The sequence below is a fragment of the Clostridium sp. Marseille-P2415 genome (assembly GCF_900155545.1).
Lineage (GTDB): Bacteria > Bacillota > Clostridia > Lachnospirales > Lachnospiraceae > Lacrimispora.
Genome location: NZ_LT732525.1, coordinates 455198 through 512868 on the forward strand (window position 1 = coordinate 455198; position 57671 = coordinate 512868).

49 protein-coding genes and 1 riboswitch (2 of these 50 running past the window's edge) are annotated in these 57671 nt (G+C 43.4%); of the genes, 13 read left to right on the forward strand and 36 right to left on the reverse strand.

What is annotated here, in order from left to right; genetic code table 11:
- From BQ9856_RS02220 to BQ9856_RS02230, 3 genes are all read right to left on the reverse strand, one after another.
- Positions 1-1697: the 5' portion of a penicillin-binding transpeptidase domain-containing protein gene (locus BQ9856_RS02220; RefSeq protein WP_077609518.1), read on the reverse strand. 1168 nt of this gene lie to the left of the window's left edge; only the first 1697 of its 2865 coding nucleotides appear in the window; the start codon lies at positions 1695-1697; its stop codon lies beyond the left edge, outside the window.
- A 297-nt stretch (positions 1698-1994) separates the two neighbouring features.
- The gene (locus BQ9856_RS02225; RefSeq protein WP_077609519.1) at positions 1995-2345 is read right to left on the reverse strand and encodes a DUF2085 domain-containing protein; all 351 of its coding nucleotides are present in this window, start codon (positions 2343-2345) and stop codon (positions 1995-1997) included.
- Between the two features lie 21 nt (positions 2346-2366).
- Positions 2367-2666, reverse strand: a complete 300-nt coding sequence (locus tag BQ9856_RS02230) for a zinc-ribbon domain-containing protein (RefSeq protein ID WP_077609520.1) — start codon at positions 2664-2666, stop codon at positions 2367-2369.
- Positions 2667-3769: 1103 nt separating this feature from the next.
- Between BQ9856_RS02230 and BQ9856_RS24430 the strand changes: the two genes are divergently transcribed.
- The gene (locus BQ9856_RS24430) at positions 3770-3919 is read left to right on the forward strand and encodes a hypothetical protein (RefSeq protein WP_159441922.1); all 150 of its coding nucleotides are present in this window, start codon (positions 3770-3772) and stop codon (positions 3917-3919) included.
- Positions 3920-3931: 12 nt separating this feature from the next.
- On the opposite strand, the gene BQ9856_RS24435 is transcribed toward BQ9856_RS24430, so the two are convergent.
- The 7 genes from BQ9856_RS24435 to BQ9856_RS02270 all read right to left on the reverse strand — a co-directional run bounded on the left by BQ9856_RS24435 (position 3932) and on the right by BQ9856_RS02270 (position 11551).
- On the reverse strand, positions 3932-4102 hold the full coding sequence (locus tag BQ9856_RS24435; protein WP_159441923.1) for a hypothetical protein: 171 nt from the start codon (positions 4100-4102) through the stop codon (positions 3932-3934).
- Positions 4103-4112: 10 nt separating this feature from the next.
- The gene (locus BQ9856_RS02245) at positions 4113-4793 is read right to left on the reverse strand and encodes a rhamnogalacturonan acetylesterase (RefSeq protein ID WP_077609523.1); all 681 of its coding nucleotides are present in this window, start codon (positions 4791-4793) and stop codon (positions 4113-4115) included.
- Positions 4747-6549, reverse strand: coding sequence for a family 43 glycosylhydrolase (locus BQ9856_RS02250; RefSeq protein ID WP_077609524.1), 1803 nt, complete (start codon positions 6547-6549; stop codon positions 4747-4749). The genes BQ9856_RS02245 and BQ9856_RS02250 overlap by 47 nt, the downstream gene beginning before the upstream one ends.
- On the reverse strand, positions 6500-8032 hold the full coding sequence (locus BQ9856_RS02255; RefSeq protein WP_442855461.1) for a glycoside hydrolase family 43 protein: 1533 nt from the start codon (positions 8030-8032) through the stop codon (positions 6500-6502). The genes BQ9856_RS02250 and BQ9856_RS02255 overlap by 50 nt, the downstream gene beginning before the upstream one ends.
- Before the next feature lie 120 nt (positions 8033-8152).
- The gene (locus BQ9856_RS02260; protein ID WP_077609526.1) at positions 8153-8989 is read right to left on the reverse strand and encodes a carbohydrate ABC transporter permease; all 837 of its coding nucleotides are present in this window, start codon (positions 8987-8989) and stop codon (positions 8153-8155) included.
- Between the two features lie 14 nt (positions 8990-9003).
- Positions 9004-9963, reverse strand: a complete 960-nt coding sequence (locus tag BQ9856_RS02265) for an ABC transporter permease (protein WP_077609527.1) — start codon at positions 9961-9963, stop codon at positions 9004-9006.
- A gap of 16 nt (positions 9964-9979) precedes the next feature.
- On the reverse strand, positions 9980-11551 hold the full coding sequence (locus BQ9856_RS02270) for an extracellular solute-binding protein (protein WP_077609528.1): 1572 nt from the start codon (positions 11549-11551) through the stop codon (positions 9980-9982).
- Between the two features lie 326 nt (positions 11552-11877).
- On the opposite strand from BQ9856_RS02270, the gene BQ9856_RS02275 reads away from it, so the two are divergent.
- Together BQ9856_RS02275 and BQ9856_RS02280 are read left to right on the forward strand one after the other, a co-directional pair.
- Positions 11878-14121 carry a helix-turn-helix domain-containing protein gene (locus BQ9856_RS02275; protein WP_159441924.1) on the forward strand — a complete coding sequence of 748 codons (2244 nt, stop codon included), beginning with the start codon at positions 11878-11880 and terminating at the stop codon, positions 14119-14121.
- Positions 14102-15436 (forward strand): serine hydrolase domain-containing protein, encoded by a 1335-nt coding sequence (locus BQ9856_RS02280; RefSeq protein WP_077609530.1) that lies wholly within the window; start codon positions 14102-14104, stop codon positions 15434-15436. The genes BQ9856_RS02275 and BQ9856_RS02280 overlap by 20 nt, the downstream gene beginning before the upstream one ends.
- Before the next feature lie 13 nt (positions 15437-15449).
- On the opposite strand, the gene BQ9856_RS02285 is transcribed toward BQ9856_RS02280, so the two are convergent.
- From BQ9856_RS02285 to BQ9856_RS02345, 13 genes are all read right to left on the reverse strand, one after another.
- A complete protein-coding gene (locus BQ9856_RS02285) occupies positions 15450-16283 on the reverse strand; it encodes a sugar phosphate isomerase/epimerase family protein (RefSeq protein ID WP_077609531.1) in 834 nt (277 codons plus the stop codon).
- A gap of 36 nt (positions 16284-16319) precedes the next feature.
- Complete coding sequence (locus BQ9856_RS02290; protein WP_077609532.1) at positions 16320-17045, reverse strand: amino acid ABC transporter ATP-binding protein; 726 nt, start codon at positions 17043-17045, stop codon at positions 16320-16322.
- On the reverse strand, positions 17038-18549 hold the full coding sequence (locus BQ9856_RS25510; RefSeq protein WP_077609533.1) for an ABC transporter permease subunit: 1512 nt from the start codon (positions 18547-18549) through the stop codon (positions 17038-17040). Before BQ9856_RS25510 ends, BQ9856_RS02290 begins: the two co-directional genes overlap by 8 nt.
- 153 nt (positions 18550-18702) lie before the next feature.
- Positions 18703-19776: an SIS domain-containing protein gene (locus BQ9856_RS02300; RefSeq protein WP_077609534.1), complete on the reverse strand. Its 1074-nt coding sequence runs from the start codon at positions 19774-19776 to the stop codon at positions 18703-18705.
- 20 nt (positions 19777-19796) lie between these two features.
- Positions 19797-20654 carry a PfkB family carbohydrate kinase gene (locus BQ9856_RS02305; RefSeq protein WP_077609535.1) on the reverse strand — a complete coding sequence of 286 codons (858 nt, stop codon included), beginning with the start codon at positions 20652-20654 and terminating at the stop codon, positions 19797-19799.
- Positions 20655-20669: 15 nt separating this feature from the next.
- Positions 20670-21641 carry an SIS domain-containing protein gene (locus BQ9856_RS02310; RefSeq protein WP_077609536.1) on the reverse strand — a complete coding sequence of 324 codons (972 nt, stop codon included), beginning with the start codon at positions 21639-21641 and terminating at the stop codon, positions 20670-20672.
- 82 nt (positions 21642-21723) lie between these two features.
- Positions 21724-23151 carry a YfcC family protein gene (locus BQ9856_RS02315; RefSeq protein WP_077610004.1) on the reverse strand — a complete coding sequence of 476 codons (1428 nt, stop codon included), beginning with the start codon at positions 23149-23151 and terminating at the stop codon, positions 21724-21726.
- 4 nt (positions 23152-23155) lie between these two features.
- The gene (locus tag BQ9856_RS02320; RefSeq protein WP_077609537.1) at positions 23156-24709 is read right to left on the reverse strand and encodes an amidohydrolase family protein; all 1554 of its coding nucleotides are present in this window, start codon (positions 24707-24709) and stop codon (positions 23156-23158) included.
- A 203-nt stretch (positions 24710-24912) separates the two neighbouring features.
- Positions 24913-25638: a GntR family transcriptional regulator gene (locus BQ9856_RS02325; protein ID WP_077609538.1), complete on the reverse strand. Its 726-nt coding sequence runs from the start codon at positions 25636-25638 to the stop codon at positions 24913-24915.
- A gap of 225 nt (positions 25639-25863) precedes the next feature.
- On the reverse strand, positions 25864-27231 hold the full coding sequence (locus tag BQ9856_RS02330) for an alanine/glycine:cation symporter family protein (protein WP_077609539.1): 1368 nt from the start codon (positions 27229-27231) through the stop codon (positions 25864-25866).
- A gap of 195 nt (positions 27232-27426) precedes the next feature.
- Positions 27427-27522, reverse strand: a riboswitch (glycine riboswitch).
- A 200-nt stretch (positions 27523-27722) separates the two neighbouring features.
- Complete coding sequence (locus BQ9856_RS02335; protein ID WP_077609540.1) at positions 27723-28445, reverse strand: ABC transporter permease; 723 nt, start codon at positions 28443-28445, stop codon at positions 27723-27725.
- 2 nt (positions 28446-28447) lie between these two features.
- Positions 28448-29197: an ABC transporter permease gene (locus tag BQ9856_RS02340; RefSeq protein WP_077609541.1), complete on the reverse strand. Its 750-nt coding sequence runs from the start codon at positions 29195-29197 to the stop codon at positions 28448-28450.
- Positions 29197-30111 (reverse strand): ATP-binding cassette domain-containing protein, encoded by a 915-nt coding sequence (locus BQ9856_RS02345; RefSeq protein WP_077609542.1) that lies wholly within the window; start codon positions 30109-30111, stop codon positions 29197-29199. Before BQ9856_RS02345 ends, BQ9856_RS02340 begins: the two co-directional genes overlap by 1 nt.
- A 164-nt stretch (positions 30112-30275) precedes the next feature.
- Between BQ9856_RS02345 and BQ9856_RS02350 the strand changes: the two genes are divergently transcribed.
- Together BQ9856_RS02350 and BQ9856_RS02355 are read left to right on the forward strand one after the other, a co-directional pair.
- A complete protein-coding gene (locus tag BQ9856_RS02350) occupies positions 30276-30995 on the forward strand; it encodes a response regulator transcription factor (protein WP_077610005.1) in 720 nt (239 codons plus the stop codon).
- 5 nt (positions 30996-31000) lie between these two features.
- On the forward strand, positions 31001-32380 hold the full coding sequence (locus BQ9856_RS02355; RefSeq protein ID WP_235839125.1) for a sensor histidine kinase: 1380 nt from the start codon (positions 31001-31003) through the stop codon (positions 32378-32380).
- 10 nt (positions 32381-32390) lie between these two features.
- Here BQ9856_RS02355 and BQ9856_RS02360 read toward each other — a convergent pair whose 3' ends face one another.
- From BQ9856_RS02360 to BQ9856_RS02410, 11 genes are all read right to left on the reverse strand, one after another.
- Positions 32391-33851: a glycoside hydrolase family 18 protein gene (locus BQ9856_RS02360; protein WP_077609544.1), complete on the reverse strand. Its 1461-nt coding sequence runs from the start codon at positions 33849-33851 to the stop codon at positions 32391-32393.
- A gap of 163 nt (positions 33852-34014) precedes the next feature.
- A complete protein-coding gene (locus BQ9856_RS02365) occupies positions 34015-35559 on the reverse strand; it encodes a DUF5605 domain-containing protein (RefSeq protein ID WP_077609545.1) in 1545 nt (514 codons plus the stop codon).
- A gap of 15 nt (positions 35560-35574) precedes the next feature.
- Positions 35575-36414, reverse strand: a complete 840-nt coding sequence (locus BQ9856_RS02370; RefSeq protein ID WP_077609546.1) for a carbohydrate ABC transporter permease — start codon at positions 36412-36414, stop codon at positions 35575-35577.
- 12 nt (positions 36415-36426) lie between these two features.
- A complete protein-coding gene (locus BQ9856_RS02375) occupies positions 36427-37299 on the reverse strand; it encodes a carbohydrate ABC transporter permease (RefSeq protein WP_077609547.1) in 873 nt (290 codons plus the stop codon).
- A gap of 85 nt (positions 37300-37384) precedes the next feature.
- A complete protein-coding gene (locus BQ9856_RS02380; protein ID WP_077609548.1) occupies positions 37385-38713 on the reverse strand; it encodes an ABC transporter substrate-binding protein in 1329 nt (442 codons plus the stop codon).
- Between the two features lie 281 nt (positions 38714-38994).
- Positions 38995-40011, reverse strand: a complete 1017-nt coding sequence (locus BQ9856_RS02385) for a LacI family DNA-binding transcriptional regulator (protein ID WP_077609549.1) — start codon at positions 40009-40011, stop codon at positions 38995-38997.
- Between the two features lie 172 nt (positions 40012-40183).
- The gene (locus BQ9856_RS02390; protein WP_077609550.1) at positions 40184-41311 is read right to left on the reverse strand and encodes a glycoside hydrolase family 88 protein; all 1128 of its coding nucleotides are present in this window, start codon (positions 41309-41311) and stop codon (positions 40184-40186) included.
- An 18-nt stretch (positions 41312-41329) separates the two neighbouring features.
- A complete protein-coding gene (locus tag BQ9856_RS02395) occupies positions 41330-43177 on the reverse strand; it encodes a DUF2264 domain-containing protein (RefSeq protein WP_077609551.1) in 1848 nt (615 codons plus the stop codon).
- Between the two features lie 2 nt (positions 43178-43179).
- On the reverse strand, positions 43180-44022 hold the full coding sequence (locus BQ9856_RS02400) for a carbohydrate ABC transporter permease (protein ID WP_077609552.1): 843 nt from the start codon (positions 44020-44022) through the stop codon (positions 43180-43182).
- Entirely contained in the window at positions 44022-44954 is a 933-nt protein-coding gene (locus BQ9856_RS02405) for a carbohydrate ABC transporter permease (RefSeq protein WP_077609553.1), read from the reverse strand. The genes BQ9856_RS02400 and BQ9856_RS02405 overlap by 1 nt, the downstream gene beginning before the upstream one ends.
- Positions 44955-45048: 94 nt before the next feature.
- Entirely contained in the window at positions 45049-46437 is a 1389-nt protein-coding gene (locus BQ9856_RS02410) for an ABC transporter substrate-binding protein (RefSeq protein WP_077609554.1), read from the reverse strand.
- Positions 46438-46681: 244 nt separating this feature from the next.
- Between BQ9856_RS02410 and BQ9856_RS02415 the strand changes: the two genes are divergently transcribed.
- From BQ9856_RS02415 to BQ9856_RS02430, 4 genes are all read left to right on the forward strand, one after another.
- Positions 46682-47419, forward strand: coding sequence for a response regulator transcription factor (locus tag BQ9856_RS02415; RefSeq protein WP_077609555.1), 738 nt, complete (start codon positions 46682-46684; stop codon positions 47417-47419).
- Between the two features lies 1 nt (position 47420).
- Complete coding sequence (locus BQ9856_RS02420) at positions 47421-49250, forward strand: cache domain-containing sensor histidine kinase (RefSeq protein WP_077609556.1); 1830 nt, start codon at positions 47421-47423, stop codon at positions 49248-49250.
- A gap of 235 nt (positions 49251-49485) precedes the next feature.
- A complete protein-coding gene (locus BQ9856_RS02425) occupies positions 49486-50379 on the forward strand; it encodes an alpha/beta hydrolase (protein ID WP_077609557.1) in 894 nt (297 codons plus the stop codon).
- Between the two features lie 211 nt (positions 50380-50590).
- Positions 50591-51919 (forward strand): aminotransferase class V-fold PLP-dependent enzyme, encoded by a 1329-nt coding sequence (locus tag BQ9856_RS02430; protein WP_139348633.1) that lies wholly within the window; start codon positions 50591-50593, stop codon positions 51917-51919.
- A gap of 84 nt (positions 51920-52003) precedes the next feature.
- Here the strand turns inward: BQ9856_RS02430 and BQ9856_RS02435 are convergent, their stop codons facing one another.
- Positions 52004-52660 carry an RloB domain-containing protein gene (locus BQ9856_RS02435; RefSeq protein WP_077609558.1) on the reverse strand — a complete coding sequence of 219 codons (657 nt, stop codon included), beginning with the start codon at positions 52658-52660 and terminating at the stop codon, positions 52004-52006.
- A 2-nt stretch (positions 52661-52662) separates the two neighbouring features.
- Positions 52663-53991 (reverse strand): AAA family ATPase, encoded by a 1329-nt coding sequence (locus BQ9856_RS02440; protein WP_077609559.1) that lies wholly within the window; start codon positions 53989-53991, stop codon positions 52663-52665.
- Positions 53992-54230: 239 nt separating this feature from the next.
- Between BQ9856_RS02440 and BQ9856_RS02445 the strand changes: the two genes are divergently transcribed.
- From BQ9856_RS02445 to asrC, 4 genes are all read left to right on the forward strand, one after another.
- The gene (locus tag BQ9856_RS02445; RefSeq protein ID WP_077609560.1) at positions 54231-54932 is read left to right on the forward strand and encodes a Crp/Fnr family transcriptional regulator; all 702 of its coding nucleotides are present in this window, start codon (positions 54231-54233) and stop codon (positions 54930-54932) included.
- 105 nt (positions 54933-55037) lie between these two features.
- On the forward strand, positions 55038-56039 hold the full coding sequence (gene asrA, locus BQ9856_RS02450; RefSeq protein WP_077609561.1) for an anaerobic sulfite reductase subunit AsrA: 1002 nt from the start codon (positions 55038-55040) through the stop codon (positions 56037-56039).
- A complete protein-coding gene (gene asrB / locus BQ9856_RS02455; RefSeq protein ID WP_077609562.1) occupies positions 56040-56831 on the forward strand; it encodes an anaerobic sulfite reductase subunit AsrB in 792 nt (263 codons plus the stop codon).
- Positions 56832-56847: 16 nt separating this feature from the next.
- Positions 56848-57671: the 5' portion of a sulfite reductase subunit C gene (asrC, locus tag BQ9856_RS02460; protein WP_077610007.1), read on the forward strand. The gene runs 151 nt beyond the window's last position; 824 of the gene's 975 nt are visible here — the first part of the coding sequence; the start codon lies at positions 56848-56850; its stop codon lies beyond the right edge, outside the window.

Below are 57671 nucleotides of genomic sequence, written 5' to 3' on the forward strand. Positions count from 1 at the left end.
TCATACAGGAGTTTTTCCACATCCTCTCCGGTCAGAGAGCCTTCCTCTATCATTGCCTGAAAAATCTGTAAATCAAATTCGGGATCTTCCTTTAAATCTGCTATGATCTTCTCCTCTGCCATGCGTTCCCCATTCTCAAGTGTCACGTATTTTTCAGATGTTTCCGCCTGGCTTAAGTCGATCCAGCCATTTGCTATGCAATCGTCAAGATACTGGCGGAAGCTTTTTTCCTTCCTGTCCCAGGACCCGCTTTTTTCCGAAAGAAATTTTTCTTTCCGAACAGAATTCAGCAGATAATCGTGATAGCCTTTTAACTCACTGCTTAAGGATTCATACCCGGCACCGGAGGCATCAAAGGAATCGGACAGCTCGCGGAAAACCTGTTCTTTCTTCTGAACAAATGTTTCATAGACAGCCTTCTCCAAGTCTGTCGCATCCGTTTCCTGTAATCGCCCGGTATCGATCACATGATTCTTTAACAAGGCAAAGTACACCTCATCGGATGATATCCGGATCTGGGAGGCATCGGCTGCTTTCGGCATGTCCGCCCTTTTGCTCTCCGTCATATTGGCAAGAAGGATACCGGCAATCTGCTGTTCCAGCATCTGATAAACTGCATTCTGTAAATCCATATTAATGGTTAAGTAAACATCTTTCCCGGTCTGCGCTTCCCTGGTGATTTCCGGTTCCGATTTCGGGTTTCCCACTACGTCTGTGTAGAACTGTTCCATACCATCCTGGCCCCGGAGCCAGCCTTCCATGGATTTCTCGATTCCGCCCTTTCCTATGACAGACTGGTTCGTGTAAACAGAACCTTCCTGATTTCCCTTTTCCAGTTCTTCGGCAGAAATCGGCCCGGTATATCCTAATATGGAAGAAAGACTTTCTCCTCCGTAGTAAACACGGACGCTGCTTTCCTGGATATCTGCCCCCGGCAGGCTGCGTTTCTTTTCCAATACCGCCACCATGGTCTCCTCGGATACATCCGAGGCAACCAGATATGGCAGGTATTTTCGGTATGAATTCAGGGAAAGGCCGTAACGGATATTGGCAATCTGCAGGACCTCCTTTGGCGTAAGGGACTGAGGCAGTCCGTACTGCTCCTGTTCCTTTTCTGTGTAAGTTTCTCCGATCAGGAACTTTTTTTCGCCGCATAATTCTTTCATGAGTTCTTCCGCTGTTTTGGATTTTTCCGCTTCTGTCAAATCATCCACGGAGCTTTTTCCATAGAAATCAGCTTTAAAACGGCTGAGTTTCCACCCTTCGTCGGTAAAAGCATAGTTTCCCTGTTCATCCACGGAGATGGGCAGAACCGCATTCAGCTTATCCTCATCCCGGACCAGGCGGATCAGCTGCCAGGCAATTCCATTTAAGGATCTCTGACGTTCTTTTTTTGTCCTGTAATTCTGGGAATCCTCCAGGGTGATATCATAGGAAAGCCGGTTTGAAGCAAGTAATTTCCCATTCCTGTCATAAATATTTCCCCGGCTTCCCGCAATTCTCCGGGTCTTCATAATGGAACTCATAAACTCTTCCTGGTTCGTTGCCCCTTCTATGATCTGAAGACGGTATAAACGGAAAATGAGTGCCAGAAACAGGAATCCAAAAAAAATACACAGGATCGCCAGCCTTGGAATCCGTTCCAGCAATCGGAGACTTAAAAAATTCTTATCTTTTTGTAATTTATGATTGCGCAAAATGATTCTCCTTTAATCTTACATTTGTAATATTTGATTATACACGGATTTGATTCTGCTGTAAACTTTTTTTTGTAAAATCACAGCTGCCTGCCATGCAATGCTGCCCGTTTAGAAATAATGACAGACAAAGGGCAACGCCTTTTAACAATGGCGTCACCCTTTATCTGTCACCTATTTTATATTCTTTTCTTCCGGCACTTTATTCACATTCATCTTCTTAGATTCTGATATATATTGACTCATTCCATCTTCCATTGATCCGGGACATTGTGTTGAGGTTTTGTTTCAAAGCACTCACCTGAAATGATATCCATACCAATATGTAGCGATAATACTTGCCAGAAGCAGACGACAGAGACCATACCCAAAAAACAGACCGGTCAAAAATCTCCTGATATTAGTGCTTTCATATGTGGTCAATAATTGAATCCCACCGTCCAATATCATGGGAATTAAAAAAATTACGGCATATAAGATTGGTGGGTGATACATCCCATAGGTTATTCCTGAAATTAATATCCCCGCCAATTCGCCGGTACATCTGGCACAAATAGGGAATTGCTTTCCATGCAGAAAAAATGAACGTTCCGCCCTGCAATGGCAGCCAAAGACAACCGGCAGCCATCGGTAAAAAAAACCACTCATAACAAGTACGGGCCGCTGGATTTAATAGACCGAACTTCCGATTGCACCCATAATTCCCAGTCCAAATATCAATGCATAGAAAAGAACAACACAACAGACACTGACTAAGGCACCTATACCTGCAGCTTTTGCAGTTTTCGGCTTCGTATCTTTCCAAACCAGAAATAGAATTAACCCGACGAGTGGAATGCAGCAGCCTAAAAGCCCCCAGCCAATACCGCCATTATCAACCACTTGTGGAGCAGTTACCTGGGAAACACCGCAATGCGGACATATGGCTGCTTTGTCGTCAATTTCTTTTGCACAATTTTTACAATACATCTTTTGTATCCTCCAGTTATAAATAATAATTTTCAATTAGAAGTAAGTAGAATTCATTCTAATATAATGAAATATATCATATATCAAGAGATTATTCTAGAATATTTTGCAATATTACGAAAAAACGTCAAAATTACAATTATTTCTACGATTTCTGCGTCTAATTCTACAACATCCGGTATTATTATTTCAACTGTAGGTAATTTAAATTGATTCGCATCGGTCATTTGAAACATACCAACTATATATTGCAATACTAACATTTTTAATTTCTTCGGGTAGAGAACCTTTAATTTTAATAGAGATATTGTCTTTATGGATGTCTAATCCAGGTATCAAAACTATAAAAGCATGGACTACAATGTAAAAGTGGATATGGTATACGGTTTTCCAAAAATGATCCGCTGGGCTAATGTTACACGTATCACACAAATCAGCCTGTGCAGGGTACATTTTGAAAAATTTGGTGATGTGAAACCAGTTATTATAAAAGAAATTCATGATAAACTAAAATCCTGCGGCATAATCTAAATGTTCTCTGCATATCTTAATACTGCTTACAAAAATACGTTTGACAACTCAATTATTTTATGTTATTATGACGTTGTAAACGTGGGAGATATCCCAGTAATTTTGTAAACGTGAAGTCGCCATTTATGGCGGCTTCTTTAGTTTATAAATCTAAGTATTTAACGATATGGATTGCCTGAGTCGTAGTTCCAATACGCCCCAGGCAGCCAGTGACCGTAATGTGATATAATCCCTCTTAAGTAGACAGTACAAATATAAAAAGTACTACTACTTTGGAGGAATTATTTTATGTCCAAATCTCCTTATACAATTGAACAACGTGTTCGAGCTGCAATAGATTATCTTACTATAAATGGCATAACCAGAGCCAATTATTACTATCGTCTTAGGAGAGTTCGCCAGGCGCTTTTATACAAAAAACTGGCAAATTGGGAAAGATAGTAAAATAGTCGGGCTGCATCAAAGCCTCAAGCTCTTGAATCCATAGGCATTATGCCGAATCAAAAAATAAGCACAATTCGCCAAAACGGACTTCTTGCGCTATAATAGGATTAACGAAAGTGAGGTCTATTATGGCGGTGAAGTTTACAGAAGATCAACTGAATACATTAAATAAAACGTTCTTGATTCAGATGATTCTTAATCAGCAGGAACAGTTGGAAGCTATTGATAATAAGCTTCAGTTGGTACTGGAACAGATCCTCCTTCCAGAGCCCCATTGATCACATTGGCGATCAGCAGGGCCGAAAAAGGCTGGGGACATGCTTGATCACAAAAAAGAAGGTGGAAATCAGGAACTTGTTATACTGGCCCTTGTAAAAGCCCAGAAGAACCATGACGGAATGATTCCCATACTTTTGATAACACCGGACAAAACGGTGCTCCATCTCTTCATAATTTTCCATAATCCGCTCCCTAGGAGACATCAAGTCCCGTGTTTTCCGTCCGCTCTCCCCGGCTTTCCAGGATATCCCCATAGGGGGACCCCAGTTTTTGCAGTTCATAACAGAGAAAACCGGCCATAAGGACTGCTCCCTCAGGCTTTAAATGGGTATTGTCCTTCGGCCACATAAAATAGGCCTTTGAGGCCAGGTCCCCTAAAGCTGCCAGATATTTTTCCGTAATCGCTGTCAGATCGATAACAGGCACGCCTGCCTTTCTTCCGGTCCGCTTAACCGCCTCCGGATAAGCGCCATGGCTTCCCGGCAGGAAGACTCCGCTGTCATCAAAAAGCCTTCTTGCAATAGGAGTTATGAGGACCGGCCAGGCTCCCCTGTCCCTTGCGGCATTGATAAACCGCATGAGGTTTTCCGGAAATGTAGTATCCGGATCCGTGTGCCTCGCCGGATCGTCTTTCTCATCGTTGTGTCCGAACTGGATAAAGAGAAAATCTCCTTCCTTTATCTCCTTTTCGATCAGACCCAGGCGCCCCTCGTCAATAAAAGATTTTGTACTGCGCCCATTCTGGGCAAAGCTTTTCATTTCCACGGAATCCTTTAAGTATAATAACATTGCCTGGGAAATCCCGGTCTGGGGATAGGTGGATATCTTATTGAATTTCACTGTGCTGTCTCCAGCATAAAAGATTGCTGCCATTTACGTACACTCCATACATGGCTCCTGTAAAGCGCTTGCCTTTTACAAGGCCCTCCGAACAGATGGATGTCACATCTGTCCATTGCCACAGAAGCTTTCCGTTTAATAAAAAGGTTCTCACAAGTCCGTTTGTATCCACCCGGAATGTTACCGGGCCATGAAACCGGAATGGCTTTGTTTCTGTCCTTACATAGGTATCGTCTACATATTCGGATACAAATACCCGGTCTCTTGTCACGCCGAATTTTATGTAAGTATTCTCATCATAGTAGAGGGTCACACCTGCATCCGAGGTAAATTCCTCCAATCCCTCATCGGGAAAACTCATTTCAAATTCCACGGAAAAGCGGAAATCCGGCTGGCACTTCACAAGAAGGCTCTTACACTCCCTCTGATACAGGTCCAGCCCATCCCCCCTGATCCATAAGGTTCCATCGTCGGCTTCACGGATGATCTCCGGATCTTTTGTTCTGGGGGAAAGCCATACCTCGGCTGCCTGCCCCTCAATATTCTGTCCTGGAGTTTCCGGAAACGGCAAAGCTGCCATGTAGGATGGCCCTCTTCCCCGGTTGATGACAGGCCAGCCATCGGTTGACCAGGTCATTTCATCCAGGCAGGTTTCTCTGCCTAACATTCCCCACCGGCCGTCTAAGAAGCGGGAACACAGGTATACGATGAACCATCTTCCGTCAGGTGTCCGGACCGGCTTTCCATGGCCGCAGCACTGAATGCTTCCGATCTCATCCTTTTGCTGTAAAATGGGATTATAGGGACAGTCCTCATATGGGCCAAACAGGCTTTTTGACCTTGCCGCAGTGATCATGTGGCCTTTCCCCGTTCCTCCCTCTGCAAGAAAACAGTAATAGTATCCATCCTTTTTTATTATATGGGGCCCCTCCGGCGCATGGCCGGAATGACCGTACCATATAAGAGACGGCTCTGAGAGAATCTGCTTTCCGTCCTCTGATATCTCCATGATCCGGGCTCCCCGGTTTAAAAGCATGTACCGTTTCCCATCGTCATCGGTAAAAATAGAGGGGTCGATCCCCAGTACATTGTGGATGACCGGTGTTTCGTAAGGCCCCTCCGGATTCCCGGAACTGGTGACCATCTGGGTCTGGATAAAGGGGGCATCGTCGTTCCTTCTCAAGGTGGCGCAGATATAGAACCTTCCGTTATGATAGCTGATATCCGGAGCCCAAAAGCCCCTCCCGCCCTCCAGCTCCCCTAAGTATTCCTCCGCCCATTTCCGGTCCGTCACCGCATATCCGATGCTTTTCCAGTGGATTAGATCCCTGGAATGGGAAATGGGGATGCAGGGAAAATAGATGAAACTGGAGTTGACCATATAGTAGTCTTCCCCCACCCGAACGATGCTGGGGTCCGGATGCATTCCCCTGCGCACCGGATTCCGGTAGCATTTCTCATAGGAAAAACCGCAGGCCGACTGAAAATATTCTTCAATGAGGCCCCCACCTTCCCCTCCGGTCAAACGTCTGCGGGCCAGATCATAGGGCGTCACCATGGCCTGATTGGCCCATGTGGGATCCATACCGCATTTTTCCACCAGATATTTTATAAGCTTTAAATTATTACCTTTTACTGCGTAATGAAGCAGACCGTTTCCCTCTTCATCGCAGTCCTCCGTATTGAAGGAGTAATCGATCAGACGGATCACTGCCGCCTCATCTCCTCTTTCGGCTGCTTCAAAGGCCTGTTTCGCAGCTGCTTCTGTCTTCGATGTGTATGAAATCATATTCCCCGTACCCTTCTGAAATTACATTGTTTTTGTTTGAGCTCCAGAGACAGAGCTTTGCTCCGGTCCAGGTGGCCCTGCGCAGGGAATTGGCCCCTCCTATGGGGGTGTAGCGTATCCCATCCGCAGACCAGAAAAACCGGTAGGTCTTGTTCCGGAATACTTCCACCTTAAGATAAACCGTATCCTTCTCACAGGGGCAGGAAACCTCCCGGATCTCCTTTGCCTCTCCCTCATATTCCTTCTGTATCACGGTTCCTGAATAGAGCACAAGCTGATTGCCGGTCTCCGTCTTCATCAGCCCCATGTATGCATAAGAATGGCCGATCATGCCGATAACGGCCATATCCCCTGTCTTCTTTCCCTTAAGCTTTACCTTTGTTACCGCAGAAAAGGCCTGATGTTTCGGAATCTGGGTCATGGCGTTGGGGGCATACCATAAAAGATTTTCTCTTGCCGGGTTCGCAAGACAGGAAAGCCGGATCCCGGAATGGCCCTTCAGGGAATAGAAGGAATCCTGCGGGTTTGCCTGCCACTGCCACTGAAGGCCCAGGCGGTTCCCGCTAAAATCATCGGACTGGGCAATCCGGTACTCCGGCTGTCCTTCGGCCGGAATATCCCACTCCTTCACCGGTTCTCCGATGCCATCCCCGTTTTGCTCGCTTCCTATAAAGGGCCATCCTGCGTTAAAGCACAGTGGCTGAAGATGGGTGATCCTGCCCAGCTCGATCACATCCTGGAAATGGATGAACCAGTGCCGTCCGTCGGTCCCTGTCACCCAGCCTCCCTGGTGAGGACCGTTTACATCCGTATTCCCCTGGTGCATGACGATCCGGTATTCATATGGCCCTGTGACAGATTCTGCGCGCAGAGCGGACTGCCAGCCGTTTGCCACGCCTCCGGAAGGCATCAGAATATAATAATATCCCCGGTACTTGTAAAGCTTCGGCCCTTCCGTGGTAGGCCCCAGCTGCTTTCCGTCAAAAATAGTGACCGGCTCTCCCAAGAGCTTTGTGCACTGGGAGTCCATCTCCACCAGATCCAGCCGGTGCTTGATGCCGCTGCGGCTATTTGCGTAGGCAAATACCATGTAAGCCTTCCCATCGTCATCCCAGAAGGGACATGGATCGATCCAGCCCTTAGCCGGATGCAGGCAGTTCAAGGCAAACTCTCCATAAGGATCTGCAGACCTTGCCACAAAGATCCCCTCATCGGGCAGCGGAACAAACACGTAGAATATCCCGTCATGGAAGCGGATGGACGGAGCCCAGGTTCCGGAACCATGGGAAGGTTTGTCGTATTTTTCAAAGGGAAGAGAGCGGACACAATAGTTGATGATTTCCCAGTGGACCAGATCTCTGGAATGGAGAAGGGGAACCCCTGGAAGATAGGTAAAGGAAGAGGCCACCATATAGTAATCCTCTCCCACCCGGATGACATCCGGATCTGAATAATCTGCATACAAAATCGGATTCTGATACATTGTTATTACCCCCGTTTTGAAATTTTAGTCAAGCGGATATTCGCAGTCCGCTTCGCTATTTGATTCGGTTAAATACAGAGAAAAAGGGACAGACATTCTGCCCCTTTCCCTGCCAGGCCGCTATTCCTTTACGGCTCCGATGTTGACGCCCTGAATAAAGTATTTCTGGCAGAACGGATATATGATCATAAAGGGCAGGATTGCAACGATAACCGCAGCATTTTTCACCGTATTCTCCGTTGCGCCACCAACTGCAGTCGGCAGATCACTTCCCATTATAACAGACCTTAACTTCATTTGGAAGTTGTAAAGGTTTTCATTCGTGATATAAAGCTTATAATTGGTGTAGTCATTCCAGTAACCTACGGCATACATCAGACCGATGGCCGTAAGAGCTGCCTTGGAAAGAGGAAGGACGATCCCGAAGAATATCCTCATGGGGGAACAGCCGTCTATCTCCGCGGATTCAAACAGGCTTACCGGAATTCCTTCAAAGAAATTTCTCATCAGGACCATATTGTAGACATTGATGGCCGGAAGAAGAATTACCACAAACAGGGTATTGGTCAGATGAAGCCCCTTCATCACCAGATAGGTGGGGATCATACCGCCGTTAAATATCATCGTAAACAGCAGAAGGTTTGCAAAAAAATTTCTGCCCGGCATCTTCCACTGGATCAGGACATATGCTCCCAGAGTGGAAATGGTGAGGCCGGTAAAGGTCCCCGCCACTGTGGTAAGACAGGATACCAGAAATGGCCGGTACAGAGTCGGGTTTGTGAATACGGAAATGTATCCCTCCAAACCAAACTCCTCCGGAAGCAGCTTCATACCGTAAGCTGTTTTTAAATCCAGGGAGTCGATAAGGACTTTGTAAATGGGGATAATCATGATAAAGCTTATGAGCACGAATATCAACACCAGCACATAGTCAAATGCGGTCGCTTTCTTTTTCATTTTCTTTCTCCCCCCTATACAATTCCTCTTCCGCGGACCTTGTGGCTTGCCTTATTGCAGATCAGGACAAGGAAGCAGCCTACCAGTGAGGAGGTCAGGCCCACTGCTGTGGTATAGCCGTAGTCAGGAAGAGCGCCGGAATTGAATGTTTGTGTGTAAATATAAGTTTGAAGTACATCCGCCTTCTGAACGACCGCATCATTCTGCAGTACGAATACGGATTCAAATAAGTTCATGACCTTGGCAAGATTTAAAATCAGAACCGTGATGATGGTATTGGAAAGACCTGGCAGGGTGATGTAACGCATCTGGTTCCAGCGCCCTGCCCCGTCCATGGAGGCAGCTTCGTAAAGCTCCGGGCTGATCCCGGCAAGCGTCGCCATGAAGATGATCGTTCCCCAGCCGGTATCCTTCCAGATGTTGATGATGTAAAACATCGGCCGCCACCAGTTCTGATTACCCAGAAAATAGACTCCTTCTTTTACAATGCCGAGCTTCATTAATATGGAGTTGATCAGTCCGGCACTGGTCGGAGAGAGAATCAAGGTAAAGACGGAGGCAGTCACTACCCATGACATGAAATGGGGAAGATATACCACCGTCTGGGAAAACTTTTTGAATATCAGGGATCTGAGCTCATTGAGCATAAGAGAAAGCATAACTCCCATGAAAGTATTTAACAGAAGCTTGATCACGCTTAAGGTTATGGTATTGCCGAAAGCACTCCAGAACCCTGGCATGTTAATCATCTTCTGAAAATTTGCCAGGCCTACGAATACAGGGTCCTTGATGCCTTTGTAGGTATAGAAGGCAAGCCGTATCCCAAACATGGGAAGATAATGAAAGACCACTGCAAAAATAAGGACAGGAAGAAACATCATATAAAATCCTCTGTAATAATAAACCGAAACAAGCAGAGGACGTTTATTTTCGCCTGCAGCGTTTGCTGCAGGCCTTTTCTTTATTTTACTCATACTCTACCTTCCTGAACTATTTTGCAGATGCCTGTTCATTCAGGGAATCAACGATCATCTGGGACCATTTTGCCCCGTTCTCAGCCTCAAAGCGCTTATAACCTTCTTCGATGGAGGTTCCCTGGACGACAACGTCCGCAATGATGGAGTTCTTTAACGTGGTCAAATCTCCGTTGTAGGTCGCCATTACCTCAGTGGAAGGAACGATCTGGGCCTGGCGGCAGTTTTCATTGAACATGGTCTGGGATTCCCTGGCTGATTTCTCAACAGTATCTTCCCCCGGATTATTATCCCATTTCACAATGGAGAGCATGGGATCCATGTGCTGTTTTGTATACTGGGTTCCTGGAACCTCCAGGCTTTCCTTTAAATGGAACACGCCATCCCCATATGGATTATCCAGTATTGTCTCCGCCTTTGTTGACCAGTGGACATCTTCCACACCGTAGGTCCACAGAGTCTGCATATCTCCTCCATCCAGCATGGATTCGATGAGATATTTGTACACGCCCTCCGGATTCTCACAGGCAGATGTGATTGCCCATACAGGAGGAATCCTCTCGATATAAGTACCTGTTTCCTTGAGAGGTTTCAATGCTACCAGCCCGCCGTCTTTTCCGTTTTTCTCCAGATTGCTCTTTAAATTGGTTGCCCATGTACCTGCCCAGTAAGTAAATACACCAAACTTATCCTCATAAAATTTATTGCGGCAATCCTTGCTGCCGTTGGTCAGGGTTTCCTTATCGATATAGCCGGCTGCATAGGCTTCTCTCAGCCTTGTCAGGGCTTCCTTAAAATTATCCTTTGTAAATCCGTCGTACCATACGCCGTCATCTCCCTTTATAAAGGAAGGGTATGCATCCTGATAGAATTCCGGCAGATAGTTTACAAAGGGAGCCTCTGTTCCAACGATTCCAGGCGCGGAAACGCCGTAGGTGTCCCCATTGACTCCGTTCCCATCCGGGTCGCCCTCTGTAAATGCCTTCAGCATGTTCAAATACTCGTCATAGGTTTCAGGAACCTCTAATCCGCAGTTGTCCAGCCAAGCTTTCTTTACATAGGTGATACAGCCATTTCCTCTGGTAACCGGGAAGCCATATAAGTGCCCGTCAATCTTCATATTATCAATTACATCCTCACCTGTTACACGTCCGGAAGCCTTTAACTCTGAATTCTCCCAGGCATCTGTCATGTCCCACAGCGCACCCTCCTGCGCATATCCGGTATAATAGGAAGAAGACAGAATGATTGCATCGGGCCAGTTTTCAGGACCGGAAGCAAAGGTCTGGCCAACCACATCATAGTAGGCGTCATGATCCGGCTGTATAAACTCCAGATCAATTCCGGTAAGCTCCTCCCACCTTTTTTCAAAGGCATCTCTGTTGTTAATCTTGGTTGTTACCGTTCCGTCTACCAAAACGGTAATCTTTTCCGGCTTTTTGATCTCATTTTCCGCCGTTGTTTCCCCGGTAGCTGAGCCGGAACCCGTGGTTGGTGCTTCTGCAGTCTTTGAGGCGCATCCGCTTAAGATGACAGAGGCCGCCATTGTCACGGCCATTCCAGCTGCAAGCATTTTCTTAATTCTCATTTCATACCTCCCATAAGAGTTTATTTGTGGTGCGAATTTTTTTCGCATTGCCATAATAGCATCTGACCCACACGATATCAACGCACAGTTTTACATGCCATTGTTCACTTTTTTCTATAACAGAACTTTTTTCTTTTTTTTATTGTGCAATTGATATGCTTTTCCCTTTTACCGGCGCTTTCAAATGAATGATATGTCAAAATACAGGCTGTTTTTGAGTACATTTTTTACTATCAGTGTGCAGATTTTACCCGGTTATCCCAATTTGTTGATTTTGATAGTATTTCATACTATAATTTCTTCATATGAAAAAAGGAATGGTAACCATGAAAAAACAAAACAACAGCATCCCATTTAAAAATCAGCTGATGTTGTCCTACATTATGATACTGGCAATAATTCTTATTATCGGAGTGATCCTGTACTACATCTCCTGCTGTCAGGTCAAAAACGGCATCAACAAACAGAACCGGCTCACCCTCTCCTCCTCTGTCACCCAGCTTGATTACACCATGAAGCTGATGAATGCAGCGGCGAGACAGACTTCTTCCAATATCCTGTTTAATGACCTTTCCCATCTCACAGGGGATGAAGAACCCGATTTTTACCATCTGGCCTATGAGACCCAGCTGAGTTTAAAATCCATCACTCCGGTAGAGTTGCTGCTTCCGATCAGCAATTCTTTTATTTACATGAAAAATTCCAAATATGCAGTTTCCTCCACCCTGTTCTCGGATTACGATTTTTATATCCGGCATAACACAACGTATCAGATCGAACCCAAGCAGTTTACCAACGCCCTTTTAAACAGTGAGTTTTGGAACAAATTCATTCCCTTTGGACAATACCAGAGTACATCCAGGAGCTTTCTTTACATCCAGCCCCTCTCCGCCTCAGTTCTTAAAGCAGGAGCGGATTCTGTTCTGTGTTATGAATTCGACTACGATCTGATCACAGCCTATTTTTCAGACATGAACTTATACGGAGAAGGGTACCTGGTGGCTTACGACAAGAACGGCTCCCAGACGTTCCTTCTGTCCGGCGCGGGGGAAGTAAGCAGCTCCGACACCTTAAAAGAACTGGATTACAGAAACCAGACTGCCCGCTTCACCCCGAAGGGAAACCGCCAGGAAATGCTGGTGACCACGGTTTCCTCTTCCTATAATAACTGGACCTATTATCTGGTCCAGCCTGCGGATAAGGCTTATTACTCGATCCTCCCTTACCAGCGCTTTTTTACAGCCATCACCATTGCGGCCTTATGTCTGGGCGGAATCATTGCGGGAGTTTTTTCCTCCTTCGGCAGCCGCTGCCTAACCCAGCTCGCAAATGAACTGACCGTAACGGAATCCATGGCCACCTCTTTAAACCTTCTGGTGGAGAAACAGAAGCCTGTGGTCATAGAATCCTACATGAGAAGGATCATGGAGGGAAGCATCACCACCAACGATGAGATGCAGTACATCATAGGTGAGCTTTCCCTGGACCGGCCGGATACAAAATTCCATGTTCTGTACACCGAGGTATCCCCCTCCGAGGATTCCATGATCCGCTCCAATGATCTGGAGCTATGCCTCCAGAACTATGACATGCTGGTAAGGGAGGCCCTGCGCCGCTACTATCCTGACACCGGGTATATTTACAAGCCATCCGACCGGGTGTTTGCCATTTTGATTGCCTCCGGCAAGTCTGTTCCCCCCGCGCAGGTCATCAGCCGGGACAGGGAAATTTTCACCGCCCTGCACAAAGAGCTTCTGGAAAAGTATGGGATCTGGATCAGCGGCGGCTTAGGCGGCAGAAACAGCTTCATCTCCTACACATGGAAATCCTACCAGCAGGCGAAGGAAGCGAAATCCATTACAACGGTAGAAAAATATATTTTAAGCTGTGATTTCACTCAGTCCAGCGATGTCTATTACTACCCGGAAAGCCTTTCCGTCCAGTTAAGCGGATTTATTTCCATCGGAAACAAGGATCAGGTCCATGAGCTGTTCAAGCTCATCAAGAATGAAAACACCGGAAAGAGAAATCTTTCCTACACCCAGCAGCGCTGGCTGATCTCCGATGTGCGCGCTACTGTCTTCAAAAAAAGGCACAACATCATCACGGACGGTCTGGCGCCGGAAAAATTAAAGCTTTTGGACATGATCGACAAACAGTTTGAAGGAGAAATGAGCCTGGACAGCTTAAGAGCCATTGCTACCCAGCTGTGTGACGTATGCGGCTCCGAAGGAAATGAACTGATTCTTAAAATACAGGAATACATAAACAACAACTATCACGATCCGAACTTGTGCCTGACAAAAATTTCCGATGAGTTCGGGATTTCGGAGAACTATTTCAGTTATCTGTTTAAAAAAGAGGTATCGGAAAACTTTTCCACCTACTTAGAGCGGCTGCGCATGGCTAAGGCCAAGGAAATGATCCTGGAATCTGACACAAGCCTGTCCGCCCTGTACCAGTATCTTGGATATAACAATGCCGCCTCCTTCCGGCGCGTATTTAAAAAGAATTTTGGTGTATCACCAAAGGAAATGAGGGATAAAGTCAATGCAAGACAGCAGATTTAAGAATGTTTCAGAAATTACAGAAGCCCTTTGGCTCCGGCTTAAGGAAAGCGGGCTGCCCATCCACAGCTTCCTCGCAGAGCAGGGAGGCACGCTTTTGAAGGAGGCCTATGAGGCCCCATACACCGCCCTGGACTTACACCGCATGTTTTCCATTACAAAAAGCCTCTGTTCCCTTGCCGCAGGCTTCCTTTATGCAGATGGGAGACTTTCCCTGGATGACAGGATCACGGATTATTTTCCGGAATATTGTTCCGGTGGAAGGATACATCCCTGGCTGAAAGAAATGACCATATGCCATATGCTTTCCATGGAAACCTGCCACTCTGCCACCACTTACAAAGCGGATAAAAGCAAAAACTGGGTGGAAAGCTTCTTCACCACGCCCCCCTCCCACAGAAGCGGCCAGATATTCCTTTACGACACCTCTTCCAGCCATACGCTGGCCGCCCTTGTAAAAAAGCTTACAGGAAAAGGGGTTCTGGATTATCTAAGGGAGAAATGTCCGGATAAAACCGTTTTTTCCAAAGAGGCCTACATTATTTTGGATCCATTCGGCTCGGAAATGGGCGGCTCCGGCCTTATGGCCCGCCCCATGGACTTATTAAAGCTGGGCCGGTTCTGTATGGATACCCTGAAAAAGGGAACAGGGAAATTTGCAGATTATTTAAGAGAGGCAGTTTCTTTTAAAGTACCTACCATTCATTTTGGCCAGACAACAGAGGAACAGCAGGGATATGGGTATCAGTTCTGGCGCATCCGGAATGGATTTGCCATGTACGGCATGGGGGGCCAGTACGTTCTCTTCTATCCTGAACCGGATCTGGTTTTTGTGGTCACGGCGGATACACAAAATATAAAGGGCGGAAACCAGAAGATCCTGGATCTGATCCATGATGCAGTTGAAAAAATCCGGTATAATACGGAACAGATATGGAATCCGGCAGGCCCCCGGTCCTGGGATGCCTCTTACCGGCTTTACGCGAATCCAGGCGGTTTTTCCAGGCTTTCCCTCTTCTTTGGTCCGTCAGAGGGTACCCTCGCCCTTTCCGGCCCGGACTCTGCCTTCCATATTCCATTCTCTTTTCACACTCAGACAGTAAGCATTCTGGAAGGATATAAACAGAGAATAGCCGTGCAGGGAATGTGGGCCGGCTCCGATACCTTATACCTGCCGGTCCAGATTGCAGGAGAATGTGTGGGATCCATCCATTTCCTGCTCCGGCTGTCTGATGAGAAAATCACGGTGTGGATGAAAAAAATAGAAGAAACATACTTTCATGAGTTTCAGGGATTTCTGGAGGGGGTAAAGGAATAATCAAAACGCAAGGTTAAATAATATATGGATCAAATGCTTTCCTATTGCGCAGGTCTGCTTCAGCGGGCCTGTTATAATAATCAAATTCTGTAATCTCCTGGCCAAGATAACCGGTATAGCTATGCCGTTTTAAAGATTCTAAAAATTTTTTTATATTGTGTGTACCATCCCCCCAGATCAGATGTCCATATGGATTTCCATCAATAAAATGCATATGGATAATATCATCTCCAAGTTCCTCAAACCACTGGTCAATGGTTTCTCCTGCCACTCCCATTGCCGTCGTGTCAATCATTGCCTTTAGATTTGGATGATTTACTTCTTTCAACATGCGTTTAACATCCTGTACGGTCGTTGCAAGATTTGATTCCTCCGGCCGCAGGGATTCCATTGCAAGCCGTATATTTTTTGTTTTTGCATAATCGGCAAGAACCGTCAACATCTCTTTTGAACGTTTCCAGGCTTCCTCCCTGTCTTCATTCCAATATCCCCAGCCGGAATTGACTGCCATAATTTCACAGCCCAGTTCCGCTCCTGCATCCAATGCTTTTTTAAAGTATAATGCGCTTTTTTCAAACTGCTCCCTTTCCTGGGCCGCAAACTGATACTGGTAAGTACAGTTTTCCGGCGTGATTATTTTTACCTGAAGCCCTCTCTTCTCTATCAGTCTTTGCACTCTTTTACAATCCGAGTATTCAAGATAACTCAGAAAAAAATGTGGAGTTCCTGCCCATAATTCAATTGTCTTAATTCCTGCATTCACCTGTGCATCTAAAAAATACTCAAATGAATAAAACAAATAATGAATATTCATTCCTGCAATCTGTTCTCTTTTTATTAATTTCATTTTTATCTCCTTGCTTATCAAAAATATATGATTGGATCAGGAAAGTACTTTCGACAAAAAAATCCTTGTCCGCTCATGCTCGGGATGTTCAAACAGCTTCTTTGGCGGCTGGTCTTCCAGGATCATACCCTGATCCATAAACAATACCCGGTCACTGACTTCTTTTGCAAACCCCATTTCATGTGTGACCACAATCATAGTCATTCCTTCCCTGGCCAGCTGCTTCATGACATCTAATACTTCTCCGACCATTTCCGGATCCAGTGCAGAGGTTGGTTCATCAAAGAGCATCACCTCCGGATTCACAGAAAGCGCACGGGCTATGGCAACACGCTGCTTCTGCCCTCCAGATAATTTATTTGGATATGTATCTGCCTTTTTATCCAATCCCACCTGCTTTAATAACTTTTTTGCCACTTCATCCGCATATTTACGGTCCTTTTTCAACACCCGCATGGGTGCAAGAATAATATTTTGCTTTACTGTCAGATTTGGGAACAGATTAAAATGCTGAAAAACCATTCCTACCCTGGTACGATATTCATCCACATTCAGATCCGCTGCCAAAATGTTAACTCCATCCACGCTGATCAGTCCGTCATCTGGTTTTTCCAACAGGTTTATACAACGTAAGAATGTCGATTTTCCAGAACCAGAGGGTCCAATAATACAAATACATTCTCCATGATTGACTTGCACATTTACTCCATTAAGCACTTTTGCCTCACCAAATGATTTTTTTAAATTATTTACCTCAATCACTTTCCCTCAGCCTCCTTTCAAATCTGCGAAGTATCACTGTCAGCATCTTAACAAGAAGATAATAGATGATACCTGCCGCCAGCAGAGGAATAAACATCTGATAAGTTCTGGAGGAAACATAACTTGCTGCTTTTGTCAAATCTGCAATTCCAACATATCCCAGAATAGAAGTCTCCTTAATCAGCTGGATAAATTCATTCCCCATTGCCGGAAGTATATTCTTGACTGCCTGCGGCATGACTATAAACCGCATTGTGTCCCGATAGCTGAGCCCCAGCGATCTCCCTGCCTCCATCTGCCCACGGTCAACTGCCAGAATACCGCCCCGGATTACCTCAGAGACATATGCTCCACTGTTAATACCAAAGCTTACTACGGCTGCCATATACCCCAGCCGGCTATGAAATACCGCAAAATAGATGATCATCAGCTGAAGGACAGATGGTGTACCACGAATGATATCTACATAGACAGACGTAACAATTGAGCCAAATGTCTTTTTTCCTTTTCTGTCTGCACTCAAGCGCAGAACCGCTGTTATCAGGCCGATTCCAATTCCAAGAAAAACCGATAGCAGAGATACAATAATTGTAATTCCTAGTCCGTTGAGGTAATACCTCCAGCGATTCTCATTGCCAAAAATGAATTTCAATACCGGAAAAAAGCCCTTATCACTGCTGGTTCCGAGAATCTGCTGTCCGTCACCGTCTTCCCCTGTAAAATATGCGGCATACAGTTTCTCATAGGTTCCATTTTCCCTGACCTTTTCTAATCCATTGTTTATCAGCTCTTTTAATTGTGAATTCCCCTTTTCAACACAGAATACCGTATCCTCATCCGTTCCTTCTACTTCGGAGTATTTAAGTCCATCTGTCTGCTTACAGTATATTTCTGCCATAATCGTATCAATTACAACCGCATCTGCTGCATTATTTTTCAGTTCCATTATGGCACTTGACGCAGTCTTAAACCTCTTGACGAATGCATTCTCTACAACCCCATAATCACAATTTTCACCGGAGGCGATCATATCACTCATGGAACCTTCCAATACTGCAACCGTCTTTTGGTTCAGATCTGCAAACGTGGATATCTTTTGATCCTCTCTGCAGATAATGCTTTGCGAGCCGGTATAATACACATCCGTAAAATCAACACTCTGCTTTCGCTCCTCGGTTGGTCCGATTCCTGCTGCAATAATCTGGATATCACCTGCCTCCATGGAACCGATAAGCGAATCAAATGGAAGATCTCTCCAGACAAGTACCATGTCCTCTTCGGCAGCGATTGCTTCCAGCAGATCATAATCAAATCCTGTCAATTCACCATCGCTGTTTCTATACTCAAACGGTGCGTACTCTGCATTCGTTCCAACTACTATTTTCTTATTTTCTTTTTTTACTGCAGCCTGCAGTGGCATGACTGTTATCTGCCCAAAAATTGCAACAATTAAAAGAAGTACAATAAAGACTACAGATTTTTTTTTACTACGTTCCCTATTCATTGATTCTCTTAACCTTTCAAATATGCATCAAAATCCCGCCAGGTATATCACACAGATTTAATATGAGTACTGGTTTTATTCTAATTTTAAAACAAACTCTTTTTAACAGTATATTTTGTAATTCTGTCAAAAAGAGTTTCGTTTTATCTGCCTCTATTCTTCAATTTTGCTTTTCATATATTTATGAAAATCAGGATCCTTTGGAACATTCAAATCAATTCCTTTTCCTCTGGAGGTAAGCACAAATAACATTTGTAATGGCAATGCAAACTCCAAAACAGAAAAATCCTTATCATTGACAAAGCAGCCGGTCAGCCCTTTCACAGGATTAAAATTCAAAACATACTGCTTATTTCCTTGATGCTCATAATAATGATACAGCTTCTGCATTCTCTGCAATTCATATCCCCCAGATGGAAACAAGTATAAAAATTCAGTATGACGGTCTACCGCATTATACATTCCATGCATAAATTCTTCTGCCCCATAGCCCCGAACCGGAAATCTGCAGGTTTCTGAGAATTTTAAAACGGCTTCTAACAACAACGGCTTCAGATTTCCACCGGCAATGACTATTAAATTGCTGCAAATGAGCAAGCTGTTTACCTGTTTCTCACACCACTCCCTGCTCTGTATAAGCACCGGTTCCATATTATCAATGATCTTCTTTATCCGTATCTGGTACGATTCGTATTCTTCGTTTGTAAGCGTTCCTCTTTGTCTGGCAAGCTTCAGACCAAAGAGAATCAGTGTCAGAACACTTGCTGTATATCCCTTTGTCGTCGCACCAGCGTCCTCATATCCGCATTCTATATAAATATTTGCATCACCATGCCTTGTGATCTCTGTATCATATTCACCGGTAACAGAAATTGCAAATCTTCCGGATTGTCTCATCTTATCCATTGCTTCAATGACTGCCACACTCGTCCCCTGCTGTGAGATTCCAATCAATACAGCATCAGGATTGATGGCCTCCATCTCTTCCATAAAGTCCGCCGGGTATACGGTAAATACCCTTATACCCAGTATTCTCTGCAGAAAGCCGGCCGCTGATACCGCACTGTTATAGGAGGAACCGGAGCCTGTCAGATAGAGCTCTGTCATCTTCTTTCCAGCCAGAGCATCGCAGCTCTCTGAAAAAATGGATTGCTGCCGGCTCATGATATCGGATAGGATTTGCGGTGTCTGAAGAATATATTTAAATGCATCACCTTGATATATCATAGCCTTTCCTTCCTATCTCATTACTCATAGTGGGTTCCGTAACCAAATGCCCCCTCTATACCACAGACTTTTGCTGCAAACTTTGCTGCATTTGCAAGACTTTCACGAATAGCCGTTTCCTGTTCTGCCTGTTTTTTCATGCGATCCGTATAACCGATCAGAAATGAGGTAATAAGAGAATCTCCGGCACCCATAGTATCTACGACTTTTTCCAATGGTACAGCCGGCTGTTTATAAAATTCTTTTCCATCATAGAGAATGCAGCCCTTTTCCCCCCGTGATGCAGCGGCTAATTTTGCGCCATATCCATGGATCATTTTTAAGTGCTCTAATACTTCCTCATCATTACCATCAAAAGAACAGAACGCATAATCAATCTCCGGTACAATACGGCTGTAATATTCCTCTGTGGAATCATCGGAAAAATCAAAAGAAATCGGAACGCCTGCTTCTTTGATTTTATGCAGCTGTGTTTCGGTAAAACAGTAATTGCCGGAATGTACCAGATCAAACTGCTTTATATACTCCAGATCAAACCGGTCCAGAATATAAGGTGTCTCACCTCGGATTCCACCCTCATTACAGCCCAAAAAGGTACGGTCGCCATTCACCAGTGTAACCCTCGCCCAGCCATTTTCTCCTTCCAGCTGTTTGCATTTTATTGTTTCGATCTGTAATTTATTTAAAACACTGATTACATATTCTGCATTTGTATCATTTCCAAAATACCCCATATATGCAGACTTTTCTACCCCAAACATCTTTGCATATGCACATAAGTTTACACAGTTTCCTCCTGGATACATTGTCTTGATATGTTCATACTGATCTACTACATTATCACCAAAACCCAGTATTTTTACACTATGTTCTGCCATGACCTCATCCTCCTTTTAATATTCCACAACTCCCATATATCTTCTCATATCCAAGGGATGCTTTCTCTTTTCCTGTAAACCGGTACGATAAGCTACGCTCATCGCATAGAAAAGCATTGGGCAGAAATATTCGTTCACACTTTCATCAATAGCCTCTATCCCCAGCTCTTTTGCATCAATTACTTCGTACTTCTTTCCGTATTTCTTTAAGAAGGTTAATGCCCTTTCGTCCATAACTCTGGCATTTCCAGTCCCCATTAACAGGATATAGAGGTGATTCTCATCGGTACATTCGAATGGTCCGTGGAAATACTCACCGGAATGCAGATAACAGCAATCCATCCACTGCATCTCCTGCAGAGAACAAATGGAAAAGCCATATGCCTGTGAATAGGAAGCTCCCGATCCCATAATGTATAAGAATGGTTCCTCTGCATATGCTTCTGCAAAAAGCCATGTACGGTTCTTTACTTGATTCACCGCCGCACGCACAATGCCATCTGCTTTTTCCAGACCATCCCTGATTGCATCATATTTTGTATAGCACGGCTCCTGTGCTTTTAGGATCTCATTTACGATTCGTAATACGATTCCCTGCGGCCTTTCCTTTTCATTTACCTCATCGGACCATTCGTATACAATTGGATTCATTTCTTCCCCTGCACAGGCAGACTGCGGATTATGGGTCATTGTGATTACACTTGCGCCCTTTTCCATGGCAAATTTTGCCGCACTAACTGTTTCTGGTGTATTTCCGCCATGGGAACAGAGAATAACAAGCGCATTTTTATTTAAAAATTTGGATGGTGTAACTATCAGTTCTTTTGCTGTCAGCCAGTGTGCGTGCACGGTTTCTGATTCTGCATTGATAAAATAATAACCCGGATACAAGTCTACCAGTGATCCTCCGCATGCTGTAAGAAATACATCCTTGATCGTTCCTTTTTCTTTCATGATTTTTTTAATTAAATCTTCTGGTCTGTTCATATTTCCCTCTTTCTGCGCAGCTTTTGAATTATGAGAATTTGTGATTACTGCGCGAACACAAATTTCACTGATTCGCATATTTTTATATTCCTGCTGAAATAGTGCTGAATACAAGTGCTATCAATGTTAATAGCAAGAAAACCTTACCGAATGTCTTCCACCATTTTCCAAAAGAAATCTTGCATACTGCAAGTCCTGCTACTGTAGTTCCTGCAACCGGGCTGATCATATTGGTTAATTGATTTGCATATTGTAAAACAGTGACGGATGCTTCCGGATTTACTCCATGAAGATCACATAAGGAGGACATAACCGGTGTTGTCAGCGCTGCCAGCCCAGAGGAAGAAGGTACCAGGAAAGTCAGGATTGACTGTACCACATACATAACGCCTACAAACAATGCATTGTTGGTACCTGCTACTGCGTTTGCCAATGCATTCAATACGGTATCAATGATTTTTCCATCCTGTGCGATCACAAGAATTCCGCTGCAAAATCCAATCAGTATTGCTGCAAAGGCAATATCCTTTACACCGATTACAAATTCTTCAGCAATTTCCTGTTCCTTCATTCCTCCTGCTATTCCCATCAAAATCCCCATTCCAAGGAAGCACATGGATAATTCATTCATATACCAGCCAAATTTGATCAGCCCGACCACTACCATTATCATGCCTAGCACAAAGATACCAAGTACGATTTTATGTGAAAAGCTGAAATCATCATGATCTATATCCTCAACGGCAAATTCTTTCCGTTTTAGTTTGTCCTCTTCATAGGTAATGGAACTTTCCGGATTCTTTTTTACCTTCAATGCACGAACCGTAACAAATGTAATGACAACTGCCATCATGATTCCCCACTGAATCATACGGAATACCAGCTGCGGATTTCCCTGAATACCTGCGATTCCCTGTGCGATCAGTACATTAAACGGATTAATCGTGGAGGCTGCATAACCGGTTGATGCACCAAGGAAAACTACCATAAAGGTTGTGAGAGAATCGTATCCCATGGCAAACATTACCGGCATAAGCAGCAAATAAAACGGAACCAGTTCATCTGACATTCCAAAGGTTGTTCCGCCAAGACCGAACAGCACCATCAATATTGGAATAATCATAATTTCTTTATTTCCCAGCTTCCTGACAACACGCCGGATTCCGAGATTTAAGGCATTTGTCTTTGCCATAATCTGAAAAACACCGCCTATAATAAATACAAATGCTATGACTTCGACTGCGGACTGAATCCCCTTTCCAGGCGCCATTAATACCTCTGCAACCCCCTGCCTCAGGCTATTTCCATCTGCATCTGTTTTATCTACCTGCTGATAAGTACCTGCTACAGCTACACTTCTTTCTCCTGCGGCCGTAACCACCATGGCACGTTTAAACTCCCCGCTCGGCAGAATCCATGTCAATACAGTCACGAAAACAATTAATAAAAAAATCAGCGTATATGCATGCGGCATATGAAAACTACCTTTTTTCATGTTCTTTTCTTTCATGATTTCATCCTCTTTCATTATATACAGTTTTACCATCCATGATTGTCATGACTACCTTCGCTTCTTTACAATCCCCCGGGGCTGCCTTTAACAAATTCCGGTCAAATACAGCGATATCCGCAAGCTTACCTTCTTCAAGTGTTCCAAGTACTGTTTCCATACCCAGATTCCTCTGGCCTCCGATTGTCCATGCCTTGAGCAATTCACTGACCGATAGCGTATTCTCCTGCTGAAATGGCCCTTCTCCCTGCAAATACCCATAACAAGAATAATAAATAGATTCCGGTACATCGGTGATCATAAGCGGTAAATCGGTAGCTCCGCTTAAATTCATTCCTGCATCCGCCATCCTACGGCGGTTCCAGTAATTCTTTCCACGTACCTCTCCAATCGTATTCTTAATATTATTACGAATAACTTCACCAGAATCTAATGACATGATCTGGAAATACAATTCTGCGCCGGCCCCCATGCTTCCAAGCTTTTCAATATCTACTTCATCGGAAAACTCCATATCCGTCAATACATGCCGGTTCTTTAATTTCCCATTTACTTTCTGACACTTATTGAAGATTGCCGCTGCCCTCGCAACTGCGGCATCCCCCTGTGCGTGTAAGGAATAACGAAATCCTTCAGCATCTGCTGCAAGAACATCCGTTTCGATCTGATCATATGCAATTTCAATGCCGCAAGTAAAATCTTTCCCCTGGTAAGTCTGTTTTAAATCTCCGCGAAAATCTGCAATCGTTCCATCTGTCATACAGTTAAAACCACTGAACCGGATTTTATCACCGGTAAACAATTCCCGCATTCTTCCTGCATACTCCAGATTCATTCTGCTGCCAACCGGCTGTGACATAAAAAATGTTCTTAAATGCAAATCCTCAGACTCTTCCATTTCCTTCAGATAATCGGTAAATCCATAAAAATCATCAAATCCCATCTCCTTTACCGCCGTAACACCCTTTGCATTCATCATTGCCATATAATCTTTAAATTCTTTTTTAATAAAAGTCCTGTCATTCAAATATTCCCGCATAATACGGTAATATCTTTCCGGATAACATGTATCCGGCGTAAACTGATATAGCTTTTTCGCCTTTTGATTCATAATACAGGTACAACGATCTTCTGAAAAAAGAATCACCGCTTTATCCGGATATTCGCTCTCCAGCATTTTCTCTGCTTCACCGGAATCCCATCTTTCAGGTTTCCAGCCATGTCCAAACAACGCACCCTCCGGCTTTTTCTCCTGTTCATATTTTTTAAGAAGCAGACGCCCCATTTCATTATCCGATACTTCTGAGATATCTGCGCCAATATGATAAATGGCATATCCGGTAAAAAAGGTATGTGTATCTACAATTCCCGGCATAACCTGTTCTTCTTCAAACTGAAGGACCTGTTCTGCATGATCTAATACCTCCTGCTCTGGTTTTCCGAAACCTTTTTTTACAATTTTGTTATTGCGTATACACAGGTAACCTTCAAAGGTTAATTCAGCTATACCATCAAACATATTCTTTGCCACAATTACCATTGAATATTTTTGAATCATCTTCCTCCCTCCTTTAGATACGTATTGTATCATCTCATATCGTTATATTCAATATCTATTCAGAAGAAAAAAAATTTTCAGCTTATTATACATTTTATAGTTCATTTTTTGTTTGAATTGCACAAAAAAAAGACTATCCTTAGCCTGTCCTAGTAACTAAAACTGCTTTGTAGTCTTTCTTTATATATTCTGTTATTTATCTGCTAAATAGAAATCATATACCTGCTTCCCACAATCGTCTCATAGCTGATATATACAGGCTGATTTTGTTGGTCCTCAATGTAATTGCAAAGTATCATCACCGGCTCGCCCGCCAATATATTGAGATGCTCTGCTATTTTCTGAGAGGCTGTTCCTATTTCTATCGTACTTCTGCTTCTGGCCGATCCTTTAAAATGATAACTTTCCTCCAATAACTGGAACAAAGATCCATTTTCCAGCCTGTCAACCGGAAAACCGGTAAATCTTTTTGCAGGAAGATATATCTGTTCATATATCACAGGTATTCTATCTGCAGATAAGACCCGGGTTATCGCAATTAAATGTTCCCCATCCGGTAAATGCAGAAAATCCTGCTGCCACTTCTCAGGTTCCACAATATCGCTGGATAACACATGTGAGTACGGCTTTCGTTCATTCATCCGACAGGTTTCTGTAAAACTCTCATTACTCTGCTGTTCTATTTTCCGATAGATTTTAGGTGCCTCAACAAAAGTCCCCTTCCCCTGCTGCTTGACCAGGTAGCCCTGTTTACATAATTCCTCAATCGTCTTACGCACTGTGATACGGCTGACCTCGTATTGTTCTGAAAGTTCTGGTTCTGTTGGTATTTTGTCTCCCGGTTTATACTGTCCCGTACGGATTAATGACTTTAATTCCTTCATCAGCTGACGATAAAGAGGCTGATGTGAATCTTTTTCTAAGCTCATATTTTTACTCCAATTTCTTTGATATTATGATTATATCATTTCTGTTAAAATTCTTCAATGTTGTTTAAGCAGATGGCGGACCTATCATTTAATCCTGATGTTATTTTGTGATTGGAAAACAGATTACTGACCATTTCAGATGTGTACGAAGAATTATAAGGGGATGCCGCACTAAGTTAAGTAATTAGTGAGGCATCCCCTCTTTTAATGACGGAAGAAATGCTGTCATTTTTTCATGATGTCCTCACCGCGTGCCGCCATTGCAACAATGCCGGACGAAGCAAGCAGCGCGATCAGGTTTGGAAATACCATCAGGGCATTAAATAAGTCGGACAGATTCCAAACCAGCTGTACCTTGAGAAAGGAACCAAGTACAATAAACAGTACAACGATCAGGGCATATACCTTGGTTGCCTTGATTCCAAAGAGTGCCTTTACATTGACTTCACCAAAGAAATACCAGCCAATGATAGTGGAAAAGGCAAAAAACAGCAGACATACTGCAATAAAAGCGTTGCCAAACGACCCAAACGCCTGGCTGAATGCCATCTGTGCCAGAGCAGTGCCCTGCGGTGCACCCTCGACCCCCGGTTTCAGCTGGCCGGATGTCAAAATCACCAATGCGGTCAAGGTCAGTACAATAAATGTGTCAATGAAAACACCCATAATGGCCATGACTCCCTGATCCTGCGGCTTCTCGACCTTTGCGATCGCATGTGCATGCGGGGTGGAACCCATACCGGCCTCGTTGGAGAACAGACCGCGCGCCACGCCGAACCGCATCGCTTCACGCACCCCGATACCGGCGGCACCTCCAAGCACAGCCCGGGGATTGAACGCACCGACAAAGATGGATTCCAAAGCAGGAAGCAGGGACGCATGGTTTATAACCAGCACAATCAGACAGCCAACGATATAAAAGCCCGCCATGACAGGCACCAGCTTTTCCGTTAATGCTGCAATGCGCTTGACGCCTCCAAGAAAAGTAAATGCCGCAATGGCCGCAATTATGACACCGACAGCCAGGGGATCGAAGCCAAAAGCAGTGTGAAATGCCTGGCCAATAGAATTTGCCTGCACCATATTTCCGGTGAAGCCCAGCGCGAAGATGATAGCCAGAGAGAAAAATCCTGCCAGTACTTTTCCAAAAGTGCCCTGAAAGCATGCCTTGATATAGTAAATAGGACCGCCGGTGACTTCTCCATGAGCATTGACCGTCTTATATTTCTGGGCCAGCACAGCTTCTCCGTAGTTTGTTGCCATACCGAAAAATGCGGACAGCCACATCCAGAAAATCGCACCCGGGCCGCCGGAATACAATGCGGTCGCACAGCCGGCAATATTTCCGGTACCTACCTGCGCTGCGATCGCAGTTGTCAGAGCCTGAAACGATGACATACCATCTTTTCCGGCAGTTTCCCCATTGAGGCGGAAGCTGCCGAACATCCGCTTAAAGCCTTCCCCAAACTTTCGAATCTGTACAAAGCGCGTACGAAGTGTGAACAGAATTCCTGTTCCAACGAGCAGGTACAATAAAATACTGTTCCATACGATACCGCTGATTTTGTCGACGAGTTGTGTAAACTGTTCCATTTGCAAAAATCCTTTCTGTTTTTTGATAAACCGGAAGAAACACGCTCTGCGAGTTTCTCCGGTTATCGCGGCAGTCGCCAAGTGAACATGTAAACATGTTCGTTTGGCTCGTTGTTCGCGTAAATAAAAAAGCCAAACCATACTTCCATGATTTGGCTCTAAAAACAAACGAATAAAGGCACAATGGCCGCTATAAGCTTGAACTCTGTCCTTTTGCCTGAGAGATTAACGCGAATAACACGCGCCTTGCACCTTCGGCACTCAAAATTGAGATTCTCCAGAGCCACATCCATTCATAGTCCCTGCCCGATGCTCCGGGCGCCTGAGAGTGTTACTCCTTCGGCAGACAACCGTCATTTTCCTACGAACTTCACTTGTTGGAATGTAACTTTTTCGACTCAACAGTAACATATTATTTTAAGAATGTCAAGAAAAAGCACCCATCGGCGTACTGTTTCTGATTGGAATTCCTTATTTTATTTATTTCACGGCTAATCTCTTCGTTTCAGCCATAAAACTGCAAATATGGTACAGAAAACCAGATAGATAAGGCTGCTGGCAATAAATTGTCCCATGCTGCACCCCATCGGTCCTTGCGGATTGTTGGCTCTCATGCCCAAATCTAATAATGAGTAAGGGTACAAGACTCCATAGCCTTTCGAAAGTGCTGCAATTCCTCCGATTCCGCCTGTCATGGCAATCCCCACGGGTACGGCAAAGCTGCGGATCACAAGGGAAAAACAAAGCTGAACCGCACAAATGACGATCCCGCTGATAACACCGTATACCAGCCATTCAAAAAGTTCTGGGGGAACAGGCCCTGCCAGGTTAGAAAGCTTTCCGGAAATCACAAACAAAACGCCAACCCAAAACTGGGTAAAAAACACCATAACAGAAGCTGCAAGAAGCTTTGACAGGTAAATATATATAACCGGTACCGGTATCGTCATAACAGAGTTCCAGTTATGGTTTGTATGTTCCAGGCGGCATAAGTAAGAGCAGTAAACACCTATGATCGACGGAAGAAAGAAATAACAGGTGAACAGTGTATGCTGTGTCCATAGGCTATACCACCGTTCCTGAAGGATTTCGGTATTTTGAAGGTAATTGAACGTCCCCATAAATGCCGGCAGTACGGGTAAAATAAAAAATGCAAGCCAGACAGGACTGCGCTTAAGCTTCATCCTTTCCGCACGAAATGTTCTGAAAAACATGATTACATCTCCTTTCTCACAAACAGCATACGGCCTGCTATATAGATCACGGCAAACATGATACCTAACAGCATGAAACCAGTCCAGTCAATCGGAACAGAATAAAAATCAGTAACACGCGTATCCCTGTCCCAATTCATTCCAACCTGAATCAAAATTCCATAATACCCCCAGAGGAGACATTTTTGAATGCCTTTCGGGAAAAACATGCTAAAAAGTCCTGCAAAACTGCCGATCAGTCCCACGGTAAAAGGCAGCATCTGGTTTGCAAAAAGAAGAGATAACACCTGCTGCAGAACCAGGAGGGTCAAATTAATGGCTGTGGTAAAAAGCAGATGGTAAAAGAGCTTATCAACCGGCAGCACTTCCCCAAATCCCTTGACATTACCGAATATAATAATCACAATGACCTGAAAAAATCCTACCGCTATCATATGCAATGCCCCGCATATGAATTTGGCATCAAAAAGTTTTCCTGCAGGCATCACCGTATGAAGAAGCTTGAATGTATGCCCCTTATGTTCCACATCACAAAGCCTGGACGCAATGACTGCTATGATCACCGGCATCATGACCGCATTGAGCACGGGAAAGTGATACAAACACCGCTCCCAGCCTTGTGATAATTCATGGGCATCCATATTTCGAAAAGCCCAAAGCCCCCATAAGCATTGTGCACCAAGCAATGCAGCCGCTGCAAGCCATATTTTTCTTCCGCGTATTTTTTGAAATTCTATTAAAAGTTCTTTCATTACAGACTCACCGCCGTTCCTGTCAGCTCTAAAAAGATATCTTCCAGTGATTTTCTCCGTTCTTCGATGCGCACAATACCTATTTGTTCATTAAAAAGCTGAAAAATATAATTTACGAGGTCACTATCGGCAAGATCCGGCAGCATCAGGTAGTCTTCCGCTTCCTGACATGAAATTCCCTGACTCCTTAATATTTTTTCAGCGGCTTTGTTATCTAAGGTGCGCACGGCAATGCTGTTGCTGCTCCGTTCATGAAGTGCGGATAAGCAGTTCTGAAAAACAAGCTCTCCTTTGCTGATAACTCCGATATGGGTGGCCATCTGTTCTATTTCACCCAGCAGATGGCTGGAAACCATGACAGTCATTCCATATAACCCGGGCAGCGAACAGATCAGTTCACGCATTTCCTGAATTCCGGCCGGATCAAGGCCGTTCGTAGGCTCATCCAGGACCAGAAGCCTCGGATTCCCTAATAAGGCACAGGCAAGGCCAAGTCTTTGTTTCATCCCCAGAGAATACTGTCCGGCTTTTTTGTCTTTCTGATTTTCAAGACGGACAATCTTTAACACTCTGTCAATTTCATTATCCGGCAGCCCCTTCAGCGTACTGATAATTTTTAGATTTTCTCTTCCTGTCAGATGCCCGTAATAGCTGGGCGATTCGATCAGAGATCCTACCTCCTTTAATATGGCAAGCCGGTTAGAATCGTTTACCTGTCTGCCAAAGACGGTAATGATACCGCTCGTCGGTCTTGCCAGCCCTAATATCATTTTCATTGTAGTGGATTTACCTGCTCCGTTTGGCCCGAGAAAACCATACACACCTCCCTCAGGCACTGCAAGGTCCAAATCCTTAACCCGTAATGCTTCTCCATATTGCTTACAAAGAGCATTCGTCGTTATAATGTCCGTCATTTGATACTCTCCTTTTCTGTTAGATGAAACTCATCCTAACAAAGCTTCCTTACGGGAGGCTGTATGGAACCTTACATTTACCTTAAACTTGGACATTCCTGTCCATTTTCCGTTTATTTAGGCTATAATGATAATAATACGAAATGAAAGGGTTAAACAGACAAATGAACGATATTTTTGACTGCAGACTGCTTCTTGTAGACGATGAGCCGAAACTTCGAAAGATGGTAATAGACATACTGAAACAAAGCGGTTTTTATAAAATTTTCTCTGCAGGTGACTGCAGAGAGGCCCGTTGGCTTTTTGCATCGGAAAAACCGGACGGCGTCATTCTGGACGTTTCCCTGCCCGATGGTGACGGTTTTTCACTGATGCGGGAATTCCGTGCCATATCCTCTGTACCGGTATTGTTTCTTTCCGCCCGGGATGAAGACGAAAGCCGCCTGCTGGGCCTTGGGCTTGGTGCCGATGATTATATTACAAAGCCATTTCTTCCAAAAGAATTGACATTAAGGCTTCATGCTGTTTTAAACCGTACTTATTTTCCAGCCATACTGAATCAAAAAGAAAAACCGGTTTTTTATCTGGGTGAAACAAAAATAGATCTAAACAGCGGAACGGCAACCTCTCCAAATAATTCTTTTACGCTTACCGCAAAGGAATACGCCTTGCTTGAAAAACTGTATGAAAACCGGGAAAAGATCGTGACCGGGGACAGTTTATGCCTTGCGGCATGGGGGGATACGCTCTACGGCTATGAAAACACATTGATGGTGCACATTCGCCGTTTGCGCGAAAAAATCGAACCGGAACCTTCCAGTCCCCAATTTCTGATGACAGTACGGGGACTTGGCTACAAACTGCAGGGGGTGACCATTCCTTGAAAAGCATGATGAAAATTTTATCCCGCTATGTGCTGTCAGCCGCAGCTGTTGCAATCATTCTTCTGGTCATCAATTTTGCCGCCCTGGCTGCATGGATCATGCAAGCGGGCAGCAATGCCAGAAGAGACTATAGTGTTTCACAGATCGCCAATGAGCTGACCATTTCTCATGAGAGATATGTGTTTTCTGAACCCGCAGAAACGCAGATAGACAAGAATCATCAATGGGCCATGCTGCTGAACGATAACGGCGCTGTCATCTGGAACCGTAACCTTCCTTCCGATGTTCCGCTTCAGTATTCTCTCTCTGATGTAGCAGGATTTTCACGCTGGTATTTAAAAGATTACCCGGTTTACGTATGGCGGCGTACGGACGGTCTTTTTGTTTTAGGCAATCCCAAAAACAGCATGTGGAAACATAATATGGAGTTTTCACAGAAAGTAATGGAAAACTCCCAATTCTGGCTGCCTCTTTTTTTGATTCTAAATGCCGTCACCGCCATTTTGCTTGCTCTGCTTCTTGGGTACCGGCTGTTTTCCTCTCTCAGAAGGCTGTCCGGAGGTATAGAAGACATGGCACAAAAGCGTCCGGTCAAACTGCCCGCTCACGGAATCCTGGGGGATCTCGCCCTGGGGATCAATCAGGCTTCCGCTCAGCTGACCAGACAGGAAGCTGCACTTAACAAACGGGATAACGCAAGAACCACATGGATTGCAGGTATCTCTCATGATATCCGTACTCCATTGTCCCTTGCAATGGGCTATGCCAGTCAGCTGGAGGAGGACTTAAGTCTGCCTCCAGCCAGGAGGAATCAGGCAAATATCATCCGCAGGCAATGCGAGCAGATCAAAACGCTGGTAAGTGATTTGAATCTGGCTTCCAAATTAGAATACGATATGCAGCCGCTTCGAAAGGAACGCGTTGCGCTGGCCCCGCTTTTGCGCAGTGTTGTAACCGACATCTTAAACAGTGGAATTCCGGATATATATACCTTAAAAGTAATGATACAAGAAAATGCGCAGAATAGCTTTGTACATGCGGATAACGAACTGCTAAGACGGGCGGTATGTAATTTAATCAACAATAGCATCAATCATAATCCGGAAGGCTGCGATATTCAGATTGTTTTGAAAAAAAATCCGGAAGGCTGTATTTTTTCCATTACCGATAACGGAGCCGGCTTTCCTGCGGAAACGCTCGACCGTCTGAATGATCCGAAAGAGCCCATGGAGTTAAAAAACCATGGGCTGGGGCTTACCATCGTCCGTCAAATCATAATGGCTCATGATGGCAGTATTGAATTTCGCAATCTTGTGGAAGGCGGATGCCGTGTCGTTTTCTATCTTCCTACCGACAACCTGCAGCTTTCATCGTCACCGGAATAAAACAGGCTGCCTATTTCATTCCGTTATACAGTGCATTAAGAAGCTCTCCGCCCGGGTCCTGACTCAGTTCCCAAACCATAGCACCGCCTAATTTTTTCGATTTGATATAATCGGTTTTATAGGCAATGGACTGCGGATCTTCATAGCTGATAAAGACCGTACCGTTAAACAGCCAGGGAACCATGGACTGGGAATGAAAATATCTGGTATAGCCTGTTTTATTCAAATAGTCAGCTTTAATTGCCTGATAGCTGATCGAATTGGCACCGGCAAATGTCTGGTATAAGCCATTGTTTGCCTGATTCACGGAAGAATACAAATATCCATAAAACGGGATCCCCATTACAAGCTTGTCCGCAGGAAATGAAGCATTCAGCCAGGCAGTAACAGCCTGATCCACGCTTGTTTTGTATTGGGGGGAAGTATCCGTGTTGCTATAAAGGGGTGCAAGCAGATCCGTATGGGAATCCCAATATCCATGCAGATCATAAGTCATGATATTGGCATAATCCAGATACTGGGCCAGCTTTGCCAGTTCTACATTGTTTACATAAGAATTATCGGCTCCCCCGGCGATGGTAAGAAGATAATGCCTGTTATCCTGACTTCCCCGTGCATCAAGCTTCTCTCTTATTTTCTGAAGAAGCAGCGTAAAATTTTGTTTATCCTCCGGACGCCTGCCATTCGTTGCCAGACCTCCGCTTACAGGGTACTCCCAATCAAGATCAACCCCATCAAATCCATATTTTATTATGAAATCTACGCAGCTATCCGCAAATGCCGTTCTGGAAGCATCCGTAAGTGCGGCATCAGAGAATCTGCCGGACCAGTTCCAGCCGCCGACTGAAATAAGCGTCTTTAAGTTTGGATTTGTCTGCTTCAGTGAATTCAGCTGCTTTATGTTATTGGGATCAACTTCCGGATATCCCAGTGTGAGTTTTAAATCGGAACCAATGTTGGCAAACGCATAATTAATATGAGTCAGCTTGCCCGCATCAATCTGGTTTGGCAAATAATTGTAATACGCTGCCCAGGCCGCATAATATCCGACCATTTTCGGCTGACCGGATACCGGATCAGCAGGCGTTGATGCAGATGTTGTCGTTACTGATACCGTATTGCTGTCCGGCGACACATTTCCTTTTGCATCTTTTGCCTTTACATAAAACTGATACGCCGATGCAGGGCTTAGACCATTTGCAGCATATGTAGTTGAAGTTGAGGAACCAAGATAAGTATTGTTTTTGTAAATCTGATATTCCTTTACTCCAACATTGTCTGCAGACGCCTCCCAGGAAAGGGTAACTGAGGTATCAGTGACACCGGATGCTTTCAGGTTCCCGGGAGCTGTCGGAGCGATCTTATCCGGTTTGGCAGCAAAGGCTTTCCCATTGTAGAAGCAGCTGAAGATCATAAGCATAAAAACGGAAACAGCCCATAGTGTTGTTTTCATAATACTTTTTTTCATCATGTCATCCTTTTCTTTCAATTTTTTACAAGTATAACATGATGGTTTTTCTTTGAACAGCGCGCAAAACCTGGAATAACTGTATATAATTGGCAATTCTGATCCGCTGCCTTTAAACCAATTGCTTCCATTCCGGCAAAGGATGCCGTTTACAGCTCCTATTCATTCAAGCCTGGCAGCCTTTACATTTTTTAACACGTATCGCCATATATTCTTTCCCCGGCAGCTCCACCTTAAATCTTCCCTTAACCATACCCCTGTCCTCGATTTTCATATCCCAGGTATCAATTACTTCAATTTCAAATTCACTTGTGTCATCGTAGTAAAATTCCCGAAACGACGGCCTGTTAAACCCATAGTAATATAAATAATAGTTTTTTGTTTTCCGTACCATAGAGTCCATACTTTCCGGAACAGCGCACACTTCATCCCAGGCCGATTGTAATGGCATCAGACCGTATCCCGGAGTCTCTGATAATATCTTATATAAAAATCTAAGCCTGTCGGGACTGTCTCCATGTAAAACCCCTCCATGAGACCACCACAAGATGTCATCCGGACTCATATAAGTTTCCCCATGCCCGGCGTATCCGCCCCTTAAACTGGCTTCCCAGAATCTGCGTACCAATTCCTTACCGCTTATATTTCCCCAGCCATGCTGGATATTTCCTTCATAAGCTATTTCATCAATTACTACCGGCTTCTTATACCTCTCTCTCCATTCAGTAACGAATTCAGCTGTCTTATACACATCCTGTCTCTGCATACTGCAATGCGTTACCCAGGGTCTGGTAAAATCATAAAACGGCATACAATTATGAATTGATCTTAAGTGATTGTATATATCCTTTTCACAGATAATTCCTGCATAATTTTCCCAGTCTTTTATGGTCTTTTGCGGCATAAGATCATATTCGTTGGCAAGTGACCACCATACATTCCTATACGCAGCAAATCTTGCGATGACATAGTTCCAATATAATTCGTCTTCTTCCTTACTCATAGAACTGAATCCCCAGCGGTCATAGGGATGCATGACAATTAAATCTGCTTCGATCGATAATTCTCTCAGCTGCTTGATACATTCTTCAATGTGCCGGAAATGCTCCGGGTTAAACCGGTAAAAATCCCACTGATTTCCATCGGCTTTCCCATTAAATAACTGAAAATTATCTTTTGTTAATTTTGTACTGTCGCAAGGCGTTCCTACATATGGATACGATCTCGGCTCATTTAGATTATAATCATAATGTTTGGGAAAAATGCAGAAACGAATTTTATTAAACACACTGTTCTTAAGCGTTTCTAATGTTTGTTTCTGTAATTCTTCCGATTGCAGTTCCCATACATAACAAGTCGTTCCGACGGAATAATAAGGAGTTCCGTCTTCATATGCAAAATGATATGTATTAGCCACACGGACCGGTCCATGATTATGCCCATCAGCCGGCAGTACTTCAAATGTCCCTTCATAGGTTTCTTCGGAAAAACTCCCTTTAATTACAAATGCATATTTTCCCTCAAATGAAGGCATAAAACGAACCACATATTTCCCGTCCCCATCATAAAATCCATCCACCGTTTTACATTCATGATCACCGGTAAAGGTCCCCTGTATCTTATAATCCACAAATGGATTTTTATCCGTATGTCCCATACATGTTATTTCCCACGCATCCCATTTTTCTATTTTTCTGATATATTCTGTCATGTTTAATCTCCTCTGTTATGATTTTACTGCTCCTGCCATTCCTTCTACAAAGTAACGCTGAAAAATTAAATATACAACCAATACCGAAATCACCGATAGCAGCACCCCGGCACACAGATAACCATAATCGGTTCCGTGCTCTCCAACGAATGTCATAATTCCGACCGGAACAGTCTTTTTCGCATTATCATTTATAATAACACTAGCCAGTAAATATTCGTTCCAGGTCGCCAGAAAATCCGTAATAATCAAGGTAGCCACCGCAGGCTTTGAAATCGGGAAAATAACTTTCGTAAATAACTGCCACTTATTGCATCCGTCAAGATAGGCTGCTTCATCAATATCCTTTGGTATTCCTAAAAAAAATCCCCTTAAAATCAAGATGCCATACGAAATACCAAAACCTATATATACATAAAACAATCCAAAATAAGTATTGAGTAGTCCAAGTTTACTGTAAATGACATTAATTGGAACCAAAGCAGTCTGCATCGGCAGCATCATACCAATTAAGAAAAATATAAAAATTCCGGTTTTATGTCTGATATTCAGCCTTGTTATGGCAAATGCCGCCAGCGCCTCAACAAAAATACCCAAAGGAACCTTAAGCCCTGAGACAATGAGATCATTTTTCATATAAATCAGCAAGCGCCCCTTTTCGATTGCATTTATAAAGTTATTCCATGCAATATGAGCGGGAATGCTGAACAGACCTAAGCCGCCATAGAAATCCTTTTTTGACTTTATTGCGGTCAATAACAATGTTACCATCGGTACAATCCAAATAACTGCTAAAAAAATCAGTATTAAATAGAGAGAAATTTTTTTCATTATTTTTTTTGTCTTTCCTTCCATATTAACACCTCCTTAGTCTTCTCTTGCGGTGAACAGAACATAAGGTACTATGACCACCAGCATCATAAATACCATAACACACGCAATCGTTGTACCAACTCCTACATTATTATATTGAAATGTCTGTGAATACATATAGGTTGAAAGCATTTGAGTCGCATTATTGGGTCCCCCTCCTGTCAGGCCCTGAATTACATCGAATACCTTCATAGCTGAAACAATTAATGTAGCTATTACGATTACAAAACTTTCTTTTAATAACGGAACCGTAATCAGGAAAAATTGCTTTATACCGGAAGCTCCATCAATTCTTGACGCTTCCAATACATCGGAAGGTACTGCCTGCAGGCCGGCCAAAAACAGAATCATGGGCTGACCGACAGCCTGCCATAACGCTGCAGCAAATATAGCATAAATGCTCACTTTAGGATCGGAAATCCAGCTTTGTGAAAAATCACTCCCAACTGCTTTAAAAAACTGGTTTATAAAACCAATATTGGGATTATATACCCATCTCCAAATAATAGACACAGCGATCGGAGCAATTACACAGGGGAAATAGAAAAAACCTCTGAAAAAAGTACGCCCTCTGAATTGCTTATTTAAAATGACCGCGAATCCCAATGAAACGGTCATTGTAATAAAAATGGTCAATGCAATCCAAATCAGATTATTTTTGATCGAAATCAGAAATATTGGATCTGATTGAAATAAATGAATATAATTTTGCAGCCCAAGAAACTTTTTATCTCCTATTCCGTTCCACCGAAACAAGCTGATATAAAAGGAATAAAATACCGGAACAACAATAACTGATAAGTAAATAATACCGGCAGGCAGCAAAAACAGAAATGCGCTCCTATCACTTTTATTTCTTTTTCCCATAATGATCTCCTTAAATTTAAACCCGGCAAAATATTTTACTTTAAGAAACGGACAGTATGTCGCAAAGCGTGTTTCTCATAGTTTGTTATTTATTGGCTGCCTGATAAGCATCAATCGCAGCCTGAATTTTAGCTGCTCCGTCTGCAGGCTCCATTTCACCATTTGCAATTGCATCCTGAACATTGAATAGAGCATCTGCCACTTCTGTGGGGAAAGCCTGATCCGTAATCGTGAAGGTTCCGTTGGTTTCTGCTGTTTTAAACATTTCTGCAACATTTGGCTGCCCTTCCGGCATTTTTGCATCAATTTTAGGAAGGGGAAGATTATAGTATTCTGCATATTTTTCAGCATTTTCTTCACTATAATAATAATCCATGAATTTCATGCATGCTTCTAGCTGAGCATCTGTATTCTTCGCATTAAACTGTGTCATTTCAGCAAATGCAGACAACCGGTCCGTACCGCCGGATGGGAATGCAAATGTACCATATAAATTCATATCCTGCTCAGCCTGTAAAATTTTTCCATCGTACCACTGACCTTGTATATCCATTGCCGCATTTCCTGAGAACAGAGCCATCTCCGTATCATTCGGATCTGCAGTAACAAAACCTTCCGGGAAAAAACCTTTATCACAGAATTCTTTATACTTGGTTAATGCCTGAACAACAGCATCACAATTATAGCTGGATTCGAATGTATTCATAGAATCATGGAGCTCACTTCCCGCATAATGTTCGATCAGCAATTCTACAAATCTCATGACATGCCATCCGTTTAAACCAGCTGTTGAAATGGGTGTTATGCCATTTTCTTTTAATGCTGCACAGGCATCTTCGAATTCTTCAAAGGTGGCCGGAATCTTAATTCCATATTTTTCAAAGATATCTTTTCGATAGAAAACATCCAATACATTATAGCTTGTAGGATAGCCGGACAATTGACCGCCTAACTGGCAAAGGCTTAAGACACCTGAACTGAATTTATTTTCCCAGTCATTCTTTTTTGCATATTCGGTCAAATCATAGGAAAGACCGTTTTCTGCATAAAATCCCCCCAGGCTTCCGCCCCAGTTAAACCACATATTAGGGAGCGTTCCTGAAGAAGCCGCTACCTTACAGGCATCCTTGATCCCATCCGTATCATAATAGGATACGGTAACTTTGATGTCCTTATTCGCGGCATTAAAAGCTTCTGCAATAGGATCAACCGCATTTTGTCTTGTATTCAACGCCCAAAAGGAAACTTCTGTAACCCCGTCTTTTGAGCCCCCCGATGAGCCGTCTTTCGCACTGTCTCCTACCGTTTTTGCTTCCGATTCCTTAAGTGCTGACTTGGTTTTGCAGCCGGTAAGAACCGCAGAGACCAGCATCACCGATGCCAGCAGGAATGCCATACCCTTTTTCGCTTTCATAAAATACCTCCTGTAAGATTAATGTACCAGTTAAATTTAAACAATAAATTTAACTTTCTAAATTTAATATAAACTTATTTTAACATACTCCGAACTAAATATCAATACATTTTTGTATCTTATGTATATTTATTTTTATTGTAATGTGTTTTTTTATACACATATTATATATATCAATGTTCTTTCATGGTTTTTATATAAACGCTTATATAAACAAATAAACATCAAATGCATTCTTCAGCATTTGATGTTTATTTGAAAGTATTATTTCTTAATTTTATTTATTTTACACTATTCCCTTCGATTAACAGGCAATCTGACATCACCTTAAACTTTGTCGGCATACGTTCTTTTATTTCTCTTTTCAGCAAAAGCATTGCAATATAAGGCCTGTTAACATGGTCGATTTTTATTGTTGTCAGCTTACAATCATATGTGGCATAACTGGGTACCTCGTCCACTCCGATCAGCGAAATGTCTTTCGGTATTAATATTCCTTCTGTCTTCATCGCTTTTATCGTTCCGATCGATACCTGAAAATTCTCCATAATAAATGCATCCGGCAGACGGTTTTCACGCAGATACATTTTCATTCTTTCATTTACATGATCGATCGTCCGTCCCACAGGGATGATCCTGTCCGGTTTAAACTCGAGGCCGCTATTGATCATTGCCTGTTTAAAACCAACTCTTCTTTGCTCAAAATTGTAGATATCAATATCATTGGCTAAGTAAATGATATCATTGCAATTCCTTTTTCGTAAATAATCAACCGCCAGCTTCAATGCCGCAGTATTATCAATGCATACTCTGTGATGAGAATTGTCTTCAAAGTCGTTGTCAGTTATTACCATGGGCTTATGAATGTTCTTTAACAATTCATAATCCTGCTTCTGTATTTCCGTGGCACATAAAATCACTCCTGCAACGCTGTCCATATTGCATTCATTCACTATCTGCTCCACCGGATCTTTTAATACGTTAACATAGGTGACTCCCAAAGAATACCCCATCTTCTTGGCTTCCCTGTCATATACCGCCAGAACATCTGTCCATAGATCTAATTCCGAACCATATGCCACTTTTAAATCGCGATGCATAAATATTATTTTTATCACTTGCTTTTCTTTCATCACTGAAGCTGCTTTTTCCCTGCTTCGGCTCTCCAACTGCCTTTTATAGTCAAGAATTTCCTGTCTTGTCTGTTCACTTACACCGGGTTTCCCATTTAATGCCAGGGACACAGTTGCTTTTGAAATTTGAAGCCCTCTTGCAATATCCGCCGCCTTTACTTTCATTATTGCAAATTTCCTCCTGAAAAAAACTACTTAACTATATTTTAAACTATTTGAACATTTTCGTCAACGCATTTGTTTAACAGAAGAATAAACCTGACAGAGCCGCAAGCGCAGAAAAGGAAGCCCATATGCGGACTTCCTCATTCATTTTCATTTCTTTGTTCCGGCTGCGTCACCACATGTCCAAAGCATGCCTGTTGATTTTAAGAATGGCTTCAATAAAGTAAAAGTCTCCATAAATGATCGGGTATTCATGAACCGGTTCTTTATAAGAAGCGGAACACTTTTCAAGAAAATGATCCATATCCGGCTCCCACCTGCACCTTTTTTCTGCCAGGGTCTTTAGCAGCCGGACTGCCGCAGCTTCATATCTGTCCTTCTCCTCCCCTTTTACAAAAACGGCCAGTTCCAGCAAACCGGAGGCTGCCACGGCTGCTGCCGATGAGTCCTCCCAGGTACAGGTTTCCGGCTGGCAGAAGTCAATGGGGATCAGACCGATTTCCGGTATGTGGTCAAGATAATATTCTGCGATCCGGCATGCCGTATCCAGATATTCCTGCTTTTTCGTATGCTTATAGCTGAGAGTAAAGCCATAAATTCCCCAGCCCTGCCCTCTGGTCCAGGCAGATCCTTCCACATATCCCTGGCCTTTATGGCTTTTCACAAGCCGGCCGGTTTCCGGATCAAACTCTATGATATGGGCAACGGAACCCTCCGGCCGGACAAAGCTTTTCATGGCAGTGTCCGCATGATGTACCGCTATCTGATAAAATCTCGGATCCTTTGTATGTTTAAAAGCCCGGTAAAGAAGGGGCAGGTTCATCATACAGTCAATGATGGCATAACCTCTGTGATCCTCGCTGCCTCTGTCGTTCCAGGCCCGGATAAAGCCCCCGGCCGGATTGTATCTGCCCGCCAGATTGGAAGCGGCCAGCAATGCCCGGTTGAGTGCCCCGGCAGATCCGGTGACCTCATAATCTGCAACCGCAGTGGGAAGCCACTTAAATCCATTGTCATGGTCCATATCATCATAGACCAGAAAATTGGCATCCAGCTTTTCTTCAATCCCGACCGCGTTTTGCAGCCCAATCTGATTCCCTGTTCTGTCATACAAAAACCACATGATCCCGGCAAAAAATCCATTGGTCCACCAACCGATCTTCTCCCCTGAACAGTCATCAAAAATGCCATTCACCGCCGTATAGGGGATTTTATGCTGATTGCGTTCCGCCACTTTTTCAAGTTTTGATAGGATCCGGGCTTCTGACTGCGCCGCCCAATCCTGATATTCTGCTTTCATCCCGATTCCTCCTGATATTTATAATTGCACATTGATTTTTTTCCCATTACAGTTTACCATTACCATGCCATCTTCCACTGATACCTCCGGCCTTTGCAGGTAAAGACCCTCAGCCTCTTTTGAGATATCTCCAAACACACAGTTGATAAGCAGATGGGTCCCTTTCTCCAGATGATGCTTTACAAGAGGCATCACGGTAAGGGGGTAGAGTATGTTGGTATTCGGAAAGCATTGGAGAACCTCTGCTTCGCCGCCGGTTAAGCTTATGATACCGGAAATCCCCCAGGGGAATCTGGCTGCTGCGGACTGTCCGGTCTTTTCGATCTGGCTGTCCCTGTATTTGATACCGGAGCTGTTTTCCGCCGGAATGCTGAATCCTCCGTCAGAAACGTCGATGTCCCCTTCGCATGCAATCCGGTGAATCCTCACATGCCAGGGAGAACAGGGGACGATTATGCTCTCCGCCTTTACGCCGCTTATTGGTTCATATACAGCTTTTAAATAATCGTCCTCCACCGCAAAGGCTTTGCATCCATGCATCATGGTATAACGGTTTTCTCCTCCATGAGAAAAGGCGATGGTATTGTCAAATGCCCCGTCATTTAGTTCTTGCCCCCTGGAAATGCTGAACCCGAACCGGTTGGAATAAACAAATTTTTCATACTTTTCCGATACATGTCCATGGTTTCCGGGACAATGCTGTCCTGCGGTATAAGCCATGATGCAGCCGTGTTCATCATGGGTAATAATCATATGAGGCTGCAGAAGTTTTTTCTGCTTTTGATAAGGAAATGCTTTCCTTTCCGCCTTCCAGAAATCATGATCTGCCGGAAGCGCCAGGATTAAAAATGCCTTTAAGGCCCAGTAAGGGGAACCTCCGCCGTTGTAATGCTCGCTCATGATCAGATTGGGGTAGGAATAACCGACCGTCATGATTCCGCCGTGATCGAGGATCGGTTTTTGAAACCACTCTTCCATGTGGCTTACAACTATATTTTTTATCACACCATAATCAATACCGGAAGCTCCCGAAAAGGCATACGCCCCCCAGAAGCTGCAATGAGCAAACCGGTATGTCAGGCTTCTTCCAAATGGAATGCTGCTGCCGTCATTGGCAAAAAAGTACAGATAATCCCGGGCAAATGCTTCCCCCCGGCTTTTTAAGGTTTCTGACCATTCCGGATCCATTTCCTTCATAAAAGCTGCATAAATCTGACCGTAAAAATGGAAAGCAAAGGCAATGTAGTAATCCATTTTATCCCTGCCGCCATCCACATACCAGCCGCCGGAAAGACAGGAATCCTCCACCAGCTTTTTATCCTCCCTGACTTTTTCCATGGAATAAGGCAGGTTTAAAAGCTGAAAGGCCATATTGGTAAGTATCCGGAAAAACCGCCAGTTATTCCGGGGCATTTCACAGCCATTCATCTGGTTTAGCCACCGGTACACATTGGACTTCACTGCCGGCTCCAGCCCATGCCACATGTCCTGATTTAAGGTGAACATTACGACTATGGCTGCCGCTTCCACAATCCTCTGGTCATGGTCCGCCATATCCCCCCAGTATTCTATATTCTCCGGGTCCGTACCGGAGGTAAGCCCTTTTAAAACCAGAGACCTCCACTCCTCCGCCTCTATTCTTATTCCCTCATCTTCATAAGAAGAAAGCTGGGAAAACAGCGGTCCCAGCCCCCAGAGCACTCTTGCAAAGCCTTCCATGGCAGCAACCCTGCTGCCATAGTGTACTCCTGTGTTTCCTATATTTAAAAAAGCACGGCCGGAACTGTAGTACTCTTTTAACGGCCGGATCAGCCTAATAAGGCTTCGTGCCGTATCTTCTCTTGATTCAAATTTATATGCATCCATCTCTATCCCTTGATTCCTCCTGACGTAATTCCTTCTACAAAATACTTCTGTGCAAAGAAATACAGCAGTATGGGCGGGATCATGGATACAAAGGACATGGCCAGCACCTGATTCCACGGTGTGGAAGCTCCCTGACCGTCAATGGACATCTTTAAGGCAAGGGATAAGGTATAGTTTTTTACGCTGCTGATATATACCAGATTATTGAAGTAATCGTTCCATCTCCATAGAGTCTGGAATATGACGACTGAAAAGATGGCCGGCTTCATCAGCGGAAACAGGACCTTTATAAAAACCATAAACGGGTTGCAGCCATCAATATACGCCGATTCATCCAGCTCTCTCGGGATCCCCCGCAGAAACTGGATCTGCATGAAAATGAAAAACGGATAGCAGGCAAGCAGTGCCGGCATCCAGAACGGCATATAGGTATCGACCCAGCCGAATTTGTTAAATGCAACATATCTTGGTATGATGACAACCGAATCCGGAAGCATCAGAGTCGAGATCATAAGCAGAAAGAACAGCTTTTTTCCCGGAAAACGGAATCTGGCAAAACCGTAAGCCACAATGCCGGTAGAAAGGACCGTAAGGACCACGGTAGGCACTACCAGCTTAAAGGTATTGAGATAAAAGCTGGTATAGGTAAACTGGCCGCTTCCGCGCCACCCCTTCTGAAACGGCTTTATGGAAAAATGCTCCGGAAGCAGCGTCATTTTACCGAACAGCTCCCGGTTTTCTTTAAATGTTGCAAAAAACAGCCAGACCAGGGGATATATCATGAATATTCCAATTAAGACCAGGATCACGTATGCGATTAAATTTCTGCGGTTTTTCGTTTTCATCAGTCCATTCCTCCATCGTTATAGAATACCCATGCGTCCGAAGATTTGAATACTGCCATGGTAACGGCCAGAATGGTCAGAAACAGGATCCATGAGGAGGCTGAGGCATACCCCATCTTCAAGTTCTGAAACGCATCCTCGTAGATCTTCACTCCCAGGAGATAGGTTCCGTGGTTTGGACCGCCGTTGGTAATAATAAATGCCGAGGTAAATTCCTGCAGGGCATGGATGATCTGCATCATCAGATTAAAGAATACGATAGGGGTGATCATGGGCAGGGTGATGTTCCAGAACTGCCTCCATTTTGTAGCCCCATCTACGGAAGCTGCCTCATAGAGCTCTGTGGGAACGTTTTTTAAACCTGCCAGAAATAATACCATGGAAGAACCAAACTGCCATACCACCAGAAGGCTGATGGAAACCAGTGCGATATCAGGATTTCCAAGCCAGTCCACGGAAGGGATTCCGATGAATGCCAGAGCTTTGTTGACCATACCGTCCTTCATGAACATGAACTTCCACAGAATGGATATGGCTACGCTGCCTCCCATAATGGAAGGAAGGTAATACACGGTCCGGAACAGATTGATTCCCTTCATCTTCATATTCAGTACCATGGCAATGGCTAACGCCATCACTAGCTTCATGGGAACCGACATGAGGGAATATTTTACGGTAATGAAAAAGGACTTCCAGAAATATTTATCTCTGGTAAATAAGTCTGTATAATTTTTTAATCCGACCCACTTTCCTGCCTTTAAAATCGAGAAATCCGTAAAGGAATAATACAGGGACATCAAAAGGGGATAGGCCTGAAGGAATGCGAATCCGATCACCCACGGGGCAATGAAAATAAGCCCCCATTTCCAGTTTTTCGGATATTTCCGCACGCTGCATGCTGCATTCGCTTTCTTTGAATATGAGTTTCTCATGAATTTCCTCCATCAAAAAAGGGATACCGGCCGTCACTCCGCAAAGCTCCGGCAGAATCCAGTATCCCCTGATTCAATTACTGCTTACGGCCAGTTACTTCTCTGACTTCAGTGACGAAAGCACTTCCTTGTACTGGTCTACAATTTCCTTGGCACCCTCTTCCGGCGTGATATCTCCGTAAATGACTTCCTGGATCACATCTTTTCTGATGGTTTCCAGTTCTGTATTGCCGCTTATGGTATTGATCGTATAGGAATCAGGCTGGGCCAATGCGACAGCTCTTTTCTGTGTCTGATTTAATAAGCCCTTTTCTTCCAATGTCTTTTCTGCAATATCCGTCGGGCAATAGCCTCTTTCGGTCCGAAGAATCTCGATGGCCTCCGGATCATTTTGAATGAAATCAAGGAATTTTGCGGCTTCTTCCTTGTTTTTGGAATTATCATTGATGCAGAATCCCATATTGCTGGAGAAATCCACGCCGCTGGATACCGCATTTTCCATTACCGGGATCTTCATAACATCGATCTTACTTGAGGTGGATGCTTCGTACTTGGGACAGGATCCCGTATTGTCAAGCAGCATTCCGATCTTTCCGTTGACCCACTTATTATTCTGATCCATCTGGCCTACAAAAACTGCGGCTTCTCCAAAGGGCTCCAGCGTATTGGACTCATATAAATCCAGGATGTTCTGAAGAGAGGAGGCCATCTGCTGCTCTGTGAAATTCAGTTCATACGTTTCCTGATTTACCAGGCTGTCTCCGGTCTGCTGGGCAATGTATCCGAGTGCGATCAACCGGTTCAATACGTCAATATCCGCTGTCATTAAATAGGCTTCCGGGTCCTGTTCATGTACCTTCCTGCCAAGCTCCTTTAATTCATCCCAGGTATACTGCTTTGCCATATCGACTCCGAATCTGGAGGCGAAATCCGTATTAACATACAGAACCTGTCCGCCGACCGTACACGGGAACATCACCGGCTCCCCGTTGTACATTCCTGATTTCTCGATGGTATTCTTTTTCAAGGTCGTTAAATCCACCGGAAGCTTGGATAAATCAGCGATGTAATGCTTTGCCTCCTGGACATCTGCGATCCAGTCCCTGGAAAACTGGAAAATATCCGGAGCCGTTCCGCTGGATAAGGTCGTCATCATTTTCTCATAATATCCGTCGTACCCCTGATATTCCCCTTCTATTTTTACATTGGGATGTTTTTCTTCATACAGCCCGATGGCCTTTAATGTGGCCTCGTGTCTGGAATCTCCTCCCCACCATGCAAATCTTAAAGTAACCGGTTCCCCGCTTTCAGCCGAATCTTTCCCCGTTGTGCTCTCTCCGGCTGCGTCCTCCGACTGAACGGAACTGCCGCCCCCGGTACCTTTCCCATCCCCTGTGCCTGCGGATGAGCCGCAGGCTGCCAGGGAAACCGTAACGGCTGCGGCTGTAACCAGCGATAAAACCCCTCTCCACTGCTTTTTCATGATAAATCCTCCTCGTTTCTGAAATATTTATATCCTGTATTTGTTCCTGCTTTATCTTACCATAGATTTTTTTATTTGGTACTACTCTGCCATTGGCTGTGGATATCCTGAAATTCTATCATTATTTTACGGAGCTATCATTATTTTATAGATTCCGGGGCTGCCTTGCATTCGATTTTCTTCTTTGTTATACTAAATAATCAGAAACTATGATTTTATGGGTGCAGGAATGCAGGGGGACTTTATGTATAAATTATTGGTAGTAGATGATGAGGTCAGTTCCAGGAATACACTGGCTACATGCTTTCCCTGGGCTGAACTGGGATTTGAAATATGCGGGCAGGCCGGAAACGGAAAAGAGGCATTGGATATGATGAAAGACCAGGTGGTCCATGTGGTATTTACGGATATCAGCATGCCGGTCATGGATGGGATCGGACTTGCAAAATCCATATCTGCCTTAAAGGGGGCCAGGCCACTAGTCGTATTCTTAAGCGCACACGATGATTTTAAATATGCACAGGATGCCATTAAATACGGGGTCCGCTATTATGCCCTGAAACCCTCCAGCTTCGGAGAATTAAAGGAAATCTTTGGAATGATCCGGGAAGAGCTGGACCGGAAATATCAGGTGGATTTAAGATCCCAGTCAAACGATAACGGGAATGAAACCATAAAAAAGGTGTTGGAATACTGTGCGAAAAATTACAGGGAAGGGTCACTGGCGGATTTATCCGAATCCCTTTACCTAAATCCTTCTTATTTAAGCCAGCTGATCAAGCAAAGGACAAATATGACATTTTCCGACCATATGCTTGAAATGCGCATGAAACAGGCTGCTGTTTTTTTACAGGATCCGGATGTGAAGATTTACAACATCAGCAGCATGGCAGGATACATTAACTCCAATAATTTCACCCGGGCGTTCCGGGCTTATTATGGCATGACTCCTACGGATTACCGGGCAAAGATGGGGAAATGAGATGACTATGATCAGACTGAGGAAAACATTTAAAAAGCAACGGTCCGTACGGTACAAATTCTTTCGCAAAAGCCTTTTGACCAACTGTCTTCTGCTGCTGATCCCGATCATGATGATCGGTCCGTACAGCGTTGTCCAATCTTCCCGGGACAATACGGCTGCCATAGAAAAGAGTACGTACCAGACCTTACATCAGCTGGAAAAGACCATGGACCTGCTGTATTCCCACATTGATAACGCCAATATCTTTTTTTCCTCCAATCCAAGAGTGACCATTCAGTTAAAAAAGGCATTTAATGAAAAATCTTTGTCCTTGGATTCCCTGAAAAATATCGAGAATCTGTCCCTTTATTTTCAGAATCTGATTTTTACGGACCCATATATCGAAAACATCTATGTTTATTATGACAATGCAAATGAGCGGATCTATCTCCCGCAGAAAGGAGCGATCCAGACCATCTCCTCTCCGGAGGAACAGGGCTTCATAGAAACCTATAAAAATTCCGGCGGCAGGGATTTCTGGATGGAGGTTCACCGGAAACAGACCACTTATTCTGCGGCCGGCCAAAACTCCCTGATGATCTACCAGCGGCTTTATACCCGTTCCGCCTCAATACCGGCAGGATTGATTGTCTTTGAATACGACTTAAATAAGCTCGATCAGTATTTCCAGACCCTCCTGCAGTATGACAGACAAACCATATACCTAATGGATTCCGGCAATAACATCATCTATACCAACAGCCATTCCGCCAATCCTGTCGGAGAACTGAACTCAATTTTCCCGGACCTGACAGCAAAGGAAGAACAGCATCTTTTTGACATTCAGGCAAATGGTATGAGCCACAAGGCTGCATACTTAAAATCCCCGCGGATCAACGGCCTGACTTATATTACGCTTACTCCTTCCAGCGAAATCTACAAAACTACAAGAAACCTATCCGGGACCTACATGCTGCTCACTTTCTCTGCGATCCTGTTATCCTTTATCCTTGCTTTTTACAAAACCAACCGGGAGTACCGGTATTTAAACAGCATCATAGACATTTTCAGCAATCCGGATGCCTCCAAACAGCATTTTGACCACATGCCCCAAAATGCTTCCAACCCGTTCGAATACATCATGTTAAACATCATCCGGCTGTTTCTTGAACAGAAATATTTAAAGGTCCAGGCCTCGGAACGCGATTACAAGATGCAGATATTGAAGCTGCAGGCATTGCAGCACCAGATCAATCCCCACTTCCTCCATAACACATTGAATACCATCTACTGGGAGGCCATACGCCTGACTTCATCGGAAAATCCATGCAGCACCATGGTTTCCAGCCTTTCTTCCGTCATGCGTTATTCCTTAAGCGACCCTCAGGAGAATGTAAAAATCAAGGAAGAAATCGGTTACTTAAAAACCTATCTGGACATTATGAAGACACGCTATGCGGATAAATTCGAAATCCGCTACCGCATGGATGATTCCTGTACCATCTATCCCATTAAGAAAATGATCCTTCAGCCCATTGTGGAGAATGCGATCTATCACGGGGTCAAGGAAAAAGAGGGGAAAGGGATTATCTGCGTGGGCGTCCGCCGGCTGAGGAAATCCATCCTGTTTTATATTCTGGATGATGGCGTTGGCATTACTCCTGAAAAGTTTTTGGAATTGCAGGAGCAGCTTCGCAGGAATTCCGCTGTTTCATCTGCCCATATCGGCCTGGCTAATACCAATCTCCGATTGACACTGGCTTATGGGGCGGCTTCCGGGCTGCATATAAAAAGCGTCAGAGGGAAATATACGCTGGTTTATTTTATGGTTCCGCCGGCTTTTCAATAAAGTGGATTCCGGTTCAGGGTGGGGTGCTGCATGCATGATCCTAAGATTATTGAATATAAAGATATAAAGACCAAGCTGCTTCTGATTATTTAATTAATCTATCAATAATAGGATTTCTAAGGTATAATAATTTTAACATGAAAGACAGCTTACTTTGTATTCCCCAACTGGTAGACGATTACCAAAAGCATTCAATTCATAGATGGGGTAAATCAAATGGAAAGGAGTAGAAATTATGATTATTAAAAAACGTTATGTAGAGGAAAATGAATCAGAGGCATATTTTACAGCTTACTTATTAGAAGATTCCAAAGAACTACTGCCGGGAAAGAAACGTCCGGTCGTCGTTATCGCACCGGGCGGCGGATATTTATTTACATCCGACCGGGAAGCGGAGCCGATCGCCATGAAATTTCTGTCTCTGGGATATCACGCAGTTGTTCTTAGATATACGACAGGTGATGCGGAGGGAGAAAATGCAGGTGTTGGTAAGCTTGCATTAAGAGAACTTGCCTACACGGTACGCTATTTAAGGCAGAAAGCGGATTTATGGTATATACATAAGGATAAGATTGCAGTTTGCGGATTCTCAGCAGGTGCTCACTTAGCTGCCGGCTTAGGGGTGCATTGGCATGAGAAAGAATTAGCGGATTCCGTTCATGGGGAACAGGCAGAAGAAATAAAGCCAAATGCATTATTATTGGGATACGGATTATTAGACTATCAGGTTATGACGGACAAAGCTATGACTGAGGCTGGAAATGAAGAGCTGATAGATACCTTTGCATTTATGAAAATTGCAAACCGGGCATTAACAGGAGTCAGTGAACTTACGGAAGATGTGATAAGAGAATACAGTCCCAGCTGCTGGGTTTCTGAGAAAACTCCGCCTGCCTTTTTGTGGCATACCGCAAAGGACAATTTAGTTTTTTCAGAAAATTCTTTGGCATTTGCTTCCGCATTAGCAAAGCATAAAGTGCCATATGAGCTGCATGTATTTCAGGATGGCGGACACGGCCTGGCTTTGGCAAATGAGGTAACAGCCAATTCAGAAGAACAAATCAATCCGGATTGCGGGATATGGTTTGAATTGGCAGCTAAATGGCTGAAGAAACATATACCGCTCTAATATGGTCAGGCATTAATAAATTATAAGGCTGGAGGCTGCACTAAGATTTTTTAGAAGCCGTCCAGCCTTAGCCATTGCCTGCCAATCATAAAATCCGGAATAAAACTTTATACCGCCAGGCATAATAATTCTTACATGAATTTATCAGAATCATATTCTGCTGCAATGTTAATTCGTAAATCAATCGCAGAAAAGAAAGGAGAAACCAGAAATGGAGCCAATGAATAACCCTATCCCAAACCTTGTTATAGGTACAGATACAAAGGTCCCTATTGCCAACGGGGAATATGTGACTTCCATAAACTTTGATAATGCCGCCACGACTCCTCCTTTTTTTTCCGTACTCAAAGAAATCAATGATTTTGCCCCATGGTATTCCTCCATACACAGGGGAGCGGGATTTAAATCCAAATTATCTTCCGATATTTATGATCATGCAAGCTGTGTTGTACAGGATTTTGTCCATGCAGACAAGGACAATGACGTGGTCATATTCACAAAAAATGCCAGTGAATCCATTAATCTCCTTTCGAATGTTTTATCCCAACAGACAGAAAATCAAAATGTGGTTCTCTCAACCTGGATGGAACATGCTTCGAATGATTTATCCTGGAGGGACCATTTTATAGTGGATTATATTGAAATTGACCCATGGGGACGATTATCCATAAAAGATTTGGAAAGAAAGCTGATCCAATACAGCGGAAAAGTAAAACTTGTCACTGTCACAGGAGCTTCCAATGTTACAGGTTATATCAATCCAATACATGAAATAGCAGCCATTGCACATAAATATGGCGCTAAAATCATGGTTGACGGAGCGCAGCTGGTTCCGCACGTCCTGGTGGATATGATGCCTGCAAATTCCCCCGGACATCTCGACTATCTGGCTTTTTCAGCTCATAAGATGTATGCACCTTTTGGAATCGGTGCACTGGTCTGTCCAAAAACTGATTTTGAAAAAAGCCGGCCGTTCCTGCACGGCGGCAGTACCTTCCGGCTGTATACCCATAACCAGATCGAATGGCTTTCTCCTCCGCGGAAAAATGAAGCCGGAACCCCTAATGTAATGGGGGTAGCAGCGCTATGTGCGGCCATACGTACCCTCAGTACATTAGGGATGGACAAAATATTTAATCACGAAAAAGCCTTATACGACTATGCAGCAGAACGCATGCACCGTATTCCCGGCATCCGTTTTTACAGTGACACCAGTAAAGGTGATACGATAAGTATCATTCCTTTTAACATGGATAATATTTCACATAAGTGTATGGCAATGATCCTTGCAAATGAATCAGGTATTGCTGCCAGAAGCGGTTTCTTCTGCGCACATCCTTATTGCCAGCGGCTTTTGGGCCTGTCAGAGATTGATATGGAATATTATTTTAATCATCTTAAGGCCCCGCTGCCGGGAATGGTCAGGGTTAGTTTGGGGTTGTACAATACTTTTGATGAAATAGATAAATTTATCGACACCCTTTCCCTGGTTTCGCAAAATCAGGAATATTATATTCATAAATATTCAGGCAAGGAATAAAAAGGGGGGCTGGAAGGGCCAGCCCTTAATAATTAATCGGTGACTCGTATGCATCACCCGTAAGTTGATCTTTTGGTATCAGTGTTACAGTTTACAGTCCTTAAGAATTTTCTCAATCGCCTCCCAAATTGCAAGAGATGGATTTTCTTTATAATACCGATATCCCTTATACTGATGCAGAATATAACCATTCTCATGATTTTTCTTCATAATAGCTTTTGCTCGGTTTACTGCATCGCATACATCTGACAGCTGCAATTTTCCAAGAACACGCTTAAAATTATCTTCGTGTTTATACTCATCCATACTTTCAAAATGCTCACCATAAGCTCTATTTAATGGCGCAAGATAATGCTTCCTGTGAGTAAAAGAGCCATAGCAATCTGTCTTGTGTAAAATAATCCACAAATCAAAGGTCAGGTTACTATACCCGAATCTGTAGTCAATTTGTTTCCCAAGTTCTTTTGCTTTTTTCATATTGTCCATTGTGTCTTGAAACCCCTGCACATGTACCCGCTCATCACTTTCATAATCGGACAAATGATAAATTTCTGTCTTTCCAATCACAACCAATGACTTCGCACGTTTAAGGGGATTTTTTTGTACTGGACAGTCAAAGGATACCTTAAAGGCTGCCTTTTCTGTTTTATTAATACGGTCCTGAAGCCATATCAGATACCATTGCTCTGTCTCACCTTCCACACTAAAGTAATACTTTTTCGTAGACTTTCTTAATACCATAGTCACCCCTCACTTCCATTAGAAAGCATTTCTTCAAAGATTGGTGTGAAATCAATATTTTTAATAGCACCATACTGGCTAACAAAATAATTTTTCATGTAATCTTCATGCTTTCGGACACCTTTTTCTCCCGTTGTTCCGAAGTCCGACAAAGAATATAGAATGCTGTGATGACTCTCATCATCCCGTTCCACAAATTTGATTTCGTCTCTACGGAAAAGATTGGAATTGAGGAATATCGGATTATGCGTGTTAAATACCAACTGCGCCTGATGAATATTAATATCATCATTATGAAAGACATTGATAATACTCATTAAAGCCATCGGATGAATTGATGCATCAAATTCATCAACTACCAAGGTCCCTCCGGTCTGTATGGCTCGGATAACCAAGGGAAACATATTAATAAAGCGTATCGTACCATAAGACTCAAATAATTCTGCTGCCATCGCTGCATTTTTCTTATCTTTTATGTTGTTAAAAATGGAGCAAAGCTTTGCATCTGAATCCTCTTCACTGACTACATAACCAACAGCATTAGAATTGATGCCAAATAACTTTGCCGCTTTATTGGTAGTTTTTTCCAGATAAACAGTCTGCTTCTGCGGATCTGCAAATCGTTTAATGAGCTGCATAGAATCTGCCCTATAAATAATCATAAACTGGTTTGTAAGCCAGTCTGTCATCATTTTTACAAAAGATGGGCTGAAAATAAGTTTAAAACCATTTATTAAAAAAAGTTCTTCCAAATTCAGGCTGTTTTTTGCAATCTCAGTTGCACCTTCTACATTCTGCTTCAGTGAATCTGCCATGTAAGATTGTATGCTCTTGAAGCTTCCAATTTTCAGTTCTTTGTTCCGTTTAAAAACACATTCACCATTAACCACTAAATCCTCACTTACTATCTTTCTAGGATAATCCGCATCAAGGAAACCTCCCAAATCCATACTCACATAATAATGGATAAATAGTCCATTATTCAGAAAATCAATTGAAAAATCAACTGTATCCGGTTCTTCCAGTTTATTGTTAGGAATCAATTCCAATGCACCCGAAGCCGGATTAGGCGACACCTTTTCCTCCGAATTTCGGATATTTCCACGTAACACGATGGAACGAAATACATCCATAGCACCAATAATATTTGTTTTTCCAGCTGCATTTGGTCCATATATAACGGATGAGCAAAGTCCTTTTATTGTCTTTCCCTTAACCTTCTCCTTCAGCAGACTATAATCCAATCCTGTTTGCTTAGGTGCTGCCGTTAAAGAAAATACGGTTTCATCAACAAATGATTTATAATTCTTAGTTCTAAATTCGAGAAGCATATTTATGACCTCCATTCTGCATTTTCATTGCAAAACTACATTATTATTATATGAATATTCTATTCAATAGTCAAGTAATCTATTCCCATTTTGCAATTTTTCTTCAAAATAGCATACGCCTTTCAACACTGATAAAAGAATGTTACAATTGCAACATACAGAAGAAACTGGTATAATTATTGTTTAACAATACATTTGACTTTAAGAAATTGAGCAGGTACTCGGAGAAGAGAGGTTATATGAACAGACCGGAAATAGTTTCTATATTTGAGAACTTAAGTGAAGAAACAAAGGCCGAAATCTGGCGTTTGGGAAAAATAGTGAAATATGATAAGAACACGGAATGTTTTCGTGCAAAAGATAAAAATACCTATATATACTTTTTGTTGGAAGGAAGAGCTGCAATTTATAATCTCACAAATTGCGGAAAACAAAAAACAATATTTTACCTTGGACCGGGAGAATTGTTAAATGATTGCATTTCACCAGATGTATTCATTTCGGTGAGCTGCCATACCATGGTTCCATGTGAAGTTTTTGTCATAAGATCGGATGTATTTAATCAAATAATGGAAAAAGATTTTACTCTCACCCGGGCCGTGATCCAGGAATTGGAACGAAAAATCTGGAGAATGGGCCACCAGTTGAAAAATACAATGGGAAGTATTTATATGGAGCGGAAATTGGCTGCGAAGCTTTGGAAACTGGGACGTGATTTCGGTAAATACGATGAGAAAGGACTCTATATAGATATCCCGCTTAGTATTACAGATTTAGCAGATTTTTTAGGAGCGCCAAGGGAAACAACATCCAGAATCTGCAAATTGCTTTGCAGCTATCAATTAATTGAAATGGAGAATAAAAAAATATATCTGCTTTCCCCTGATAAGCTGTCCTATTTCTATAAGAAGGGCGATTTACCAGAAAATGAAAATTTATAGCCATTACTTTTTCATTCCGTGATGATTGTCACGGAATTTTTTTTTATTTTGTTTTATAGTTTATGTTAAATATTAGTCAATCTCAAATTTCGAAAGGAGAAAAGGATGGGTTATTGTATTCACAAGGAAGAAAAGGAAAATCTGCTTCACACGCTAACGAAGCAGTATGATTTGTATGCACCAAAGGTAATGAAGGGCGAGGGTTGTTTTTCCGATACGGACGTGATCCGTTATAGAAAAATAACCTCTCTGGACGAAATCGAATGGGAAAAGAAATCAGATTATTCCTTTAAAGAAGCATTACTTCCGATCAATGAAACTATTTTTTATTTTACAGAGGATAAGGTAACGGTTCCGGAAGAACCAAAAAAGAAAACAATTATTTTTCTTCGAAGCTGTGATCTTCATGCAGTACGGCGGTTAGATCAAATCTATTTAAGAAACGGCTCCGAAGACTTTTATTATAAGAGACGCCGTGAAAATGTAAAGTTTGCATTGATGGGCTGCGTTTCTACCTGTAAATCCGGCTTTTGTGTCAGCATGGGGACCAATCGCAGCAAAGAATATGATTTCTCATTAAAAATGAGTGATAAAGAAATTCTGATCGATTGCAGGGATAAGGAATTAGAACCGCTGTTTCAGAAATTAAGCAACCGTACGGCAGAAGTAACACCGGATTTTGTTACGGAAAATCTGGAAAAGGTAAGATTGCCTAAAAAACTGTCAAATGAAAGCTTTTCGGATGAAATATGGAAAGAATATGGAAGCCGCTGCATTGCATGCGGAAGATGCAACTTTGTCTGCCCGACCTGTACCTGCTTTGCCATGCAGGATATCTTTTATCAGGATAATCAGAAAGCAGGGGAAAGAAGAAGGGTCTGGGCCTCCTGTCAGGTGGATGGATATACGGATATGGCCGGCGGAATTTCTTTTCGAAAACAACAGTCTGACCGTATGAGATTTAAAGTGATGCACAAAATTTACGATTATGAAAAACGCTTTGGGGATCCCATGTGCGTCGGATGCGGACGTTGTGATGATGTGTGTCCGGAATATATATCTTATTCAAATTTGGTGAATCGTCTGGCAGATAAGGAGGCGGAATAAATGAAGAACGAATATCTTCCATTTTTATCAGAAATAAAAGAAGTAATTAAGCATACAGAGATCGAATACACGTTTCGCATGGTATTTTCCGGAACGGTAAAACCAGGACAATTTTTCGAAGTATCCATTCCAAAATACGGGGAGGCGCCAATTTCTGTCAGTGGAATCGGTGAGGATACCGTCGATCTTACCATACGCCGCGTTGGAAAGGTTACAAATGAAATATTTGAAAACTATGTGGGGGACTCCTTTTTTATGCGCGGTCCATATGGAAACGGATTTGATGTAAAAAATTATAAAGGGAAAGAAATCGTAGTGATAGCAGGGGGAACAGGACTTTCACCGGTAAAAGGTGTGGTCGATTATTTTGCCGGGCACTCAGAGGAAGCTGTCAGTATGACTTTGATTGCAGGCTTTAAGTCACCATCGGATGTATTGTTCAAAGCAGATTTTGAGAGGTGGAAGGAAAGGATCCGGGTAATTCAGACTGTTGACAGTGCGCCGGAAGATTACAAAGGACCCGTAGGCATGGTTACAAAATATATCCCTGATCTTCCAATTGCAGATCCTCAAAATGCTGTTTTCATTACCGTCGGACCTCCTGTTATGATTAAATTCGTTGCTGCTGAAATCCTGAAACGGGGAATCGAAGAAAAGAATATCTGGGTATCCAATGAGAGGAAGATGTGCTGCGGCATTGGAAAATGCGGACATTGTAAAATAGGCGATACTTATATATGCCTGGATGGACCTGTGTTCAATTACGTTGACGGAAAGAATTTAATTGATTAGGAGGATGGAAATGAGTCTGGATATTAATACAAAAAAATTAAAAAAGAATGCATTCCGCGTATCAAAAGTGAGAGGAATCACAGCCTCCAGAATACGGGTCCCGGGTGGTTACTTAAAAGCAGAGGTACTTGGAATGGTACAGGAAATCGCTGAAAAATATGGAAATGGAATGGTTCACCTTACGACCCGTCAGGGATTTGAAATCGAAGGCATTCATATGGAAGATATGGATGCCATTAACCGGATGCTTCAGCCGATCATTGAGATCCTGGATATTAACCAGACGGACCCCGGCACCGGTTATCCGGCATCAGGAACCAGAAATGTCAGCGCCTGCATCGGAAATAATGTCTGTCCGTTTGCAAACTATAATACCGCAGATTTCGCAAAGAGAATTGAAAAAGAAATTTTTCCAAATGATTTGCATTTTAAGATTGCATTGACCGGCTGCTCCAATGACTGCGCCAAGGCAAGAATGCATGATTTCGGCATTATTGGAATGACTTTGCCGCAGTATGATACAAGCAGATGTGTCAGCTGTCAGGCATGCATAAAGGGGTGTAAGTCCTTGTCCGTGGGGGCGCTTAAAATGGAGAATTACAAGGTCGTCCGGGATGCGGAAAAATGTATCGGATGCGGCGTATGTGTTACCAAGTGCCCGACAAGAGCATGGACCAGAAGCGAGAAAAAATATTATAAGCTTTCGATCATGGGCAGAACCGGAAAGAAAAACCCAAGACTCGGAAAAGATTTTCTCATCTGGGTGGATGAAGACAATATCGTAAAAGTGATTTTAAATACCTATAAATTTGTAAAAGAATACATCAGCCCGGATGCGCC

What these genes read in the sequence shown, in the direction of transcription:
- BQ9856_RS02335 (WP_077609540.1), bottom strand. Translation starts at nt 28,445, where the DNA reads ATGTTTTTCAGAACATTTCGTGCGGAAAGGATGAAGCTTAAGCGCAGT.
- BQ9856_RS02430 (WP_139348633.1), top strand. Translation starts at nt 50,591, where the DNA reads ATGGAGCCAATGAATAACCCTATCCCAAACCTTGTTATAGGTACAGAT.
- BQ9856_RS02400 (WP_077609552.1), bottom strand. Translation starts at nt 44,022, where the DNA reads ATGAAAACGAAAAACCGCAGAAATTTAATCGCATACGTGATCCTGGTC.
- BQ9856_RS02415 (WP_077609555.1), top strand. Translation starts at nt 46,682, where the DNA reads ATGTATAAATTATTGGTAGTAGATGATGAGGTCAGTTCCAGGAATACA.
- BQ9856_RS02245 (WP_077609523.1), bottom strand. Translation starts at nt 4,793, where the DNA reads ATGGCAGCAATCTTTTATGCTGGAGACAGCACAGTGAAATTCAATAAG.
- BQ9856_RS02440 (WP_077609559.1), bottom strand. Translation starts at nt 53,991, where the DNA reads ATGCTTCTCGAATTTAGAACTAAGAATTATAAATCATTTGTTGATGAA.
- asrA (WP_077609561.1), top strand. Translation starts at nt 55,038, where the DNA reads ATGGGTTATTGTATTCACAAGGAAGAAAAGGAAAATCTGCTTCACACG.
- BQ9856_RS02330 (WP_077609539.1), bottom strand. Translation starts at nt 27,231, where the DNA reads ATGGAACAGTTTACACAACTCGTCGACAAAATCAGCGGTATCGTATGG.
- BQ9856_RS02395 (WP_077609551.1), bottom strand. Translation starts at nt 43,177, where the DNA reads ATGGATGCATATAAATTTGAATCAAGAGAAGATACGGCACGAAGCCTT.
- BQ9856_RS24435 (WP_159441923.1), bottom strand. Translation starts at nt 4,102, where the DNA reads ATGGAAAATTATGAAGAGATGGAGCACCGTTTTGTCCGGTGTTATCAA.
- BQ9856_RS02365 (WP_077609545.1), bottom strand. Translation starts at nt 35,559, where the DNA reads ATGACAGAATATATCAGAAAAATAGAAAAATGGGATGCGTGGGAAATA.
- BQ9856_RS02275 (WP_159441924.1), top strand. Translation starts at nt 11,878, where the DNA reads ATGAAAAAACAAAACAACAGCATCCCATTTAAAAATCAGCTGATGTTG.
- BQ9856_RS02355 (WP_235839125.1), top strand. Translation starts at nt 31,001, where the DNA reads ATGATGAAAATTTTATCCCGCTATGTGCTGTCAGCCGCAGCTGTTGCA.
- BQ9856_RS02320 (WP_077609537.1), bottom strand. Translation starts at nt 24,709, where the DNA reads ATGATTCAAAAATATTCAATGGTAATTGTGGCAAAGAATATGTTTGAT.
- BQ9856_RS02225 (WP_077609519.1), bottom strand. Translation starts at nt 2,345, where the DNA reads ATGAGTGGTTTTTTTTACCGATGGCTGCCGGTTGTCTTTGGCTGCCAT.
- BQ9856_RS24430 (WP_159441922.1), top strand. Translation starts at nt 3,770, where the DNA reads ATGGCGGTGAAGTTTACAGAAGATCAACTGAATACATTAAATAAAACG.
- BQ9856_RS02405 (WP_077609553.1), bottom strand. Translation starts at nt 44,954, where the DNA reads ATGAGAAACTCATATTCAAAGAAAGCGAATGCAGCATGCAGCGTGCGG.
- BQ9856_RS02360 (WP_077609544.1), bottom strand. Translation starts at nt 33,851, where the DNA reads ATGATGAAAAAAAGTATTATGAAAACAACACTATGGGCTGTTTCCGTT.
- BQ9856_RS02250 (WP_077609524.1), bottom strand. Translation starts at nt 6,549, where the DNA reads ATGATTTCATACACATCGAAGACAGAAGCAGCTGCGAAACAGGCCTTT.
- BQ9856_RS02265 (WP_077609527.1), bottom strand. Translation starts at nt 9,963, where the DNA reads ATGAGTAAAATAAAGAAAAGGCCTGCAGCAAACGCTGCAGGCGAAAAT.
- asrB (WP_077609562.1), top strand. Translation starts at nt 56,040, where the DNA reads ATGAAGAACGAATATCTTCCATTTTTATCAGAAATAAAAGAAGTAATT.
- BQ9856_RS02280 (WP_077609530.1), top strand. Translation starts at nt 14,102, where the DNA reads ATGCAAGACAGCAGATTTAAGAATGTTTCAGAAATTACAGAAGCCCTT.
- BQ9856_RS02300 (WP_077609534.1), bottom strand. Translation starts at nt 19,776, where the DNA reads ATGATATATCAAGGTGATGCATTTAAATATATTCTTCAGACACCGCAA.
- BQ9856_RS02340 (WP_077609541.1), bottom strand. Translation starts at nt 29,197, where the DNA reads ATGAAAGAACTTTTAATAGAATTTCAAAAAATACGCGGAAGAAAAATA.
- BQ9856_RS02425 (WP_077609557.1), top strand. Translation starts at nt 49,486, where the DNA reads ATGATTATTAAAAAACGTTATGTAGAGGAAAATGAATCAGAGGCATAT.
- BQ9856_RS02385 (WP_077609549.1), bottom strand. Translation starts at nt 40,011, where the DNA reads ATGAAAGTAAAGGCGGCGGATATTGCAAGAGGGCTTCAAATTTCAAAA.
- BQ9856_RS02345 (WP_077609542.1), bottom strand. Translation starts at nt 30,111, where the DNA reads ATGACGGACATTATAACGACGAATGCTCTTTGTAAGCAATATGGAGAA.
- BQ9856_RS02310 (WP_077609536.1), bottom strand. Translation starts at nt 21,641, where the DNA reads ATGAACAGACCAGAAGATTTAATTAAAAAAATCATGAAAGAAAAAGGA.
- BQ9856_RS02350 (WP_077610005.1), top strand. Translation starts at nt 30,276, where the DNA reads ATGAACGATATTTTTGACTGCAGACTGCTTCTTGTAGACGATGAGCCG.
- BQ9856_RS02420 (WP_077609556.1), top strand. Translation starts at nt 47,421, where the DNA reads ATGACTATGATCAGACTGAGGAAAACATTTAAAAAGCAACGGTCCGTA.
- BQ9856_RS02230 (WP_077609520.1), bottom strand. Translation starts at nt 2,666, where the DNA reads ATGTATTGTAAAAATTGTGCAAAAGAAATTGACGACAAAGCAGCCATA.
- BQ9856_RS02270 (WP_077609528.1), bottom strand. Translation starts at nt 11,551, where the DNA reads ATGAGAATTAAGAAAATGCTTGCAGCTGGAATGGCCGTGACAATGGCG.
- BQ9856_RS02375 (WP_077609547.1), bottom strand. Translation starts at nt 37,299, where the DNA reads ATGGGAAAAAGAAATAAAAGTGATAGGAGCGCATTTCTGTTTTTGCTG.
- BQ9856_RS02305 (WP_077609535.1), bottom strand. Translation starts at nt 20,654, where the DNA reads ATGGCAGAACATAGTGTAAAAATACTGGGTTTTGGTGATAATGTAGTA.
- BQ9856_RS02255 (WP_442855461.1), bottom strand. Translation starts at nt 8,032, where the DNA reads ATGTATCAGAATCCGATTTTGTATGCAGATTATTCAGATCCGGATGTC.
- BQ9856_RS02325 (WP_077609538.1), bottom strand. Translation starts at nt 25,638, where the DNA reads ATGAGCTTAGAAAAAGATTCACATCAGCCTCTTTATCGTCAGCTGATG.
- BQ9856_RS02260 (WP_077609526.1), bottom strand. Translation starts at nt 8,989, where the DNA reads ATGAAAAAGAAAGCGACCGCATTTGACTATGTGCTGGTGTTGATATTC.
- BQ9856_RS25510 (WP_077609533.1), bottom strand. Translation starts at nt 18,549, where the DNA reads ATGAATAGGGAACGTAGTAAAAAAAAATCTGTAGTCTTTATTGTACTT.
- BQ9856_RS02390 (WP_077609550.1), bottom strand. Translation starts at nt 41,311, where the DNA reads ATGAAAGCAGAATATCAGGATTGGGCGGCGCAGTCAGAAGCCCGGATC.
- BQ9856_RS02445 (WP_077609560.1), top strand. Translation starts at nt 54,231, where the DNA reads ATGAACAGACCGGAAATAGTTTCTATATTTGAGAACTTAAGTGAAGAA.
- BQ9856_RS02435 (WP_077609558.1), bottom strand. Translation starts at nt 52,660, where the DNA reads ATGGTATTAAGAAAGTCTACGAAAAAGTATTACTTTAGTGTGGAAGGT.
- BQ9856_RS02285 (WP_077609531.1), bottom strand. Translation starts at nt 16,283, where the DNA reads ATGAAATTAATAAAAAGAGAACAGATTGCAGGAATGAATATTCATTAT.
- BQ9856_RS02410 (WP_077609554.1), bottom strand. Translation starts at nt 46,437, where the DNA reads ATGAAAAAGCAGTGGAGAGGGGTTTTATCGCTGGTTACAGCCGCAGCC.
- BQ9856_RS02370 (WP_077609546.1), bottom strand. Translation starts at nt 36,414, where the DNA reads ATGGAAGGAAAGACAAAAAAAATAATGAAAAAAATTTCTCTCTATTTA.
- BQ9856_RS02315 (WP_077610004.1), bottom strand. Translation starts at nt 23,151, where the DNA reads ATGAAAGAAAAGAACATGAAAAAAGGTAGTTTTCATATGCCGCATGCA.
- BQ9856_RS02380 (WP_077609548.1), bottom strand. Translation starts at nt 38,713, where the DNA reads ATGAAAGCGAAAAAGGGTATGGCATTCCTGCTGGCATCGGTGATGCTG.